Annotated in this window: 41 protein-coding genes (1 of these 41 cut by a window edge); 36 read left to right on the top strand and 5 right to left on the bottom strand. The window is 29.5% G+C overall.

Going from position 1 to position 43,554, the window contains the following annotated elements; all coding sequences use genetic code 11:
• Positions 1–59 precede the first annotated feature (59 nt).
• The 23 genes from AACQ14_RS13530 to AACQ14_RS13420 all read left to right on the top strand — a co-directional run bounded on the left by AACQ14_RS13530 (position 60) and on the right by AACQ14_RS13420 (position 24,733).
• Positions 60–824 (top strand): N-acetyltransferase, encoded by a 765-nt coding sequence (locus AACQ14_RS13530; protein ID WP_339364108.1) that lies wholly within the window; start codon positions 60–62, stop codon positions 822–824.
• Position 825: 1 nt separating this feature from the next.
• Complete coding sequence (locus AACQ14_RS13525) at positions 826–1,716, top strand: SPL family radical SAM protein (RefSeq protein WP_339364107.1); 891 nt, start codon at positions 826–828, stop codon at positions 1,714–1,716.
• Between the two features lie 29 nt (positions 1,717–1,745).
• Positions 1,746–2,645 (top strand): hypothetical protein, encoded by a 900-nt coding sequence (locus tag AACQ14_RS13520; protein WP_339364106.1) that lies wholly within the window; start codon positions 1,746–1,748, stop codon positions 2,643–2,645.
• A 69-nt stretch (positions 2,646–2,714) separates the two neighbouring features.
• The gene (locus tag AACQ14_RS13515) at positions 2,715–3,563 is read left to right on the top strand and encodes a hypothetical protein (RefSeq protein WP_339364105.1); all 849 of its coding nucleotides are present in this window, start codon (positions 2,715–2,717) and stop codon (positions 3,561–3,563) included.
• Positions 3,564–3,660: 97 nt separating this feature from the next.
• Positions 3,661–4,239, top strand: a complete 579-nt coding sequence (locus AACQ14_RS13510; protein ID WP_339364104.1) for a signal peptidase II — start codon at positions 3,661–3,663, stop codon at positions 4,237–4,239.
• A gap of 34 nt (positions 4,240–4,273) precedes the next feature.
• Positions 4,274–4,525 (top strand): TfoX/Sxy family protein, encoded by a 252-nt coding sequence (locus AACQ14_RS13505; RefSeq protein WP_113674928.1) that lies wholly within the window; start codon positions 4,274–4,276, stop codon positions 4,523–4,525.
• Positions 4,526–4,660: 135 nt separating this feature from the next.
• Positions 4,661–7,300: an alanine--tRNA ligase gene (alaS, locus tag AACQ14_RS13500; protein ID WP_339364103.1), complete on the top strand. Its 2,640-nt coding sequence runs from the start codon at positions 4,661–4,663 to the stop codon at positions 7,298–7,300.
• 149 nt (positions 7,301–7,449) lie between these two features.
• The gene (locus tag AACQ14_RS13495; RefSeq protein WP_339364102.1) at positions 7,450–8,751 is read left to right on the top strand and encodes a CapA family protein; all 1,302 of its coding nucleotides are present in this window, start codon (positions 7,450–7,452) and stop codon (positions 8,749–8,751) included.
• A gap of 176 nt (positions 8,752–8,927) precedes the next feature.
• Complete coding sequence (gene rpsU, locus AACQ14_RS13490; protein WP_113675675.1) at positions 8,928–9,101, top strand: 30S ribosomal protein S21; 174 nt, start codon at positions 8,928–8,930, stop codon at positions 9,099–9,101.
• Between the two features lie 26 nt (positions 9,102–9,127).
• On the top strand, positions 9,128–9,571 hold the full coding sequence (locus AACQ14_RS13485) for a GatB/YqeY domain-containing protein (RefSeq protein WP_339364101.1): 444 nt from the start codon (positions 9,128–9,130) through the stop codon (positions 9,569–9,571).
• A 162-nt stretch (positions 9,572–9,733) separates the two neighbouring features.
• Positions 9,734–10,024 carry a YabP/YqfC family sporulation protein gene (locus tag AACQ14_RS13480; protein WP_339364100.1) on the top strand — a complete coding sequence of 97 codons (291 nt, stop codon included), beginning with the start codon at positions 9,734–9,736 and terminating at the stop codon, positions 10,022–10,024.
• 44 nt (positions 10,025–10,068) lie between these two features.
• A complete protein-coding gene (yqfD, locus tag AACQ14_RS13475; RefSeq protein WP_339364099.1) occupies positions 10,069–11,316 on the top strand; it encodes a sporulation protein YqfD in 1,248 nt (415 codons plus the stop codon).
• On the top strand, positions 11,276–12,247 hold the full coding sequence (locus AACQ14_RS13470; protein WP_339364098.1) for a PhoH family protein: 972 nt from the start codon (positions 11,276–11,278) through the stop codon (positions 12,245–12,247). Before yqfD ends, AACQ14_RS13470 begins: the two co-directional genes overlap by 41 nt.
• A 14-nt stretch (positions 12,248–12,261) precedes the next feature.
• A complete protein-coding gene (locus tag AACQ14_RS13465) occupies positions 12,262–13,674 on the top strand; it encodes an HD family phosphohydrolase (protein WP_339364097.1) in 1,413 nt (470 codons plus the stop codon).
• Positions 13,655–14,152 carry an rRNA maturation RNase YbeY gene (ybeY, locus tag AACQ14_RS13460; protein WP_339364096.1) on the top strand — a complete coding sequence of 166 codons (498 nt, stop codon included), beginning with the start codon at positions 13,655–13,657 and terminating at the stop codon, positions 14,150–14,152. The genes AACQ14_RS13465 and ybeY overlap by 20 nt, the downstream gene beginning before the upstream one ends.
• Positions 14,149–14,502 carry a diacylglycerol kinase gene (locus AACQ14_RS13455; RefSeq protein WP_339364095.1) on the top strand — a complete coding sequence of 118 codons (354 nt, stop codon included), beginning with the start codon at positions 14,149–14,151 and terminating at the stop codon, positions 14,500–14,502. Before ybeY ends, AACQ14_RS13455 begins: the two co-directional genes overlap by 4 nt.
• A gap of 59 nt (positions 14,503–14,561) precedes the next feature.
• Positions 14,562–15,719, top strand: coding sequence for a DUF3048 domain-containing protein (locus AACQ14_RS13450; RefSeq protein WP_339364094.1), 1,158 nt, complete (start codon positions 14,562–14,564; stop codon positions 15,717–15,719).
• 42 nt (positions 15,720–15,761) lie between these two features.
• A complete protein-coding gene (locus tag AACQ14_RS13445) occupies positions 15,762–16,142 on the top strand; it encodes a cytidine deaminase (RefSeq protein WP_339364093.1) in 381 nt (126 codons plus the stop codon).
• A gap of 192 nt (positions 16,143–16,334) precedes the next feature.
• Positions 16,335–17,960 carry a putative polysaccharide biosynthesis protein gene (locus tag AACQ14_RS13440; RefSeq protein ID WP_339364092.1) on the top strand — a complete coding sequence of 542 codons (1,626 nt, stop codon included), beginning with the start codon at positions 16,335–16,337 and terminating at the stop codon, positions 17,958–17,960.
• Between the two features lie 89 nt (positions 17,961–18,049).
• On the top strand, positions 18,050–19,042 hold the full coding sequence (locus tag AACQ14_RS13435) for a hypothetical protein (RefSeq protein WP_339364091.1): 993 nt from the start codon (positions 18,050–18,052) through the stop codon (positions 19,040–19,042).
• A 221-nt stretch (positions 19,043–19,263) separates the two neighbouring features.
• Positions 19,264–21,636, top strand: coding sequence for an alpha-galactosidase (locus AACQ14_RS13430; RefSeq protein WP_339364090.1), 2,373 nt, complete (start codon positions 19,264–19,266; stop codon positions 21,634–21,636).
• A 79-nt stretch (positions 21,637–21,715) separates the two neighbouring features.
• Positions 21,716–22,942, top strand: coding sequence for a BaiN/RdsA family NAD(P)/FAD-dependent oxidoreductase (locus AACQ14_RS13425; RefSeq protein WP_339364089.1), 1,227 nt, complete (start codon positions 21,716–21,718; stop codon positions 22,940–22,942).
• 195 nt (positions 22,943–23,137) lie between these two features.
• Complete coding sequence (locus tag AACQ14_RS13420) at positions 23,138–24,733, top strand: NAD(P)/FAD-dependent oxidoreductase (RefSeq protein WP_339364088.1); 1,596 nt, start codon at positions 23,138–23,140, stop codon at positions 24,731–24,733.
• 78 nt (positions 24,734–24,811) lie between these two features.
• On the opposite strand, the gene AACQ14_RS13415 is transcribed toward AACQ14_RS13420, so the two are convergent.
• The gene (locus AACQ14_RS13415; protein ID WP_339364087.1) at positions 24,812–26,314 is read right to left on the bottom strand and encodes a carboxypeptidase M32; all 1,503 of its coding nucleotides are present in this window, start codon (positions 26,312–26,314) and stop codon (positions 24,812–24,814) included.
• Positions 26,315–26,541: 227 nt separating this feature from the next.
• Here AACQ14_RS13415 and proB point away from each other — a divergent pair, with 227 nt between their 5' ends.
• On the top strand, positions 26,542–27,339 hold the full coding sequence (gene proB, locus AACQ14_RS13410) for a glutamate 5-kinase (RefSeq protein WP_339364086.1): 798 nt from the start codon (positions 26,542–26,544) through the stop codon (positions 27,337–27,339).
• Positions 27,340–27,700: 361 nt separating this feature from the next.
• Entirely contained in the window at positions 27,701–28,717 is a 1,017-nt protein-coding gene (locus tag AACQ14_RS13405) for a hypothetical protein (protein WP_339364085.1), read from the top strand.
• 106 nt (positions 28,718–28,823) lie between these two features.
• Here the strand turns inward: AACQ14_RS13405 and AACQ14_RS13400 are convergent, their stop codons facing one another.
• Complete coding sequence (locus tag AACQ14_RS13400; RefSeq protein ID WP_339364084.1) at positions 28,824–29,792, bottom strand: hypothetical protein; 969 nt, start codon at positions 29,790–29,792, stop codon at positions 28,824–28,826.
• Between the two features lie 245 nt (positions 29,793–30,037).
• On the opposite strand from AACQ14_RS13400, the gene AACQ14_RS13395 reads away from it, so the two are divergent.
• From AACQ14_RS13395 to AACQ14_RS13385, 3 genes are all read left to right on the top strand, one after another.
• Positions 30,038–30,247 carry a DUF896 domain-containing protein gene (locus AACQ14_RS13395; RefSeq protein ID WP_339364083.1) on the top strand — a complete coding sequence of 70 codons (210 nt, stop codon included), beginning with the start codon at positions 30,038–30,040 and terminating at the stop codon, positions 30,245–30,247.
• A complete protein-coding gene (locus AACQ14_RS13390) occupies positions 30,244–30,795 on the top strand; it encodes a 5-formyltetrahydrofolate cyclo-ligase (protein WP_339364082.1) in 552 nt (183 codons plus the stop codon). Before AACQ14_RS13395 ends, AACQ14_RS13390 begins: the two co-directional genes overlap by 4 nt.
• A gap of 61 nt (positions 30,796–30,856) precedes the next feature.
• Entirely contained in the window at positions 30,857–32,104 is a 1,248-nt protein-coding gene (locus AACQ14_RS13385) for a glutamate-5-semialdehyde dehydrogenase (RefSeq protein ID WP_339364081.1), read from the top strand.
• An 83-nt stretch (positions 32,105–32,187) separates the two neighbouring features.
• Here AACQ14_RS13385 and AACQ14_RS13380 read toward each other — a convergent pair whose 3' ends face one another.
• Complete coding sequence (locus tag AACQ14_RS13380; protein ID WP_273326553.1) at positions 32,188–32,562, bottom strand: DUF1292 domain-containing protein; 375 nt, start codon at positions 32,560–32,562, stop codon at positions 32,188–32,190.
• A 451-nt stretch (positions 32,563–33,013) separates the two neighbouring features.
• On the opposite strand from AACQ14_RS13380, the gene AACQ14_RS13375 reads away from it, so the two are divergent.
• Positions 33,014–33,631 carry an NUDIX hydrolase gene (locus tag AACQ14_RS13375; RefSeq protein WP_339364080.1) on the top strand — a complete coding sequence of 206 codons (618 nt, stop codon included), beginning with the start codon at positions 33,014–33,016 and terminating at the stop codon, positions 33,629–33,631.
• Between the two features lie 69 nt (positions 33,632–33,700).
• On the opposite strand, the gene AACQ14_RS13370 is transcribed toward AACQ14_RS13375, so the two are convergent.
• Positions 33,701–34,657 carry a tocopherol cyclase family protein gene (locus AACQ14_RS13370; protein WP_339364079.1) on the bottom strand — a complete coding sequence of 319 codons (957 nt, stop codon included), beginning with the start codon at positions 34,655–34,657 and terminating at the stop codon, positions 33,701–33,703.
• Positions 34,644–36,170 carry an FAD-dependent oxidoreductase gene (locus AACQ14_RS13365; protein WP_339364078.1) on the bottom strand — a complete coding sequence of 509 codons (1,527 nt, stop codon included), beginning with the start codon at positions 36,168–36,170 and terminating at the stop codon, positions 34,644–34,646. The genes AACQ14_RS13370 and AACQ14_RS13365 overlap by 14 nt, the downstream gene beginning before the upstream one ends.
• A gap of 192 nt (positions 36,171–36,362) precedes the next feature.
• Here AACQ14_RS13365 and ruvA point away from each other — a divergent pair, with 192 nt between their 5' ends.
• The 7 genes from ruvA to AACQ14_RS13330 all read left to right on the top strand — a co-directional run.
• Entirely contained in the window at positions 36,363–36,977 is a 615-nt protein-coding gene (gene ruvA, locus AACQ14_RS13360) for a Holliday junction branch migration protein RuvA (RefSeq protein ID WP_339364077.1), read from the top strand.
• 27 nt (positions 36,978–37,004) lie between these two features.
• On the top strand, positions 37,005–38,021 hold the full coding sequence (gene ruvB, locus AACQ14_RS13355; RefSeq protein WP_339364076.1) for a Holliday junction branch migration DNA helicase RuvB: 1,017 nt from the start codon (positions 37,005–37,007) through the stop codon (positions 38,019–38,021).
• A gap of 79 nt (positions 38,022–38,100) precedes the next feature.
• The gene (locus AACQ14_RS13350; RefSeq protein ID WP_339364075.1) at positions 38,101–38,622 is read left to right on the top strand and encodes a winged helix-turn-helix transcriptional regulator; all 522 of its coding nucleotides are present in this window, start codon (positions 38,101–38,103) and stop codon (positions 38,620–38,622) included.
• A 232-nt stretch (positions 38,623–38,854) separates the two neighbouring features.
• Positions 38,855–39,283: a cell division protein ZapA gene (locus AACQ14_RS13345; RefSeq protein ID WP_339364074.1), complete on the top strand. Its 429-nt coding sequence runs from the start codon at positions 38,855–38,857 to the stop codon at positions 39,281–39,283.
• A gap of 111 nt (positions 39,284–39,394) precedes the next feature.
• A complete protein-coding gene (locus AACQ14_RS13340; protein ID WP_339364073.1) occupies positions 39,395–41,791 on the top strand; it encodes a U32 family peptidase in 2,397 nt (798 codons plus the stop codon).
• Positions 41,792–41,801: 10 nt separating this feature from the next.
• Complete coding sequence (locus AACQ14_RS13335) at positions 41,802–43,190, top strand: FtsW/RodA/SpoVE family cell cycle protein (protein ID WP_339364072.1); 1,389 nt, start codon at positions 41,802–41,804, stop codon at positions 43,188–43,190.
• Positions 43,153–43,554: the 5' end (the start) of a peptidoglycan D,D-transpeptidase FtsI family protein gene (locus tag AACQ14_RS13330; protein ID WP_339364071.1), read on the top strand. The gene runs 1,020 nt beyond the window's last position; the window shows 402 of its 1,422 coding nt (coding positions 1–402); it begins with the start codon at positions 43,153–43,155; the stop codon falls past the right edge of the window. Before AACQ14_RS13335 ends, AACQ14_RS13330 begins: the two co-directional genes overlap by 38 nt.

Genomic DNA, 43,554 nt, shown 5'->3' with positions numbered 1-43,554 from the left:
ACTGATGTCATATTAAACATTGTATAATGAACATATGATATAATCAAGGAGGATGTATAATGGATTTTATAACTTTAACAAGCAATAATATTGAAGATGAGCATATATGTTGTGCAATTTCAGATAAAAAATCAATTGAAGGATATAAAGCTAAGAAAAAGTGGTTAGCAGAACAGATTGAAAAAGGATATGTCTTTACTAAACTTGATGTTAGAGGTAAAGTATTTATTGAATACTGTCCTTCAGAGATTGCTTATTTGCCAATAATAGCTGATGACTACATGGTTATTAATTGTTTTTGGGTATCAGGTAAATATAAAGGATGCGGCTATGGTAAAAAACTGTTAGATAAATGTATACAAGATAGCAGGGAAAAAAGCAAAAAGGGAATAGTGGTACTTTGCAGTGATAAAAAAAGACCCTTTGTTTCAGATAAAAAGTTTTTTGTTAAACATGGTCTTCAGGTCATTGATACAGCACATCCTTATTTTGAATTATTATATATAACTTTTGATGATAATGCCGATAAACCCAAATTTATTGGCACAGCAAAAGAAGGTATATGTGATGATAATGGTGGATTCAAAGTATATTATTCCAATCAATGCCCGTATATGAATTATTATATAAATCTACAAAGTAATATTAGCCAAGAACATGGTATAAAATATGAGGCAATACTTGTTGATAGTAAAGAAGAAGCAAGAAAATGTCCATCACCATTTACAATTTATTCTTTATTTTATAGAGGTATATTTATAACTCAAGAATTAACAGCTGAGAAAAAGTTCACTAAAATTATTGAAGAGCTAGAGGGAAAATAAAATGGATTTTGTACAAGCTAGAACAATTATAACTAAGACTAAAAAACCTGATTATTGGTTTGGTTATGAATACAATATGAATATATATAGAGGCTGTAATCATGGGTGTATCTATTGTGATTCTAGAAGCGAATGTTATCATATTGATAATTTCAGTGAAGTAAAGGCTAAAGAAAATGCATTAGAAATTATTAGAGATCAATTAAGGAGAAAAGTAAAAAAGGGAGTAATAGGTTGTGGAGGGATGAGTGACCCCTATAATCCTTATGAAAAGGATATGTTACTTACTAGAAATGCTCTAGAATTAATAAATGCATATGGTTTTGGTATAGTAATAGCCACAAAAAGTTCTTTGATAACTAGAGATATAGATGTTATACAAGATATAAATAGGCATTCTCCAGTATGTATGATACTGACTATAACAACTGCTGATGATGATTTAAGTAAGATAATTGAACCTAATGTTAATGTATCGTCAAAAAGATTTGAGGCTTTAGCGACCCTAGCTGAAAATGGTATATTTACTGGAATTCTTCTAATGCCAGTTTTACCCTTTATTAACGATACTGAAGAAAATATTAAATCAATTGTTGATAGGGCACATGAAGCAGGAGTAAAATTCATCTATCCTTATTTTGGTGTGACATTACGACAGAATCAAAGGTGTTATTACTATGATAAGTTAGATGAACATTTTCCAGGTATAAAGGAAAAATATATTAAACAATATGGTAATAGATATAGGTGTAGCAGTAGTAATTATAAAAAGTTATGGAATGCATTTCAAAAATCTTGTAAGGATTATAATATATTATATAGGATGAGTGATATTATTAGTGCTTACAAAGCTAATTCTAGGCAGGTTCAGCTTAGCTTATTTAATTATTGATTACAAGTTACCATAACAGGGGAGGAACTATGGAAAGATTCTTAACAGGACATTTTGGAATATTTGATGAAGATAAACAAGAGAGAGATTTCAGAGAAGGATTTTATGGTGTAGAAGCATGTATGATAGATAAGGGAGAGGATATAGATAGATTGATTAAAGTATCTCATGAGGATAATTTTAATGTATGTGTTCATTTCCCTTTGAGAAGCGGTAAATGGAAATTCAGAGATCCTCAATTCATGTCAAATGATATGAATAATAAAAAAGATTCCTATGAATATGTGGAAGAGGAAATAACATATATATGTGAGAAATTTGATCCTCATTATATTTTATTTCATTATCCTAAACCTGTTATTCTAGATCCTAAGGTGGATTGGAGTAATTGGAGGTTTGCAGATGAGTCTGAATATGTATATGATTCTGAGTATACTTATGATGAGTTTGTGTGTCAAACACAAGAGTTATTTAAGTATCTATCTACTAAGGCTGAAGAATTAGATTTTATTCCAGTTCTAGAGTTTGATGCACTTAATAAATATGTTGTTGAAAATAATATTTTAACAGAATTATTGGATAGATATCCTTCAATAAGGTTATGTCTAGATATTGCTAGATTACATTTACAGGATATAATGGATAATAATTTTGACCCTTACCCTATAATAGAGAAGTATGCAAAGTATGCAGAAGTCATTCATCTATCTAATGGTCGATTATGTGATAACAGGAATAATAACCATTATCCTGCATTACCAGAATTAAAGACTAGTGATGGTTGGGCAGATGTAAGAAAATATTTTAGGTTGATAAATGAATATAACAAGGATTATAAAATATTGTTTGAACATAGATCAGACAAAATAAGTGATGAACAATTAGAAAGCTGTTATAGGTGGGTCGAGCAATTGACGAATCAATATTAAAATTAATTGATTTTAATAATATTTGTTAAATCCTCTTTTAATTGATACAATATATTGAGGGGGCGTTATATGAAATCTAATAAATATAAAAATATCAGTAAAATCATATTATTAATGTTCATTATAATAAATAGTAGTATTGTTGTTAATGCAGATGCTGGACCAAAGCCATCTTTGACCATATACGTTATCAATAGTCCAAATGATGACTATTACCTTGACCTTTTAGTAGATGAAAAATCTGGATTTGGAGAGTTTATTTTTGATTATGAAGAACGTGATACTAAATGGGAGCATCTGAAATTGTATCAATATAAAAATGATGGATACAGAGCTGCTTGTGTTCATTCAAAAATGGTTCATGGTTCTTTACAAGGGACAGATAATGAGTTCAATAGTTATAAACATTCCTTTGGTTACAAAGTTCCTCATGAGTTTAAAGTTATATATGAGGATGCTCAAGGGAATATACAGGTATCAAACAAAATTAAGTCCAATAATTTTTTTGCATCTGCTGTTTATGATTATAAGAAAAATGAGCTACAGAGGATGAGTAAAAGTTTTATTTATTATCATAATTTTAATATAACTTTTAGTTTTATACTTAGACTTTTACTAACACTTATTGTAGAATTGATAGTATTAAGATATTTTAAATTAATTAAAAGAAAAACACCTGTTATTTTAGCTAATATATTAACACAGATATATCTAAATGTCTTATTTGTGGCATCATATTATACATTTTTAAGGCAATATTCAATTATAGTTTTTTTGATTCTAGAGATTAGTATTATATTTATTGAGTATAATATTTATAAGAAGTTTTGTAGATACGAGAGTAAGAATTACCTGTTAAGATATACTATTATTGCAAACATAATTACTGCTTTATTAGGATATTGGATTGCTTTTTAGTAAATGAATGTAACAAAAAGTTTATCAAAAAACAAGATGACAGTTGATTACCCTAAATTATTTTCTACATAGTATAAATGTATAGGGAGTAGTTATCATGCTACATTTTTCTAAGTATAAAAATCTAATATTAATTATTATTTTTATTTTATTCGACCAGATTATTAAGATATTAATAAACACTTATTGGATTGATAATTATTATGATATAAGTAATAAAATAGCTATTAAACCAATGTTAAATAAAGATTATTCATATGTAAATAGCACTTTTGGTATAGATATGAGTTTACAAACTCATATCATATTAATTAGTCTAGTTCTATTGGTTTTAATTATAATCTACAAATATATATTGGCTAATAACACTAACCTAAGATTATTGGTACTAGGATTGAATCTATTAATTGCAGGATGTATTTGTTCTCTATTTGATAAATTTTTATGGTCTGGAAGTTTGGATTATATCTGTGTAAAAGGTTTACTAGTATTGGATTTGAAAGATATATATTTGATTATTGCTGAAATTATACTTATTATTTGGATAATTATTAAGCGTGAACTGGTTTTTAGATTAAATATAAGTGATATAATTAGATTTGTTGGAGATGAATGGGCAAATTATAGGATGAAAAGCGTTATTAAACATAGAAAAGTCAAATCAAATGGCAAATGATTTTATAATATATAATGAAAGGAAGCGCACTAGAATGAGATTATCAGAATTACCCAATATAGGAAAAACACTTGAAAAGGAATTAAATGATATTGGCATACAAACTGCTGAAGAATTAAAAGAGATTGGTAGTATTGATGCTATAATCAGATTAAGCATACATGGTGACACCTGTTACAATAAACTATATGCTCTAGAAGGAGCAATAAAGGATGTTAGATGGCACCAATTACCTAAAGAGTATAGACAAGAATTAAAAGGTAAATATGATCAGTTAAAAAAATAATATCATTTTACAGTTTTTATAAAGGGTAGTATTGACAAAAGTAGGGCATTTAATTATAATTTTAAAAAGAGAAATGTGTACCTCGTAAGAAAACGAGGATTTTTTTTTAATAGCTGAATGGAGGAAAAAGAAACAATGAAAAAGTACGGTTTAAACGAACTTAGGAAAATGTATCTTGAATTTTTTGAAAGCAAAAATCATCTTAAAATGAACAGTTTTCCATTAGTTCCTAAAAACGATAAAAGTTTATTATTAATAAATGCAGGTATGACACCATTAAAACCTTATTTTACTGGTCAGGAAGTACCACCAAGTAAAAGAGTTACTACTTGTCAAAAATGTATTCGTACAGGTGATATAGAGAATGTAGGAAAAACTCAGAGACATGGTACTTTTTTTGAAATGCTTGGTAATTTCTCATTTGGTGATTATTTTAAAGAAGAAGCTATAGAGTGGGCATGGGAATTTGTCACAAAAGTACTTGAATTACCAGAAGACAAATTATATGTATCTATATATTTGGAAGATGATGAAGCAGAAAAAATATGGCATGAAAAAATTGGTTTGCCTAAGGATAGAATAATACGATTAGGAAAAGAAGATAACTTCTGGGAGCATGGTACAGGTCCATGTGGTCCATGTTCAGAGATTCATTATGATCGTGGCGTGGAACATGGTTGCGGTTCACCAGATTGTAAAGTAGGTTGTGACTGTGACAGATTCATGGAATTCTGGAATCTAGTATTTACTCAATTTGAAAAAACTGAAGACGGTCAGTATGTTCCTCTTGATTTCCCTAATATAGATACAGGAATGGGGCTTGAAAGACTTGCCCTTTTAATGCAGGAGGTAGATTCAATATTTGATATAGATACAATACAGGCTTTATTACAAAAAGTTTGTGATATGGCTAATGTTAAATATAAAGAATACCCACAGAATGATATATCCATAAGACTTATCACTGATCATATTCGTTCAGTAAGTTTTATGATTTCTGATGGTATATTACCATCTAACGAGGGCAGAGGATATGTTCTTAGAAGATTATTAAGAAGAGCCGCTAGACATGGTAAACTTTTAGGTATAGAAGGCAAATTCTTAGCTAAGCTATGTGAAACAGTTATTGAAGTTTCCAAAGAAGCTTATCCTGAATTAGAAGAAAAGAAAGATTATATTACTAAGATAATAACAGTAGAAGAAGATAGATTCAATGAAACAATAGATCAAGGTCTAGGTATATTAAAAACTTATATTGATGAATTAGAAAAAGAAGGCAATAAGAGGCTATCTGGAGAAAAAGCATTCAAATTATATGATACTTACGGTTTCCCTATTGATTTAACAAAAGAGATTCTTGAAGAAAGTAATCTACTTGTTGATGAAGAGGGTTTTAATGTAGAAATGGATAAACAAAAAACAAGAGCACGTGAAGCAAGAGCTGAAAGTAATTATATGGGTGCAGAAGAAACTGTATATAATAAATTAGATGCTTCATTAGAATCTAAATTTGTTGGATATGACAATATTAAATATAGTTCTATGGTAAAAGTCTTAACTGATGAAAAAGAAATCCGAAATGTACTACAGGAAGGTACAAAAGGAACTATATTCGTTGAAGAGACACCATTTTATGCTACCAGTGGTGGACAAGTGGCTGATATAGGATACATTACAACTGAAACAGGTAAATTTGAAGTTGAAGATGTAGTTAAGATAATGGGAAATAAAACAGGTCATGTAGGAATAGTTGTAGAAGGAACTATTGAGGTTAATCAAGAAGCAGAGTTGATTGTTGATGAAATCAATCGTAGAGCTACAGCTAAAAATCATAGTGCTACTCACTTATTGCAAAAAGCATTAAGAAATGTATTAGGAAATCATGTTGAACAAGCTGGTTCTCATGTAACTCATGATAAATTGCGTTTTGACTTTACTCATTTTCAACCATTGACAGAAGATGAAATAAGACGTGTAGAAGATGAAGTTAACTCAAAGATCATGGAAGGACTTAATATAGTAACGAAAGAAATGTCTATTGAGGAAGCTAAAAAACTAGGAGCTATGGCATTATTTGGAGAAAAATACGGTTCAAAAGTTAGAGTTGTCAACATGGATGACTATAGTGTTGAATTATGTGGTGGTACACATATATCAAATACTTCTGAAGCTGGAACATTCAAGATTGTTTCTGAAACAGGGGTTGCTGCAGGTGTTAGAAGAATAGAAGCATTAACATCCAATAACGCTATCAACTACTATAAGAATTTAGAATCATTGATAAAAGATTTTTCGAAATTACTAAAAGCTGAACCTTCAATGCTCATCAAGAAGACAGAACAGTTAATGGAAGACAATAAGAAAGTTAAACAAGAAAATGAAAAATTGAAAGCAAAACTTTCAAAAGGTGCTGCTGATGATCTATTAAATAATGTTGTAGAAATAGATGGAGTCAAACTACTAGCTGCAAATATTGAAGACCAAGATATGAATGGATTAAGAAATCTTGGAGATAGCTTGAAGCAAAAACTTGGTGAAGGTGTAATAGTATTAATAACATCCAAAGGAAGTAAAGTTAATTTGGTTGTTATGGCAACTGACGAAGCCATTAAAAAAGGAGCACATGCAGGTAACTTAATTAGAGAAGTAGCAGGTGTTGTTGGTGGCGGTGGTGGTGGCCGTCCAAATATGGCACAAGCAGGTGGTAAAAATCCTGAAAAGATAGTAGAAGCTTTAGAAAAAGCAAAAGATGTATTAAAAACTCAAATAAAATGATATACTCGATTAAATAGATAAAGCCTAGTATAGATCAAATAAATATACTAGGCTTTACTTAAAATAGGTATACTTACAAGTTAGTTTTGAATAATTATTAAATCTGTAAAAATGAAGTTTTAATATACATATGGAATGAAGGGATATTCATGAAGATAAGAAAAATTAGTATGGCTGTAATTATTGTAATATTGCTTAGTGGTTGTTCTAGTAATTCATATATTGTAAAATATGATAATGATAAGATTGCATCAAGAATCAATATGGATATAGCAGAAAATATGATAGATAAATCTTTAGTGAATCATAAGATTAATAATGTGACATTAACAGCTGTTGGTGATATAATGTTTCACAAGTGGCAGCTATATAGAGGTTATGATAAAGACACTGATAGTTTTGATTTCATTAACTCATTTAGTTATGTAGAAGATTATCTAAGACATTCTGATTATACAATTGGGAATCTTGAGACTACATTAGCTGGAAGAAATAAAGGCAGGAATGTTAGACCTGAGAATACATATAAAGGTTATCATGGTTTTCCATGTTTCAACACCCCTGAAATATTAGCATATAATATGAAAAAAGCTGGTTTTGATTTATTATCTACAGCTAATAATCATTCTTTGGATAGTAAGCCAGAAGGGGTTATATCTACTTTGGATTTTCTAGATGAGCAAGGTCTGGCACATGTAGGAACATATAGGAATGAAGAAGAAGCCAGTGAAATATTTACTACGGATATAAATGATATGAAGTTTGCATTTTTAGCGTATACATATGGGACCAATGGATTTGATGTACCAAAGGATAAACCTTATCTGATTAATACTTTAGAAATGTATGATAGAGATAAAATTGATGATATGATATCAGAGGTAAAGAGGGCTGATAAAACAGGCGTTGATTTTGTTGTGACAATAATTCATTTTGGTAATGAATATTTTGATTATCCCAATTCCCATCAAAAGAACATTGTGGATAAATTATTTGACGCTGGTGCAGATGTTATTATTGGTAGCCATCCTCATGTCTTGCAACCCTTGGAGATTAGGGATATTAAGTGTGATGATGGTTCTACAAGAAAAGGTGTGGTAATCTATTCTTTAGGTAATTTTTTATCATCACAGAGATATACAAAACAATATCCATCACAGACAGATGTAAGTGTTATCATGGATATCAATTTTGAAAAGATAGATAATCATAGAGCAGAAATAAAAAGTATTTCCTTTGTCCCAACTTGTACTTTTAGGAACTCAAGAGAATTGGCAGTATTACCAGTAGATGAGATTCTAGACAACATGGATTCATACAATCTGGATATAAACGAATATGGTATAAATAGACTTGAATATGCAAGAGCTAACACAATTAAACATATATTAACTTATACAGATAAAGATTATATTTATAATAACTATAAGTACACTATTTCTTTGGATTAACAGGATTTTGGTAAATATTGATTTATATTATATATTATAATAACTATTAAGTTTTCAAAAAACATATTGACGTATTTCTATAATATGATATAATCTAATATAGTGCTAGATAATTAATACCCCAATAGTTGTGAGGTAAGGCACAAATTGCAACTGGAGGGAGGTAGGAGTTGGCTATGTCAAACATTGTTATTAAAGAAAATGAAACCCTAGATAGTGCACTCAGAAGATTTAAAAGAAGTTGCGCAAAAGCAGGGATTATGCAGGAAATTCGTAAGAGAGAACATTATGAAAAACCTAGCGTAAAACGTAAAAAGAAATCCGAAGCTGCTAGAAAACGCAAATTCTAAGTTAAACTTATATTGAGGATGATTTTATGTCATTAAAAATTCAATTATTGCAGGATATGAAATCTGCAATGAAAGAAAAAGACACTTTACGTAAAAACACTATTCAGCTAGTCCGCTCAGCCATTCTTCAGGAAGAAAAAGACAATCACGTAGAATTATCTGATGATGATGTTATTAAGATAATATCAAGTCAGGTAAAGAAGAGAAAGTCGAGCCTTCCTGAATATGAAAAAAGTGGCCGAACAGATTTAGTTGATGACTTAAAAGTAGAGATTAATATTTTGATGTCTTATTTACCCGAACAATTATCTGATGAAGAATTAACTTCTATAGTTGAAAAAACTATTGAAGAAGTTGGTGCTTCCTCAATGAAAGATATGGGTAAAGTAATGTCTGCTATTATACCAAAGGTACAAGGTAAAGCAGATAATAAAAAGGTAAGTGAAATAATTAGAAATATCTTAAAATAAAGCTGTTGATTTATCAACAGCTTTTTTAGTGTGTTTTTTTACTAATCAATCTTATTGTTTTTTTAATTCAACTTATAGAATATTAGATATAAAATAAACATATTTATGTATAAAGGAGGGGAATATGAGTTGGAGGATACCCTTATCAAGGTGAGAGGATGAATGACAATTAGTAAAAAGAAAAAAGAGAAAAATAATGATAAAAAATTTCATATAGCAGAAATATTAGAAGTGCCTAGAGATGTAGCACTTGGGGATTCAATTATAACTCTTACTGGAAAACGGGAAATGCTTATTGAGAATTATAAAGGGATAGTGGAATATGACGAGCAATTTTTAAAGATAAAAACCAAAAATGGATTAATAGAATTAGAGGGTAATCATTTCTTAATTACATATCTTACAGATGAAGAAATCAAGATAACTGGTCAAATAAAAAAAATCAAGTATTAGATTAGTCAATAATATAAAAATTAAAAGAGGAAGAAGGGTGACATTTGCTTCTTGAAATATGGAAATATCTAAGAGGCTATGTTATTATAAATGTAAGTGGTTTTTCACCTGAGAGATTTATCAACCTATGCGCTAATAGAGGTATATATATTTGGAATGTCAAAAGTGTTAATAATGGGTTTAATCTTTATATTAGTGCAAAAGGTTTTAAATTAATACGTCCACTAGTTAAAAAAACAGGATGTAAGGTGAGAATAACTGGGAAAATAGGTTTGCCTTTTAGATTTCTAATCTTTAGGAAAAGAAAGATATTCCTATTTGGAATGATCATTTGTATGGCAATAGTCTTTTTGTTATCTTTATTTATATGGAAAATTGATATTGAAGGTAATTCTATGTATACAGATGAACATCTTATTAAATTCCTTAATACTCAGTCACATTTTGTTGGGATGTGGAAAAAAGATGTTAAGTGTAGTGAATTAGAAAAAATCTTACTTAAGAATTACGGTAATATCAATTGGGTAACTTGCGAGATGACAGGAACAAAATTACTTATTCAAATTGAAGAGGGTAGAAATAATATTAAAATTGAAGATTTAAGTAAGCCTTGTGATATTCTATCTAATAAAAAGGGTGTTATAGTTTCTATTGTAACCAGAACAGGTTCTCCTAAGGTAGTAAAAGGAGATGTTGTAGAAGAAGGGGATGTACTGGTTTCAGGTACATTAGAAATAAAAGAATTAGAAGAAATCAAAGCAATTGAATTTACTCATTCTGATGCTGACATATATATGAAAACAATTTATCCGTATCATGATGAAGTTAATTTGAAGTATGTTAATAAGATATATACTGATAATAAAAAGAAAGATAATGCATTACAAATATTAAATTTTAAAATAAATTTATTTAAACCTAGAATAGAATATAGTAATTATGATAAAATAACCACATGTGATGAAATTTGTTTATTCGACAACTTTTATTTGCCAATAAGTACTCACAAAACGTCTTATGAAGAATACAAATTAATAGAAGAAACTTATACAAATGAACAAGCAACCAATATAATAAATGAAAACATGACAAGGTATTTAAAAGAACTAGAAGATTCTAAGAAGCAAATAGTCAATAATGAAATTGAAATTATTGAATCGGCTGATAAAATAGTTGCAGATGGAATCATAGTAGTAATTGAAAAAATTGGTGAAAAAAAATACTTTGATGAAAATGAGCGGAGGCAAGGATATGAAGAATACTTTAGAGAAGACGATTCAAATACCCCATGAAATAATAGTGAATGTATTTGGACAGTATGATAATAATATTAAGATTATAGAAAAAAAATTAGGCGTTAATATCATAAATAGAGACAATGAAGTTAAGATAATCGGCGAACAGAAGTCTGTTAATATAGCAAATAGAGTAATCAAACAATTAATAGATACTGCCAATAAGAATATAGAAATAACAGAGCAAAATGTTGATTATACATTGGCATTATGTGAAAAACAAAAAGAAGAAGAAATGAGTAAATTAAATGATGATCTGATATGTGTAACCCCAGGAGGTAAACACATAAGACCTAAGACATTAGGTCAAAAAAAATATATTGATCTAATTAGAAAAAAAATGATTGTATTTGGGATTGGTCCAGCTGGTACAGGTAAAACTTATTTAGCAATGGCTAATGCTATAACTGCATTCAAGAATAATGAAGTCAATAGGATCATTCTTACTAGACCAGCGATAGAAGCTGGGGAAAAATTGGGATTCTTACCTGGTGACTTGCAAAGTAAGATAGACCCTTATTTAAGACCTTTATATGATGCTCTATATGAAATTATGGGAGCTGATACATTCTTAAAAAACATGGAGAAAGGTCTGATAGAAGTAGCTCCCTTGGCTTATATGAGAGGAAGAACACTTGATAACAGTTTTATAGTATTAGATGAAGCTCAGAACACTACACCTGCTCAGATGAAAATGTTTTTAACAAGAATAGGATTCAATTCAAAAGCAGTCATTACAGGTGATGTAACACAGAAGGATTTACCAGGGGGTCAAAAATCCGGATTAGAAGTAGCTTCTAGAATACTTAAGAATATTAATGATATAGGAATAGCTAATTTGACTAGTAAAGATGTTGTAAGACATCCATTAGTTCAAAAAATAATAAACGCTTACGAAAATTATGAGAACAAAAATACTAAACGATAAGATGGGGGAGAGATATGAAAACCAAAGAGAATCATAGGTCAAAGATAAGTTTGTTGATCACTTTTCTAGCAATATTCGCGGTATTAGCTACAATGGTATCAACTGTAATAGCACTAGGTAGTAGTGATTTCTTTATTAAATTGAGCGTAGGCTGTTTTGTAATTCTATTATTTGTAATGTTATATGTATATATATACTTTTTTAATAAAGATTTATTTAAGCACAAGAATAGGATATTACTTTATACTTGTATTTATATAATATTGATGATTGTTGTAGTTTCCATGAATAGACTGCCTTATCTTCTTATACCAATTCCAATAGCTGGTATGCTGATAGCTATTATGATTGATAACAGATTAGGAATTATGACAAATATTTTATTGACTATAGTAGGTTTACTGGTAAGTGGTAACGGTATAGAGTTCTTTCTATTCTATACAATTTCCGGTACACTATCTTGCCTAGTGATAACCCAGGCTAAGAAAAGAAACAAGATTGTTTTCGTATCAGGGTATTTATGTATTGTTAATATAATCTTGGTAGTGCTTGTAAACCTCTATCAGAACGGTAGTTTTTCTAATTTTAATGTTACTGACTTATTTTATGGTGTTCTTAATTCAATATTCTCAGTAATAATAACTATAGGTAGTTTACCTTTATGGGAAACATTATTTGATGTTTCTACTCCATTAAAATTACTAGAATTAACTAATTCAGATCAAAAACTAATACAAAGATTATTATTAGAAGCTCCAGGTACATATCATCATAGTCAAATGGTATCTAATTTAGCTGAAACAGCAGCTAATGATATTGGTGCAGATGCATTATTAGCTAGAACAGGAGCTCTATATCATGATATAGGTAAATTAAAAAATCCTATGTATTTTACTGAGAATCAGGATGGTGTTAATCCTCATGATGAATTAGACCCTGCTGCAAGTGCTGAGATAATAATTAATCATGTAGAATATGGAGTTAAGCTTGCAATAGAAAATCATCTACCAAAAGCAGTTAGAAGTATTATTAAGCAGCATCAAGGGGATACTTTAGTTAAATACTTTTATTTTAAAGCAAAAGATAATAGTGATGGTTTTGATGTAGATGAAAATGACTTCAAATATTCTGGACCAAAACCACAAACAAATGAAGCTGCTATAATCATGTTAGCTGATTGTACAGAAGCTTATATAAGGTCTTTACCAGAAAACAAAAGAAATTTATCTAATATTGAAAAATGTATAGAAGAGATTATAAACAATAAATTTGCTGAAGGGCAATTGAATGAATGTAATCTGAAAATAAAAGAACTACCTATTATTGGCAATTCTTTCATGAAGGTGTATAATGGATTATACCATGAAAGGGTAAAATATCCTGATAACAAAATAGGAGGAAATGAAGTTGTCGATAATAATAAATAATGATACCGAACAAAACTTTAGTAAAGAATATGCAGATATAATAAATAAGGTGATTGCTGTCTCATTGGACCAAGAAAAATGCCCATATGAAATAGAAGTAAGCGTAACAATAACTAATAACGATGAAATAAGAAAAATCAATAGAGAACATAGAGATATGGACAAGCCGACCGATGTATTATCATTTCCATTAATAGATTTTACAAAGCCAAGTGAATTTGATGAAATTGATGAAGATAATGACGAATGGTTTGATCTTGATACAGGAGAGCTTATGTTAGGTGATATAATAATATCACTTGAGAGAGCTTGCGAACAAGCTAAGGAATATGGACATTCAATCGAAAGAGAAATTGGGTTTTTAACAGCTCATAGCATGTTACATTTAATGGGTTATGACCATATAATAAATGAGGAAGAACAAGTTATGAATGCAAAACAACAACAAATCTTAAATGAAGTAGGTCTTAAACGATGAAAAACAGACATTTAGCCGATAGTTTTAAATGCGCCTTTAGAGGTATATTTCAGGCATTTAAAACTGAGCGAAATTTTAAACTTCATGTTTTAGCAACGATTATTGTATTGTTGCTAGCTTGGTATTTTAATTTTACCAAGTGGGAATATATAATACTTGTTATAACCATACTCATTGTTATGATAACTGAATTATTGAATACTGCTGTGGAGTATACAGTAGATTTAGTATGTGGTAACAAATATAATCAGTTAGGCAAATACGCAAAAGATATTGCTGCGGGTGCAACTTTATTAGCTGCTTTTGGTGCGGTGATTATTGGATGTATATTGTTTATACCTAAAATATGATATATATTTTATAAATATAAGTTTGGAATTTAATTTTACTAAAGAAGGGTATGAAATAAATGAATAAAGTACTAAATAAAGTAATGATAAAAGTAATTATAATGGTAATGATATTAACAATGTTTACAGTAACAGGTTGCAAGAAGAAAGTATCTGATACTAGTATAAATGAAGATAACCAGACTGAAACCAATATAACAGATAGTGAAGAACAAGAAAACAATGATTCAACAGATATTGAGGATAATGAGGAAACACAAGAAGTGGAAGAAGTAGTGAACGACCATGAAGGTGAGGTAATTAATACTTTAACTGGTTTATGGATAAGTGAGGAAGCAGCAAATAGAAGACCAATTGGAATAATGATAAACAATCTAAAAGCTGCTATGCCTCAAAGTGGTATTGCACAGGCTGACATAGTATATGAAACACTTGTTGAGGGTGGTATTACAAGATTATATGCTATATTTAGAGATTTTGATGCAGAAAAAATTGGTCCAGTCAGAAGTGCTAGGCATTACTATTTGGATTTTGCTTTTGACCATGATGCCATTTATGTTCATTACGGTAAAAGTACTTATGCGAAAGAAAAGTTCAAAGAATGGAACTCTCCTCATATGGATGGATTATCAGGTTTAGATGCAGTTATGTGTTATCAAGACCCTACAAGAGTTAGACCGCATAGTACATATACAAGTTATGATAAGCTATTGAAAGCATGGAAACAAGTAGGTTATAGAGAAACAAATAAAGAAGACTTTGAAGCAAAATTCAAGTTTTCAGAAGAAGAAATCAATCTAACTTCAGATATGGAAGCCACTTATATAGATCTACCATATTCTCATTATGAGCAAAAACCATGGTTTGAATATAAGGAAGAAGATAAGTTATATTATAGATTCCAATTTGGTGGTAAGCATATAGATAGAGAAACTGAGGAACAATTGAAATATAAGAATATCATAATACAATTTGCTAACATATGGACAATAAAAGGTGACATATATGGCTGTATGGATATGACTCTAGTGACTTCAGGTGATGGATATTATATCACTAATGGAAAAGCTCAGAAAATAACTTGGAAGAAACCATCTCACTATAAACCAACATTATATTATAATGAGAATGGTGAAGAAATAAAATTAAACAAAGGTAAGACTTGGGTATCAGTATTTCCTAAGAATAGAAAAAGTAAAATTACTTTTACTAAATAAATTCTATGTTCAAGTTAAATGTATGAAAGGATATGATATTGTATGAATTATAGCGAATTAGTTAATGAAGCTATGAAAGCTAAAGAAATGGCATATGTTCCATACTCTAAATTTAAAGTAGGAGCAGCTGTTATTACAAAAGGTGGTAAAATCTATACTGGATGTAATATAGAAAATGCTTCATTTGGTGCAACAAATTGTGCTGAAAGGACTGCGCTATTTAAGGCGGTATCAGAGGGAGATAGAGAATTTGAAGCTATTGCAGTAGTTAGCTCAAGTGGAGATTTCACACCTCCATGTGGTATCTGTAGACAGGTACTAGCTGAATTAATGCCAGAAGGTAAAATTATCTTAGCAAACAATAATGGAGAGACTAGAGAATATATGGTTGAAGATTTATTACCTGTAAGATTTGAATTATAACTATAATTTTTTGATCATTATCAATAAAATTGATATAAAAGCTATAGTATTAGTCAACAATATAAGCTGATACTATAGCTTCGTTTATTTTAACAATTACATAACTTATATAAATTATAATGTAAACTTAATTTGAAAAATGTAAAATTATAGTATAAAATATATTAGACATATTTTTTTTGAGGTGTAAAGATGAATAGTTTGAAGCAAAAGAGAAAAGGCAGGAATTTAGCAGTACAGGGTGCAATACTAGCTTCTGCTGGTATAATAGTAAGGCTAATCGGATTTGCTTATCGTATTCCATTAGTAAATACAATAGGTGAGGAAGGTATCGGATGCTATAGTAAGGCATTTGATATATACTCATTTGGATTGATTATATCATCCTATGGACTTCCATCTGCTGTATCTAAGCTTGTATCTGCTAGAATGGCTGTAAAAAAATATAAAGAAGCCCATAAGATATTTATATCTGCATTATTTATAGCACTTCTTATAGGGTTGATATCAGCAAGTATCATGTTTTTTGGTTCGTCACTATTGGCTGATTTGGTTTATAGTGAAAAATCTCAATATGCTATTAAGGCTCTATCACCAACATTACTTATTTTCTCAATTATGGCTGTTTTAAGAGGATATTTCCAAGGCATGAATACGATGATACCTACAGCTATTTCACAAGTCATAGAACAGATTTTTAATGCTATTTTTAGTATAGTTCTAGCTAGTATTTTATTTACGAGGGGTTATGAATGGGGAGCGGCTGGTGGAACATTAGGAACAGGAATTGGTGCTTTTGCAGGATTATTGACCTTGATTGGTATTTATTTCATGTCAAGAAAATTGTTCTTGAAAAGAGTTCGTAAAGATAGTAATTCAGACTCAAGTATTACTCATTTCAGTTTTGGAAAACTGGTAGTTATGACTTCAGTACCTATTATAATTGGAAGTGCAACTTTTCATTTTACTAACTTAGTAGATATGTTTATGTTTAATGATGCCCTTCGTTTCCACAATTATACTCAAGAAATGTCAGATACTTTATACGGTATACTAAATGGTAAATACAAGATTATTATTACTTTACCAGTATCTATTGCATCAGCATTAGCTGCTGCTACCATACCAAGTATTACTACATCAATAGTATTGAAAGATAAAAAACAGATTAAAAGAAAAATAAATATGGCTATTAGATTTACCATGTTCATAGCAATTCCATCATGTGTAGGTATATTTATATTATCAGAACCTATAATAAGAATGCTGTTTGGTATCAGCAATCTTGAAAAAGCTTCATTGTTGCTTAAAATAGGTTCAATTTCAGTTGTATTTTTTGCTTTATCAACAATATCCATTGGGGTTTTACAAGGAATGGATAGATTAAGAGTTCCTGTAATAAGTGCTGTGAAATCATTGCTTATCAAAGTAGTTTTCAATGTAATACTTTTATATGCATTTGATACTAACCTAATAGGAGCCGTAGTCACAAATATTATATTTGCATTTAGTTCAGCGTTCTTTAATATGAGAGCTATTAAGAAATATACAAGGATGAAATTTGATATAAAGAAAACTTATATAATTCCCACTATTTCTGCACTAGTAATGGGGTTAAGCTGTAATATTGTCTATACTTTATTTGGCGCAATGAGAATAGGCAATACAATCTCCACATTGATATCAATTTTAGTAGGAGCATGTGTATATCTAATATTGTTAATAAAATTAAAAGGTTTGGATAAAGAGGAATTATATTCATTACCAAAAGGTGAATCACTAATTAGGTTATTAACTAAGATGAGATTATTGAAATAATTTATTTTATTAAAAATTTTTAAAATATGTATAAAATTAATACTTATTGTAAATACTTATACCAAAAATACTCGTAAGGAGTGATTTTGGTGAGAAGTAAGAAAATATTTGTTATTGCTTCGGTAATTTGTATTATTGCTATAAGTATTATTGCAGTAAATAGATTTTATGGATACATTTTCAAAGATGATATTACGGATAAACAAGATGATGAAATAGTACTTGATAATAACATAGAAAAAGATAATATAAAAAATAAGGTTTTAGAAGATAATAGTGAAAATTTAATTTCAGGAGATAATTATTTAGACATTAAAGAAAAAATAACTGATATCGAACCAATAGCAAGCAGTAAAAACAATGAGGATGTAATTTCTGTAGATACTGTGAAAGAGCCTAAGATTATGTCTTCAACACGAATAGAATATCAAAATTATTATACGTTAGATGATAAATTAGAAATTGAAAAAGAGATTGAACCACCATACTATATGATAAATTTGACCAGAGAACAAATGGAGGAGTTCTATCCCGAATTTCAATTAATAGCTTTTTCTCCTGAAAAAGTTATACTAAGAAGAATAATTGAGGATCGTTCTGATAAGTATTATATTATTAAAAGACATAATACCAATATTGGAGTATTTCATGATTACAGAGATAAAGGTGAAGACATTGAACTAGATGAATATCTAAGAGATACAATTGACATACCGGTCAATGATTTGGTTTGGGAAGAACAGGAAAAGCTCAATAATGGAATTATTGTATATGGTGAAGAGGAACTGTCACAAAATCTAAAGAAATTATGGCAGTTATACAGATTAAACCAAAGTGGTAAATATATTCTAAAAGAATACAATGGTGTCATGGGAGTATTTTACGATTATAAGAAAGATGAAAAATACTCATCTGATTTAAAGCAGGATAGACTGAATGATCTATTAAAAGACTATTTAAGAAAAGTTATTGAAACGCCTGTTAGCGGTTTGGAAGAAGAATTGATGAATAAGTTAAAAGAAGGAATAACTGTTAATAGTGAAGTTGAGCTTATAAGGTTATTAGAAAATTATACAAGTTAATTACAGGAATCATTCATGAATTTTTATTATAAAGAAGGTCTATGAGAATTATAATTATGGACTTTCTTTTTTATATTATAAGAAAAGGATGAAAGTTTACAGTAATTGTTAATTATGATACACTAATCTATATTAACAACATTAAGAGTATGTTTTTTGCTGGTCGGGAATGTGGTCATACTTATTAGAATTAATAAAATCTATTAGGAGAAGGTGTTTTAATGATTTATGTAAATAATAACAATGAATTTCATCTTACAACATCCAATACTAGTTATATCATAAAAGTATTAGAGTCCAATCACTTATCATATTTATATTATGGACGTAAAATAAGAAACAGGGATGATTTTAATAATTTATATCATAATTATGTAACACCAGTTGGCAACGAGACTAATTATAGTAAAAAACATGAACATTATTCTTTGAACACCACTACATTAGAGTTATCAACTTATGGCAAGTCTGATTATAGAGAGCCATCATTACATATAGAGTTTAGTGATAATTCAAGAGTAAGTGATTTTCTATTTCATTCATATAACATATATGAAGGCAAAAAAGATATGGAGGGATTACCACATACTTTTCAGAACGAGGACACTGTTACGTCATTGGAGATTAAGTTATATGACCAAGTGATGGATGTATATGTGTTATTACAGTACTCTGTTTTTTATGATAGAGATGTCATTACAAGAAGTATAAAAATTATTAATGGTGAATCAGGTAGGATTAAAATTGTTAAGGCAATGAGTTTTAATATTGATTTTGATAATTGTGATTACGACTTGATAACTCTTGAAGGAAAATGGATCAGAGAAAAGCATATACAAAAACAAAGACTTAATAAAGGAGTATACTATATTAATTCAAAAAAATTTACTTCAAGTTCGGATCTCAATCCTTTTATGTGTTTATCAGAGGCTGATACTACAGAAGACTATGGTTCCTGTTATGGTTTTTCTTTATTATACAGTGGCAATCATCAAGGGTTAGCAGAAGTCAGTCCTCATAATCAAACTAGGGTACAGATGGGAATTAATCCATTTGATTTCAGCTGGCTGTTAGATAAAAAAGAAGAATTTCAAACTCCAGAAGTAATAATGACTTATTCAAACAATGGAATAGGAGGCATGAGCAGGAATTTTCATGATGTCATTAATCATAATCTAATTCCAGTGAGATGGCAATTCAGAAAAAGACCTCTTTTAGCTAATAGTTGGGAAGCAGTATATTTTGATTTTAATGAGAAGAAATTGTTAAAACTTGCAAAAACTGCAAAAGAACTTGGCATGGAATTATTTGTACTAGATGATGGTTGGTTTAAAGGGCGTAATGATGATACAACTAGTTTAGGGGATTGGGTTGAAGATAAAAAGAAACTCCCTAATGGTCTTGAAGGTCTTAGTAATAAAATTAATGAAATGGGACTAGGATTTGGATTATGGGTGGAACCTGAAATGATATCACAAGAGAGTGATTTGTATAAAAGACATCCCAGTTGGGCTATAAAACTTGAAAATAGAGAACCATCACTTGGAAGAAATCAATTAATGTTGGATATGTCTAATCCTAACGTAATAAATTATCTATATAAACAACTTAGCAGCGTTTTCAGACGGGGAAAGGTTAAGTATGTAAAGTGGGATATGAATAGGTGTGTAACTGATGTTTATTCTTCATATCTACCAAAACATAGACAAAAGGAATTGGCACATAGATACATGTTGGGATTATACGATTTACTGAATCGATTGAAAACGAATTTTGAGGATATATTATTTGAAAGTTGTGCTAGTGGTGGTAATAGGTATGATTTAGGAATGTTATATTATATGCCCCAAACATGGGCAAGTGATAATACTGACCCTGGTGAAAGAATGAATATTCAATATGGTTCATCGTTGATTTATCCACTAAGTACCTTTGGAGCTCATGTTGGTTCTAACCCTTCACATCAAGTATTGAGACAAAACAGTATTGAATCAAGATTCAACGTGGCTTGTTTCGGATTATTGGGTTATGAACTTAATTTGAATAATCTCTCCAATTTCGAGAAAAAGGCTATTAGGAAACAAGTAGAGTTTTATAAGAAACATAGGAAATTATTACAGTATGGTACATTCTATAGAATTAAATCACCATTTGAAACAAATTATGCCATATGGATGGTAGTTTCTAAGGATAAAGAAGAAGCCATTGTAGGCTATTATCAAAAACTGCAAGAAAGCAACAAAAGTTTGGAGACCATTAAATTAAAAGGTTTAGAAGAACAGTATATGTATCATCTGGAATCAAGGGCACAATTTATGAATATAGAGAGATTTGGTGAATTAATCAATGATTATGTACCTTTTAATGTGAAGACCAATGGTGTAAGAGGAATTATACATAAAACAATATCTGATAATTATATGTTCAAAAATGATGTTCAAAAGGTAGATGAATATGGTGACAGCTTGATGTATGCTGGATTAAAGCCTTTACAACAATTCAATGGAGCTGGATTTGGTGATCAGGTAAGATATATTGGAGACTTTGGTTCAAGAATATACTACTTGAAAAAAGTTGAAGTCAATCAAGAATAATACATTGTTTATAAAATATCCTTGCATTCATATAATAAATAACTTAAAATAGTTTTATTATATGATGTGAGGTTTTTTTATGGCTAAAAATAAGATTGTTATTGTTGGTGGTGGAGCTTCAGGGTTAGTTGCAGCAATTGTCGCAGCAAGAAATGGAGCAAAAGTTACCATTTTAGAAAGAAAAGATAGAATTGGGAAAAAAATACTGGCTACAGGGAATGGTAGATGTAATCTAACCAACATACACTGTTCCAACAAATATTTTCATGGTGGAAATAAGGATTTCATCACAAAGATATTAGAGTTGTTTGATGTAAATGAAACATTGGAGTTCTTTAGTGAATTAGGCATATATCCTATTACTGTTGATAGTGGAAAAGTTTATCCTAATTCATTACAAGCAAGCTCGGTATTGGATGTACTAAGACTTGAAGCAGATAGATTGAAAATAAATATAGAATGCAATGCTGAAGTTACTAAGATTGAGCGAAGTAATAACTTTGTCATTTATACAAAGGATAAAAAATATTATGGTAATAAAATTATTATAGCAGCTGGAGGAAAATCTTCTCCTGACCTAGGCTCTAATGGTAGTGGATTTACATTAGCTAAATCTCTTGGACATACTATTAAAAAGCCCATACCTTCATTGGTTCAGCTTAAGTCTGGTGCTGATTTCTTGAAACAAATAAAAGGTGTCAAAATAAATGCTTTGGCTAAAATAATAGATGAGAATAATGAAATAATACGGAAAGAATACGGAGAAATATTGTTTACAGATTATGGTATATCAGGTCCACCTATTTTACAGATTAGTAGAATTGCTTCTGATTATCTTAATGATAATAGGAGAGTTAGTGTAGATATTGACTTTTTCCATGACTTATCAGATAAGGAAGTGGATCAAATTCTGTTGAAGAGGTTGACTTCTATGCCTAATAAAACTATACAAGAGAATTTTATAGGTTTGATTAACAAAAGATTAATCAATATAATTATAAAAGAAGCGGGTATAGCATTGAATAAAAAATCTGCTGACATAAAAAAAGAAGAAAGAAATAAGCTTGTATCTATTCTAAAAAAATTCTCATTAATTATAACTGGTACCAATCAATGGAATCAATCACAAGTTACTGCAGGTGGTATCATAACAAGTGAAATAGATGAGGTTACTCTAGAATCAAGGAAAGTTAAAGATGTATATCTTGCTGGAGAGGTTATAGATGTAGATGGTGATTGTGGAGGGTATAATCTACAATGGGCTTGGAGTACGGGGGTTGTTGCAGGTATGAATGCTAGTAACTAACGGTCGCTTAGACGGTATAGGGGGAATATTTCGTCAGCTAATTAAACGTCCTGTTTAAAAAGCTGAGTTCGCCGTCCATGGCTCACTGCTCCATATTCCCCCTATACCATCTAAGCTCTGTATTACATGTATATGAATTAGTGGTAATTTATTGATAAGTTTTATAGAAAATTGAATCATGAAAGGATAAGTTAGATGTTACGACTACAGCAAATTAAGTTTGGTCTTGATCATAATGAAAATGATATTTATAGAAGACTAAGAAAAGAATTAAGGATAAATGAGGATACTAAGTTTTCTTATACGATTGTAAAAAAATCTATTGATGCTAGGAAAAAGAATGATATAAAGATAGTTTATACCTTTGATATAAAGATTGATAATGAAGATAAAATATTAGCTAAGAAAGGTAATCGTTCTCTTTGTTTTGTTAATAATAAGAAATATGAATTTCCTAATAAAAGTGCCAATTTTACAGATAAACCAATAATAGTTGGTTCTGGACCTGCAGGACTTTTTTGTGGGCTTATATTGGCTGAGAATGGGTATGAGCCTATTATCCTTGAGAGAGGACAGGATATGGATAATCGTGTGAAGGATGTGGAACGATTTATAGTTACTAATGAGCTTTCTACTAAGTCGAATATTCAATTCGGTGAAGGCGGAGCTGGAACATTTTCAGATGGAAAGTTAAATACTATGGTTAAGGATAAATTTTTTAGAAATAGAAAAGTACTAGAGGAATTTGTTGAATGTGGAGCTCCTGAAGAGATATTATACTATAATAAACCTCATATTGGTACTGATTATCTTAGGAAAGTTGTAAAAAGCATTAGAAAGAAAATTATTGATTTAGGTGGAGAGGTAAGATTCAACAATCAAGTTACATCTTTGTTAGTTGATGAAGGTTGTATAGCTGGAGTAGTTGTTAATAATACAAGTAAAATAAAGTCTAGGAATGTTATTCTTGCAATAGGACATAGTGCAAGAGATACGTTTTCCATGTTAAAGGACAATAATATACTTATTGAAAAGAAACCATTTGCTATTGGACTTAGGATTGAGCATCCTCAGGATTTAATTAATAAGTCACAATATGGAAGTAGCTATGAACATAAAAGCTTACCAGTTGCGGATTATAAATTAACACATCATTGTAATAATGGTAGAGGAGTATATTCATTCTGTATGTGTCCAGGAGGGTACGTTGTCAATGCTAGTTCAGAAGAGGGTAGAGTTGTTACTAATGGTATGAGTAATTTTTTAAGAAATGCTGATAATGCTAATAGTGCACTTTTGGTCAATATAACTCCAGAAGATTTTTTTGAAGATGATGTACTTGCAGGTGTGGCTTTTCAAAGAAAATGGGAAGAATTAGCTTATATTGCTGGAGGCAGCAATTATAATATTCCTATTCAGCAATCGGTAGATTTCATGAATAATAAAATATCAGCAAACATTGGCGATGTCCGACCTTCCCTAGGTGATAAAGCAACCCTTTCTAATCTTAATGATTGTTTACCTAATTATGTTTGTGATGCCATAAAAGAGGGAATAACAGCTTTTGATAAGAAAATCAAGGGATTTGCAAGAGAAGACGCTATTTTATCAGGGGTTGAAACCAGATCTTCTTCGCCTATAAGAATTATTAGAGACAAGTATTATGAAAGCAACATAAGAGGATTATATCCTTGTGGAGAAGGTGCAGGTTATGCAGGTGGTATCATGTCAGCTGCTATGGATGGTATTAAGGTTGCTGAAGCTGTAACAAATAGGACTACAAAAAAATAGTTAATAAAAAGAGAGAATGGAATTTTTTTCCTGCTCTCTTTTCATTGTTAGGATTATTTGTTTACGAATCCTAAAATCTTATAGATTATATATTTTGCTGTATTTATCTTCTAGATAATCGATATAATATTTGGCATTAAGTGATTCGCCAGTTGCTTTTTCTATTATCTCACTTGGAGTTAACAATTTTCCATATTTATGAATGTTTTCTTTTAACCATTCTCTAATATTTTCTAAATTACCTTGCTTAAGGTCTTTTTCAAAATCTATTGTTTCCTTCATCTTATTGGCAAATTGAGAAGCGTAAGCATTTCCAAGTGCATATGATGGGAAATAACCGAATAATCCTTCTGACCAATGTACATCTTGTAAAATACCTTCAGCATCATTTTGTGGAGTTAATCCCATATATTCTTCATATTTTTTATTCCATATTTCTGGTAGATCACTTACTAGTATCTTATTTTCAAATAGTAATTTTTCTATTTCATATCTAATCATAATATGAAGTGAATAAGTAAGTTCGTCTGCATCAGTTCTGATTAAAGAAAGCTCAGATTTATTAGCAGCTTCATAAAGGTCTTCACATGTAACATCATTAAAGTTTTCAGGAAAAGCATCTTTTATAATTGGATATAGATATTCTATGTAAGAATGAGATCTTCCAACTATATTTTCAAAAAATCGTGATTGAGATTCATGTATACCCATGGAAGTACCAGTACCAAGTGATGTGAAATTTAATTCTTCACCAATATTCTGTTCATATATAGCATGACCACCTTCATGTAATGTACTATATAGTGCTGATAAAAGATTATTTTCAAAGTAATGAGTTGTTATTCTAACATCATTTCTATTGAAATTAGTAGTAAATGGATGTTGGCTTTCTGCCATCATACCAGAATCTATGTTGAACCCAAGTGATTTCAATAATTTTTTATTAAGTGCTTCTTGTTTTTTGGTTGAGTATGTTTTCTTAATAAAATCATCGTTAATTGTAACTTTTGATTCTTTTATTCTAGCAACTAAAGGCACAATAGAATTTTTAAGTTCACTAAAAAATTCATCTAGATCATCAGTAGTCAATCCTTTTTCATAATCATCTAATAAAGTATTATAAGGGTGTTTAGTGTAACCTCTTAATTCAATAAATTTTTTATTGAATTCAATTACTTTTTCAAGATGTGGAGCAAATATAGAAAAATCACTTTTTATTTTAGCATCCTCCCAAGCAGCGCTAGCTTTAGCTTGGACTTCTGTGTATTCTGTAACTATCTCAACAGGTATTTTTGCGATTTTGTCATATTCATTACGAAACTCTTCTGCTTTACGAAGTATTACATACTCAAGTTCATTTTTATTATCCTCTAATAGAGATAGAAGCTCATTAAAATCATCATTCACAAGAGTTTTATAGTATTCACCTGTTAATATAGATAAAGTTTTAGCTCTTCCTTCAACACTTTTTTTTGGTGCTCCAGTTGCCCCGTCCCATTGTATAAGAGCAAGTGCATGTTCAATAGCGTGTAGTTTGTCATCAGCTTCATTAAGCTTACTAATAGCTGTTTTAATATCCATACGATATCACCTCTCAGATTATTATTTGGAACCTAATTTTTCCATAAGCCTATTATAACAATAAAATAAATATAATGGAACTTATTTTCCTTGATTATTTTAACATTGTCATGTAAAATAGAAGAAGTTTATTACTGTAATATAGTAAAAAACTAGATGAAGTGTTATTTACTTTATAAAATACATAAATCACATAAATCACTTAAAAATATAAGGTGGAATATATAATGACTGTACGAGAAAGATTGAAAGACAAGAAAAAGGTAATAGTTAAAGTTGGGTCATCATCATTAACTTATGAAGAAACAGGCGAAATAAATTATTTTAGATTGGAAAGATTGATTAGAGAGATAACTGATCTAAAGAACATGGGAAAAGATGTAATATTGGTTACATCAGGTGCTATTGCTGTAGGAACTAAAACAATGAATTTACCTAGCAGACCTAATTGTTTAGAGGAAAAACAAGCTGTAGCAGCAGTAGGACAAGCGAATTTGATGATGATTTATCAGAAGATATTTAGTGAATATAATCAAAATGTAGCTCAGATTCTCATAACAAAAAATCTCATAGACCAACCTATTAGAAGACAGAACGCACAAAATACTCTGAATGCGCTATTAAAAATGGGTGCAATTCCTATTGTCAATGAAAATGATACTGTTGCTACAGAAGAGATTGTTTATGGAGATAATGATACATTATCAGCTATCGTAAGTAAACTTGTAGGGGCTGACTTATTAATCTTATTATCTGATATTGACGGTTTATATGAAGAAGATCCAAGAAAGAATAATGATGCCAAACTTATTACTGAAGTATCTGAGATAACTGATAATGTACAGCATATGGCAGGTGGTGCAGGTTCAGTTGTTGGAACAGGCGGTATGGCTACCAAAATTGCTGCAGCTAAAATTGCTACAAGCAATGGAATAGATATGGTTATAGCCAATGCTAGTGTTGATAATGTTATTGAAAAAATAGTATATGGAGAGCAGATAGGTACATTATTTATAGCAAAATAATAAATTTTATTAATAATTTCATGTGAAATAAAAAACTTCTGGTAATATTAAAATAAATATTGTCCAGAAGTTTTTTTGTGGTACAACAAAAGAAAATTATTATATTAGATAACTGAATATTATAGATATATTTGTAGATTTGAATTGTATGACTCTTGATAAATAATACAAAAAAGTATTAAAGTTAAAAAAATGTTGAAAAATAGTTTGACAATTATATTTAAAGGTGTAAAATAATTATGGAAATGTTAATAATTTTAATATATAGGGGGAGATATTTTTAGAAAATATAATCTGTTTGGCATAAACTTACATAGTATAAACTTGAATAATTTAAATAATATGGAGGTAGGTCAATAGTATGAGCAAATATTTAAAGAAAATCTTATGTAGTTTACTAATTATAACAACTTTAATGGGGATGAGTTTAGGTGCAACTAATATTACATCTAATGCTTATGGTAATTATAAAACTTGGAAACAATATGATAGTAGATGGACAAACAAAAAAGTTGGTGATAATGGAACAATGGGTGCTTGGGGATGTAAGATTACATCTTTAGCAATTTTGATGGTTCATGCTGGTGTTGAAAATGAGAGTAATTTTAATCCAGGTAGTCTAGTAGACAGATATGAAAATGCTGGATTTATTAGTCACCATTCTAATATCAATTTAGATGGAAATCTAAGTTCATCAGCCACAACCCAATCAAATTCTCCTAATTTTTATCAAGTAGGTAGGAAAGATTTTACATACTCTTCATTTACATCTATTCATAAGCAAATCAAGGATCTTTTAAATAATGGTTATTATGTAGAAGTAAGAGTCAATAATAACGGTCATTCTATAGCAGTTGATTATTGCAGTGGTAGCGAAGTCTATATAATGGATCCAGGGTATAGTAAAACTAAATTATCCCAGTGGGATGGAACCATAAGCTGCGCCTATTACTACAAAGCAAAAGGTAGTTCTCAAAGTAATATAAATGTTACTTATCAAGTTCACGAAAATGTAGGTAAAAAATGGTTGGCAAATGTAACTGACAAACAAGATTATGCAGGTATTTTTGGACGAGCTATAGATTGTGTATATGCAAACTTATCAAGTGGAAATATAACTTACAGAGTTCATGTTAAAGGTGGAAGTTGGTTGTCAGCAGTAAAAAATAGAAACGATTATGCAGGAATAAAAGGAAAACCTATAGATGGATTAATGATGAAAACTGATACTGGAAAAACTGTACATTATAGAGTTCACTTGAAAAACAGTAATAGATGGTTATCTTGGGTAACAGGATATAGTACCTATGATTCTAATAATGGGTATGCAGGAATGTATGGACAGGAGATTGATGCTATTCAAGTGTATGTAGATTAATTAAAGAATAAAATAAAGGAACTTTTCAATAATACATTTATTTACTAAACAATCTTGAATTAAATAATGTATTGTGAAAAAGTTCCTTTTTTTAATAACTAGTCATTTAACTGGTTTTATCAATTAAATTATTAATTGATTTTACAGCTATCTTATTAGATATATCAATTACAGGTATATTTTTATCTTTGATTTGGCTCATTAAATTATCAATAATGGAATTAACAATTTTAGCATCTTTGTCACTAACTTTTTTAGCATTTTCTAACTCCATTTTCCATTCACTTTCCAGCTTGGTATAAAATTTACCAATATCATTGAATTTCTTTAATTTAGCTAAATTCTTAATTTTATATAAGTAATATTTTAACTTGATTAAACCAGCTTTTTTATCGTTTTCTTCTAAAGTTAATATATAACTACAGTATTTATATAGATCAGACGCTTTATTTTGAATAGCTAGATCATTGTCTGTAGTAACTAATTCTGGATAATTCTTTAATAATTCTTCTTGTGGAAGTATAATATCTTCTGATGGCTGAGATTCTGACTTACCAGAACTAGATTCACTATCAGAGCTACTATTTGAAGAGTTATCACTGCTTTTTTCGCTTCCACTTGAACCGCTGGATTTAGAGCTATCTTCACCTTGTGACCCTGATGATTTTTCTTTGCCGCCACCTTCTGATGCCATTTGAGTTAATATTTTTATCTGACTTTTTTCAACATCAATTGCAACTTTTTGTATTTTCTGTTTATCAGCTTCATCCGATATATTTTTACTTAACTCATTAATCAAAGCTTTGAAATCAACAGCATTTTCATCATTATCAGTAATATAGTATATTCCCACTTCATTTGCTTTCTCGTGAAAATTCATTAATTCATCATAACATTTAATATAGTCTTTTTTTTCTAGACGATTAATTATCTCATCAGTTATATTAACTAACTGATATTTTAATGACTTATTCACAAGGGTTGAATTTGTCTTTTCATCTTTTTGTTCACTATTTGAACAACTAGTTGAAATCATTATAAATATTAATAAAGGTATCATTATTTTTTTTATCATATTATTCACTCCAAAGTAATGAAATATTGTTGGACTATACTTATTATTTGATATTAACTAAGAAAAAATACAATTATAGTTGAAAAAAAAATAAAATAATTTATAATAATTATTATCAATTCATATATTTATATATTTTTTTAAGAAACAACTTGATAAGTTACCTATTAGAGATTAGAATAAATGTAATAAGCACATAACTGTAATATGACTATTTGGTGATATAAGAATGACAGGAGGAAAATATGGAAAAGAAAAAAATTGACCGTATAAATGAACTTTATAAAAAAAACAAAATCGAAGGACTTACTGATGAAGAAAAAATTGAACAATCACTCCTTAGAGAAGAGTATCTAAATGCTGTAAGAAAAAATTTCAAAAGTACTATGAATACAATAAAATTAAAGGATGAAAAAGGCAATATTACTCCGTTAAAGCCTAAACACAAGAAATGATTAAAAAAGAAATAAGAGAAAGCTATTTAGATAAAAGAAGTAAAATGTCTAAGGATGATGTTATTAATAAAAGCAAGGTAATATATAATAAAATAATAAATAACAGAGTATATAAAGAATGTTATGATCTATTCATATATGTAAGTAACTTTAATGAAGTAGATACTCTAGAAATAATTAAAAAAGCTTGGGATGATAATAAATTAGTTGCTGTTCCAAAAGTTGAAGAGAAGGGCATTATTAAATTTTACTATATTAACTCAATGAAGGATTTGAAAAAAGGTAAATTCAATATATTGGAACCTAAAACTTTAATTGAAGGTGTACCAACAGGAAAATCTTTATTCATTATGCCTGGTGTAGCCTTTGATAAATCTAAAAATAGAATTGGTTTTGGTGGAGGTTATTATGATAGATATCTATTTAAGTTTAGAAAAGCATTTAACATAGTTGCTATTTGTTATGATTATCAACTATTGAATAGTGTTCCATCCGATGTTTATGATGTGAAGCCAGATTATATTTTTACAGAATCCCAAGAGATTTAAAAAAGAAAAGTGAATACGTCCCCAAAATACTAGACTATAATAATTTAAGAGGTGAATAGACATGGAAGAATTAAATATTAAAGGGCAAAAAGCCAAAAAAGCCAGTTATCTTTTATCAAGACTTTCTTCAATTGATAAAAACAAAGGCTTGAAGGCGGTTGCTGATGCTTTATTATTAAATGAAAAAGCTATCATCGATGCTAATAAAATTGATGTGCTTAATGCAGAGAAAAACGGTATAAAAGGTTCTTTGGTCGATAGATTGACTCTTGATTCAAATCGTATAAAATCTATGGCTGAAGGAATTGAACAGATTATTCAATTAGATGACCCTATTGGTGAAGTCATGTGGATGAAAAAGAGACCTAATGATTTAGAGATAGGTAAAAAAATAGTACCACTTGGAGTTATTGGAATAATATATGAAGCAAGACCAAATGTTACTGTAGATGCTTTTGCTTTATGTTTTAAAACGGGAAATGCAGTAATCCTAAGAGGTGGTAAAGAAGCAATAAACTCTAATCTTAAGATTATTGAGATTATTAAAAACGCACTTGTCAGTGCAGATATGCCAAGTGATGCAGTATCACTTATAGAAGATACCAGCAGAGAGACAGCTACAAAGATGATGAGGCTCAATGAATATCTAGATGTCTTAATTCCTAGAGGTGGTGCAGGACTTATCCAAGCAGTTGTAAACAACAGCACTGTACCTGTAATAGAAACAGGTGTAGGTAATTGCCATATCTTTGTTGATAAGGAAGCTAATCTAGAAATGGCAAAAGACATTCTTGTTAATGCAAAAACTCAAAGACCAGGAGTATGTAATGCATGTGAAAGTCTTGTAGTTCATGCTGATGCAGCAAAAGAATTTTTACCTATGGCTTGTAAGGCTCTAAGAGAACATAATGTAACTATTGTAGGAGATAATATTGCAAAATCTATAGTAACAGATATTGAAGAAGCTTCTGAAGATGATTATAGAACAGAGTACTTGGATTACAAGATATCCGTAAAAGTGGTTAATAATATTGATGAAGCAATAGATCATATAAATAAAAATAATACTAAGCATTCAGAATCAATCATTACAGAAAACTATACTAATGCCAGAAGATTTTTGAATGAAATAGATGCAGCCGCAGTATATGTTAATGCATCTACCAGGTTCACAGATGGCTTTGAATTTGGTTTTGGTGCCGAGATAGGTATAAGTACACAGAAACTTCATGCAAGAGGTCCTATGGGGCTTAGAGAGCTTACAACTACCAAGTATGTGATATATGGTAGTGGACAAGTGAGAAATTGATAAGGTGATTTTCATATAGGTAAAAAAAGGGCGATTCATAACAATATTTTTAATATTATTATGAAATCACCCTTTATTTTTTATTATTCATCGTCCTCATTGCTATCTTCTTCTTCAATTAAATGCATAAATGTCTTGGATACTATATCAAATTCATCGTCATCTTCAATGTTTGCAAGTTCAACGTCTTCGTCGTTTGAGGAAGAATATCTATAAAGTAGAACGTCATCTTCGTCTTCTGGAAGTAAAGCAATATATTCTTTTTCATTTGCTTCAAAGACACCTAATACTAGACATTCAATATTTTCGTCATTATCCAAAGTTAATGTTATAGTCTCATGGTGGTGTTCATGTTCGTGGTTACAACAATCATCTTCATGATCATGGCAATGGCAATCTTCATGTTTTGAAGTATGGTCATGGTTACAATTGCAATCATGGTTATTTTCTTTATTCATTATAATTCTCCTGTCCATATAATTATTACTAATTATATTTTGTTTTTTTACTTAGCATTCACTATCAAAAATAAATGCCAGGTATCATACTTAAAAAGTTTAATATTAATTGGATGAATCTACCTAATCATTATATTACATATATACTTATAATTAAAGGAAAAAATTATAACATATTATTAAAAGATAATTACGAATATTAAACTTTATTATCTATATTTTTCCCCTGTATTGAAAAATTATCCTTACCAAATATATTTATAGAATCAAATTATCTTCTCCTATTTACTATATAATTAAAATGTCGTAGTATACAAATAAGATAAAAAAATATATAATGAAATAAGTTATAAAAGGATGCCTCTATGATTTTTGAAGGTTAATTAATTGATTAAGAATTACGAGTAAATGTTTATATACTATCATTATAACAAGTCAGGAGGGCTATAAGATGGATAAACAATGGTTACAATGGGCTAAAGAACTACAGGCAATATCACAATCGGGTCTGGCATATTCAAAAAATGAATTTGATATTGAAAGATTCCAGAGAATAAGAGAAATTAGTGTTGAAATAATGAGCAAATATACCCAGATCAGTAATACAAAAATCAGATCACTTTTCGCTAATGAAACGGGCTATCAAACACCTAAAATAGATGTCAGAGCAGTTATATTCAAGAATAATAAGATATTAATGGTTAAAGAAAAGAAGGACAGTAAATGGTCACTACCTGGAGGATATGCTGATATAGACCTTAGTGTATCGGAAAATGCTAAAAAAGAATCTATGGAAGAAGCTGGAGCTGTAGTATCACCAAAACGTATTATAGCTGTTCTTGACAGGAATAAATATGTCAATGATGATTTTCCTTATTCTATATATAAAATATTTGTTGAATGTGATTATATTGAAGGGGAGTATATAAATAACATAGAGACTTGTGAGTCTGATTTTTTTGATTATGATAATTTACCTGAGTTATCTTTAGGCAGGAATACCAAAGAACAAATTGAGATGTGTTTTAAGGCTAGAGAAAAGGAACTGTTAGAGCCTATATTTGATTAAATGTGTTGTAGAAGACATTATATATAAGATAAATAATAAATTAGTTTAAAAAGTAAGATGTGTGGTATATTAGTTATATTCCACACATCCATTATAAGTAATGGCTTCAAATATGACATAATCATCTTTAAATAATTTGACTTTGATTTTTGCTGACATACTTTCTATGATTTTTCGGTTCATGTTACCATTTTTAGGTGCTATAAGTATGTTATTATCGCTGCACATACTTCTGACTTCTAAATTATAATTACCTTGGGACAATTCTATGTGCAGATTATTTTTGGAGCAAAGAAGTTTTGTGATTTTTGCTTTTAGATAAGTTGCAAATCTATATTCTTTACCTGTTGCATACAATATGCATATCAATCCTGTGAAAGTCTTACTAATAAATGGAATGGATGCTATTGAACACATTAAGCAAGTTTCTTTTAAATTAAAAGTATTGGAATGTACCCAGATCCATCTTTTGGGGAATGATGTACCAAAGTCTTTTTCCAAATAACCTGTACCATTATTAAAATCTATAGTCCTATCATTTATTTTGAGATACCCTTTCAGAGGATGAGACAAACTTATTATACTGTGGAAACACTCCATAAATGGAATATATCTATAATAACCCATTATGGTAGGCATTTTAATATTTCTTTTGATATCAGTAAAATCACCAAAAATAATTTTACCTTTAATTATAAAATCATTATGCTCAATATTTATTATTATTTTTGAATCTGAAAAAACACAATTACTAATATTAAGTACAAATGGCTCATCAGAATAGGAAAATGATTTTATGGAGAATGGGATGTATAAGGGCAGAACATTGGAATTATCAATAAATTGGATGAATGAATGGCGTTTGTACTGAGAAGTACTAGTTGAGATTCCAGGAATAAAAGCACATGAGTACTTATTGCTGGCATCTACACATTTATAATACCAACCTTCAAAATAATTCTGTTTTTTAATACTACCTTGCAAACATACAGGGTTACACAATTTATATATATTATTCTTTTGCATAATTGCCCTCAGTATCTAATTCTATTTTTTTTAGATCTCTATTGGCAGGTCCATCAATGAATGTTCCATCATAGTTAAATCTAGAACCATGACAAGGACAATCCCATGTTTTTTCAGCATCATTAAATTGTACTTTACATTTCAGATGTGGACAGGTAGTATCTACTAGATATAACTTATTGTTTTCATCACGATATGCACCAATGGTTATATTTTCTACTTTTATAACTTTACCTTCAGTGGGTTTTATGTTTTCTATTTCTTCTTTACTGTTTGTAAATCTGCTTGCTATAAACTCTCCACTGGTATTAACTGAATCAGCAAACATATTTCGTATACTATCAAGAGTAAAAGAGCGTGATGGATTAAATACATCTTTCCAAGGATTAGTACCTTCTATTATTAAGTCTTTGATAATCATTGCTGCGACTGTACCATTTGTCATACCCCATTTTCCATATCCTGTGGCTACGAAAAGGTTATCATAATCATCAGATAAAAGACCAATATAAGGTATTTTGTCTATAGTAATATAATCCTGTGCCAACCATTTGTAATCAATAGAAACATCATTATATAATTTATTGGCATAGTCCATCAAAACTGTGTAATTGTAATTCTCATCTTCACTTTGACCTGTTTTATGAGATTGACCACCTATAAATAACAACCTGTCATCATTAGTATCTAGATATCTAAAAGACCGTGTATCCCTATCACAACTGATATACATACCTTTTTTTAGTTTTGTATGACCTGAAGCACCAACAACATATGAGGTATAAGGGGACATCTTTGCAAAATATAAATGACCTTTTGAATAAAAGGGATAGTGAGTTGCTACGACAATGTTTTTGGCAGTTATGGTATTAGAGGTAGTTGTAACAATACTTTCCTTAGGGTCAATATTAATTGCTTGGGTATTTTCATAAATAGTTCCTCCATTTTCCTCGAAAATACGAGCAAGTTCTAATACATATTTTCTTGGATGGAACTGGGCTTGATTCAAGAATCTGATTCCACCTTCAATACCGAATGGCAGATCAGTCAAATCAACATATTCAGCTGGCAACCCAAGGCAAAGTGCTGCTACCAGTTCTTTGTTTATCATAATTACATTGTCTTTATCAGTAGTATATACATAAGAGGGTTCAATACATAAGTCGCAATCAATATTATAATTCTCAACAGTATCAATAATAAATCTTATAGCTTGCTGATTAGCATCTGCATATTGTTTGGCAAGTTTTTTGCCAAAAGTATCTATAAGATAAGAGTATATGAGATTATGCCCAGATGTTATTTTGCCAGTTGTATGTCCTGTTGTTCCTAAACAGATTTTATTCTTTTCTATTATAATGGTTTTGAGACCTTGTTGCTGTAATAGGAGACCTGTGGTTATTCCAGTGATACCACCTCCAATTACAACACAATCTACAGAAATATCCTCTTCTAGAGTAGGATAATTAGTTGAAGGTGTTGATTTGATCCAATATGAGTCAGATTCGTACAATTGCAATACCTCCTTAAAGTGAAATATAATTTTTCATATATTTATAGTTATTACCAAGTAGTTAACTGGTTAGTCATAATCTAGGCAGCTAAAATATTATAGAAAGATTTTAGTAAAACTTGTAATAGGTGGTAAAATCAAGTATAATAGGAACAAACGTTCTAACATATTATTGTAAAAGTAGGTGAGGAATTGATATCGTACATAAAAGGAACATTAGAATTTATTGGTGATGATTTTATAATTATAGAATCACAGAGTATAGGATATGAGATAAAGATTTCAATGTCTGCAATACAGAATTTACCTTGTATCGGTGAGAATATTAAAATGCATACTTATTTATATGTTCGAGAAGATGCTATGTTATTATATGGTTTCATAACAAGAGATGATTTAGAAGTGTTCAAAAAACTGATAACAGTTAATGGTATAGGACCTAAGGGTGCACTTGGAGTATTATCTACGATTACTCCTGATGAATTAAGATTTGCTGTTATAGCAGATGATGTAAAGACTATATCAAAGGCACCAGGAATAGGCAAGAAAACAGCTCAAAAACTCATATTAGAACTTAAGGATAAATTAAAATTAAAAGATTATAGTGATAGTGTAGGTGCAGAAATAGAAGATAACAGTCAGTTAGCTTTAACTTCTAATGCTAAAAATGATGCTATAGCCGCTTTGGTAAGTCTTGGTTATACAAGTACTGAAGCAGTAAAAGCAGTAAGAATACTTGAGATAACAGAAACAACTACAGCAGAAGATATTATTAAAGGTGCATTAGGTAAGTTAGCAAGCTTTTAATCATGCTGTTAAAGGAGTAAATTAATAATGGAAAAAAGAATTATTACAACAGAACTAATGGATGAAGATTTGAAGATAGAGCAAAACCTTAGACCAAAATTGTTATCGGATTATATTGGACAGGCAAAAGCAAAAGAGAACATGAAGGTTTTTATTGAAGCAGCTAAACTGAGAGAAGAACCTCTTGATCACGTATTATTATATGGTCCTCCAGGATTAGGTAAAACAACGTTGTCCAATATTATAGCAAATGAAATGGGAGTAAATCTAAAAATCACTTCAGGTCCTGCAATAGAAAAGCCTGGAGATATGGCAGCTATACTTAATAATCTTCAAGAAGGAGATATACTTTTTATAGATGAAATCCATAGACTGAATAGACAAGTAGAGGAAGTAATGTATCCGGCTATGGAAGATTTTGTTATTGATATCGTTATAGGTAAAGGTCCATCAGCAAGGTCAATAAGACTTGATTTGCCAAAATTCACTTTAGTAGGAGCAACTACACGTATAGGACTTTTAACATCACCTTTAAGAGATAGATTTGGTGTTATCAATAAATTGGAATTCTATACATTAGATGAATTAACAGATATTGTTAAAAGGTCAGCCTGTGTTTTAGGTATAGATATTGATGAAAAAGGGGCTGTGGAAATAGCGAGAAGGTCTAGGGGTACACCTAGACTTGCTAATAGATTGCTAAAACGTGTAAGAGATTTTGCCCAAGTCAAATACAAAGGTGATATAACTAAAGAAGTTGCTGATTATGCACTTGATCTACTAGATGTTGATAAAAGCGGTTTGGATAAAAACGATAGGAAGATGTTACTTGCTATGATAGAAAAATATAATGGAGGACCTGTAGGTCTAGATACTCTTGCAGCGACCATTGGTGAGGAGTCAGGGACAGTTGAAGATGTTTATGAACCATATCTGATACAGCTTGGTTATATTAATAGAACTCCCAGAGGCAGGACGGTTACGTCACTATGTTATAAACATTTTGGAATAGATTGTAGTAATGATTATACCAATGATAACTAACTATTGACAATTTCTTCCAATAATATTAAACTATACATAGTGTTAAATATGAAATTTATTTATATATGGGGGGAACATTATGGATAGAGAATTACAGTTGCTAAGTCAGATTAGCAATAATGAACATGTGACCCAAAGACAATTAGCTAAAGATTTAGGTTTATCCCTTGGTTCTATCAATGGGATTCTACAGGATATGATTAATAAAGGATATATCAATGTACAGCAGATTAACTCCAGAGCTCTAAAATACATAATAACTCCTTTAGGTAAAAAAGCAAAGGATCTAAAAACATACGATGAAGTGGTAGTGAGTTATAAGATGATTAGCAAGGTTCGTCAGATGACTAAGAAAATCATTGAAGAACAGATAGAAAAAGGATACTACCATTTTTATTTGTACGGACAGCATGATGAAGTATATAAAATAGTTAAGATGAGTATTATTGAAGCAAAAAGATTACATAATGTAACCTATAGTGAAATAGAAACGCTATCAGAAGTTGATAATACAGATGGTATCGTGATTACTTGGAATAATGATGATGGGGTGACAACAGATAACAACTTAGTACTGAATGTCTTAAGTGACGTAGTATAGTTTTATATTAAATATGAATAATAATTGTGTTATAAAAACATACGGAACTATATATACTTAGAAACAATAATTCTTAATTGTCAATTATTGTTTCTTTGTGTTATAATAGCATTAATTATAATTAAAAGTTTTAACATTAAGTAGCCGTACTAAATGTTGCATAGAATATTTATAGTATATTGGTTATGCTAATAATGGAACAAGCTTTAATAAGTAGTAAAGGGGGTCTAGTATGTCACCAAAGAATAATACAAAAGTAATAATTGGTGGTAATGTATATACATTATCTGGGGACGAGAGCGAAGAATATATTCAAAGAGTGGCTCTTTATATCAATAATAAATTAGATGAACTAAAGGCTTCGGAGAACGGACAATTTCTTAATACTAGATTAATGTCTATATTATTAGCAATCAATATTGCTGATGATTATTTTAAGGCAAAAGAAGGTACTGTAAATCTAGAAAAATCTTTTAAATTAAAAGATGAACTGATACTAGAAAAAGAACGTGAGATTGAGAAATTACAAGAAAAAATACATAAATTAGAAGCTGATAAGAATGAATTAATTGAACGGGCAGACAGATTAGAAGAAGACATGGAAAATTATAAGGCAGAACTAGATGAATACATAGAAACATTTGATTTAGAAAACGGGTAGTAATATAATGTATATTACTACTTTTGTTTTACACAAGAATGTAAATAATGTTGCGGTTTCTTATAATAGATATCCGCATTTAAGTTTAATATATATAGAAAGGTGAAATTTATGAATGATAAACCAGAATTATTATCACCAGCAGGTTCATTTGAAAGTATGATTGCAGCAATCAATGCTGGTTGTGATGCTGTTTATGTTGGAGGTAAGCAATTTAGTGCTAGAGCATATGCTTCTAACTTTGATACAGAAGAATTGATAAAAGCTATAAAGTATTGCCATCTAAGAGGTGTAAAGATATATGTAACTGTTAATACTCTATTTAAGGACAAAGAGATAGAGGATTTTATTAATTATATTAATATTATATATGAAGCAGGAGTTGACGCTTTAATCATACAAGATTTCGGCATATGTAAACTTATTAGAGACATATTTAAAGATTTAGAGATACATGCAAGTACTCAAATGACAATTCATAACCTACAAGGAGTAAAATACCTTAATGAATTAGGTTTTAAACGGGTTGTATTAAGTAGAGAATCAAGCCTCAAAGAAATAAACTATATTACCAGCAATACAGATACAGAAATTGAATGTTTTATTCATGGAGCATTGTGTTATTCATATTCAGGACAATGTTTAATGAGTAGTATTTTAGGCGGTAGAAGTGGAAATAGGGGAAGATGTGCAGGAACATGCAGATTACCTTATGCACTATATGAAGAATCTAAAAAGATAAATCATTCAGGCGGTAAGTATTTACTAAGTCCAAAAGATATTGCTACAATTGATTTATTACCTGAATTAATTAATGCAGGAATAACATCTTTTAAAATTGAAGGAAGGATGAAAAGTCCTGAATATGTGGCTTCTGTTACATCAGTATATAGAAAATATATAGATAGATATTTTGAAAATCCTAATGGTTATGATGTAGATAAAAGAGATATGGAATTACTTCTTGAAATATACAATAGAGGTGGCTTCTCTACAGGGTATTACAATAATAAATCAGATTTAATGTCAATGAAAAAGCCTAATAACCAAGGTGCTTATATTGGAAAAGTTACTAATGTTAATAAAAAAAGCAGAACAATAGAAATAAAATTAAATAGTAAAGTAAATAAAGGTGATAAATTAGAGATATGGACAGGTAATGAACCTTTCCCATCTATTACCATCAAAAAGCCGTCAGATAGTGCTAATATCACTTTGAAAGACTATAACAAATATATCCTTCAAGGTAATTTAGTTTATAGGGTTAAAAATAAACAGACTTATGATGACATCGGTAATAATATCATCAAAATAAATAAAAAGTTAAAGGTGGAAGGTAATCTAAAAGTTAATAAAGGCAAAGCAATTGAATTGGAATTGAACTATAACAATTTTAATATTAGAGAATCAGGCTGTATTGTTGAAAAAGCTAAAAATCAATCCCTTACTGAGGAGAGAATAATTAAACAGATCAAAAAAACTGGGGATTTTCCATTTGAATTAGTAATGAAGAATGTAAACATTGATGATAATATATTCATTCCTATTAGTGAGATTAATAAGCTTAGAAGAAATGCTTTAGAGAATCTAGAAGAAATGCTTTTGGATTCATATAGAAGAGAACCGAAAAAATTACCCGGCTATAAAATTGATAAGAAAACAGTAAAGAAGCCTGAGTGTAATGTAAATGTTTTAATTAGGAATATGGCACAACTAGAAGCTATAAAAGATTTTAATGTAAAAGATGTATACATTGAGAGTGAACTAATAGAGATAGAAGATATCAAGAAAATCATTAATATCTGTAAAAATTATAATGCAAATGTTTTTGTAGCTCTGCCAAGAATATTTGATGAAACTATCCAAAAAAGATATATAACGAAATTTAAACAAATAGAAAAATTAGATGTCGAGGGCTATTTGATTAGAACATACGGTGAAATGTATTTGCTGAAAGGTACCAATAAACAAATTATCATTGATTATAATATGAACATTATTAACAATGAGACAATATCTGCTTGGAAAAAGGAAGGGGCATCACGTATAACATTGTCACCTGAACTACACAATAGAGAAATCAACGATTTAGACACAAGTCAATCCGAAATAATGGTTTATGGATATCTTCCTCTAATGGTATCAAAGCAATGTATTATAAATAATACTAGTAATAATAAGAAGTTATGTTATAATAATAAAAAATATTATTTAAAGGATAGATATGGAAAAAAGTTTCTAGTAGATAGAAGATGTATTAATTGTATTAATGTTATTTATAACTCAAGTCCATTAATATTATTAGACCAATTAAACAAAGTTAATAATTTAGGTATCAGTAATCTAAGATTAGAATTTACTAGTGAAAGTAAAGAACAGATAGTTAAGATCATGAATTTATTTTTTAGTATTATATGTAACGTTAAACAATATGACAGAGAAAGCATACTTGATAATCTTGGTGTGGAAGAATTTAATAGAGGTCATTTTTTAAGAGGTATAGAGTAGGTGGGAACATATGTTCGAGATAATAATTAATATTTCTAGATTTACATTTATATTATTAGCAATATATTTTACTTATCTATGTTATAAATTATATAGATGCAAATATAAAACAGTTAATAATAAAAAAAATAAATCTATGATACAGGGGTCAAATGAAAACTTTTATTTGAAAAATCAAAGAATAACATTATTGATAACACATTTTCTTGGTTTCATGATATTAATTGGTGCATCTGATAAACATAAACTGGATTTATTGATTTTATATGTAGAACAAGTTATATTTTTTATGATAATCTGGTTCTTGTTAAAGAAATTATATACTGAGTATAACTATTTATTATGGAATACTTCATTATATCTAATATCCATATCCTTTATAATATTAGCAAGGATAGATTACAATGTTGGTTATAGACAATTTCTTATGGCTATACTTGGATATCTATTCGCTATATTGGTACCTATATTTATTGATAGGTTCACTTTTCTTGATAAGTTGGAGTGGGTTTATATTGGTATTTCAATAATATTTCTTGTTACAGTTAACTTTGTAGGTACTGAAAAACATGGAGCTACCAACTGGATATTGATTGGAGATTTTAGCTTTCAACCATCAGAAATAATAAAAATACTATTTATTCTATTTTTAGCTGCTTACATGAGAAAAAGGGATAAGATTATTCATGTGGTGATTGCAGCAATACCATCATTGATACTAATGTTTTTACTAGTATATCAAAAAGACTTAGGAACAGCTTTAATATTTTTTATAATATTTATTTCAGTTATTTATATATCTACTAATAAACCTTTTTATTTTTTAGGAGGTCTTTCAGGGGGAATTGTAGGTTCATTCATAGCTTATAAGTATTATTCTCATGTAAGGGACAGAGTTGAAGCTTGGATTAATCCTTGGGCTGATATTGACAGAAAAGGATATCAGATAGCTCAATCACTATTTGCAATAGGTGCTGGAGGCTTTTTTGGTAAAGGATTGACAAAAGGTATGCCAAAAGTTATACCAGCAGTTGAAACAGATATAATATTTGCAGCTATCTGCGAAGAATTTGGTAATATATTTTCAATATTATTAATTATAATTATGGCTTTATTTTTCTTAAGTGGTATCAAAATTGCTAAAGGTACAAAGGATAATTTCTATTTATTATTGGCAAGTGGGATAAGCTGTACGTTTGCATTTCAGATGTTCTTAATACTTGCAGGTGTAACTAAGCTTATACCTCTTACAGGAGTTACTTTACCTTTTGTAAGTTCTGGAGGTACATCATTAACAATGTCAATAATAATGTTAGGTATCTTAGAAGGTATTCACATTAAGAATCAAAAGGGTGAAACAAATGAAAAGAAAAAAAGAACAAGTAAACAGAAAAGATAATAAAAGTTTAAATAATATTTCATATATATTCATAGGACTTTTTGTAATATTAATCGTGAACATCATCAAATTTGTTTATGTTGATAGTACAAATGTTGTTATTAATTCTTATAATCCTCGTATTGAAGAATTGGAACAGAATATCGTTAGAGGTAAGATATTAGATACTAACAAAAAAGTCTTAGCTGAAACTATGGTAGATGGTGATAAGTCATATAGAATATATCCTTATGAAAATATATTTTCACATATTGTAGGTTATTCCCATCAAGGTAAAACAGGTATAGAGGCTCTGGTAAATTATGATTTATTGAAATCAAATGTGGGAATAATAGAGAAAACCGTACAGTCAATATCTAAGAAA

The sequence above is a fragment of the Vallitalea maricola genome, from assembly GCF_036985595.1.
Taxonomy (GTDB): domain Bacteria; phylum Bacillota; class Clostridia; order Lachnospirales; family Vallitaleaceae; genus Vallitalea; species Vallitalea maricola.
Note: the sequence above shows the minus strand (reverse complement) of the source record. Positions and strands in the feature narration are given on the sequence as shown.

Excerpts from the sequence above, each read along its gene's own strand:
- AACQ14_RS13495 (WP_339364102.1), top strand. The coding sequence starts at position 7,450 with ATGAAGATAAGAAAAATTAGTATGGCTGTAATTATTGTAATATTGCTT.
- AACQ14_RS13340 (WP_339364073.1), top strand. The coding sequence starts at position 39,395 with ATGAATGATAAACCAGAATTATTATCACCAGCAGGTTCATTTGAAAGT.
- rpsU (WP_113675675.1), top strand. The coding sequence starts at position 8,928 with ATGTCAAACATTGTTATTAAAGAAAATGAAACCCTAGATAGTGCACTC.
- AACQ14_RS13485 (WP_339364101.1), top strand. The coding sequence starts at position 9,128 with ATGTCATTAAAAATTCAATTATTGCAGGATATGAAATCTGCAATGAAA.
- ruvB (WP_339364076.1), top strand. The coding sequence starts at position 37,005 with ATGGAAAAAAGAATTATTACAACAGAACTAATGGATGAAGATTTGAAG.
- AACQ14_RS13370 (WP_339364079.1), bottom strand. The coding sequence starts at position 34,657 with ATGCAAAAGAATAATATATATAAATTGTGTAACCCTGTATGTTTGCAA.
- AACQ14_RS13470 (WP_339364098.1), top strand. The coding sequence starts at position 11,276 with ATGAAGAATACTTTAGAGAAGACGATTCAAATACCCCATGAAATAATA.
- alaS (WP_339364103.1), top strand. The coding sequence starts at position 4,661 with ATGAAAAAGTACGGTTTAAACGAACTTAGGAAAATGTATCTTGAATTT.
- AACQ14_RS13530 (WP_339364108.1), top strand. The coding sequence starts at position 60 with ATGGATTTTATAACTTTAACAAGCAATAATATTGAAGATGAGCATATA.
- AACQ14_RS13380 (WP_273326553.1), bottom strand. The coding sequence starts at position 32,562 with ATGAATAAAGAAAATAACCATGATTGCAATTGTAACCATGACCATACT.
- AACQ14_RS13390 (WP_339364082.1), top strand. The coding sequence starts at position 30,244 with ATGATTAAAAAAGAAATAAGAGAAAGCTATTTAGATAAAAGAAGTAAA.
- AACQ14_RS13455 (WP_339364095.1), top strand. The coding sequence starts at position 14,149 with ATGAAAAACAGACATTTAGCCGATAGTTTTAAATGCGCCTTTAGAGGT.
- AACQ14_RS13385 (WP_339364081.1), top strand. The coding sequence starts at position 30,857 with ATGGAAGAATTAAATATTAAAGGGCAAAAAGCCAAAAAAGCCAGTTAT.
- AACQ14_RS13440 (WP_339364092.1), top strand. The coding sequence starts at position 16,335 with ATGAATAGTTTGAAGCAAAAGAGAAAAGGCAGGAATTTAGCAGTACAG.
- AACQ14_RS13420 (WP_339364088.1), top strand. The coding sequence starts at position 23,138 with ATGTTACGACTACAGCAAATTAAGTTTGGTCTTGATCATAATGAAAAT.
- AACQ14_RS13520 (WP_339364106.1), top strand. The coding sequence starts at position 1,746 with ATGGAAAGATTCTTAACAGGACATTTTGGAATATTTGATGAAGATAAA.
- AACQ14_RS13405 (WP_339364085.1), top strand. The coding sequence starts at position 27,701 with ATGAGCAAATATTTAAAGAAAATCTTATGTAGTTTACTAATTATAACA.
- AACQ14_RS13430 (WP_339364090.1), top strand. The coding sequence starts at position 19,264 with ATGATTTATGTAAATAATAACAATGAATTTCATCTTACAACATCCAAT.
- AACQ14_RS13515 (WP_339364105.1), top strand. The coding sequence starts at position 2,715 with ATGAAATCTAATAAATATAAAAATATCAGTAAAATCATATTATTAATG.
- AACQ14_RS13525 (WP_339364107.1), top strand. The coding sequence starts at position 826 with ATGGATTTTGTACAAGCTAGAACAATTATAACTAAGACTAAAAAACCT.
- AACQ14_RS13465 (WP_339364097.1), top strand. The coding sequence starts at position 12,262 with ATGAAAACCAAAGAGAATCATAGGTCAAAGATAAGTTTGTTGATCACT.
- AACQ14_RS13335 (WP_339364072.1), top strand. The coding sequence starts at position 41,802 with ATGTTCGAGATAATAATTAATATTTCTAGATTTACATTTATATTATTA.
- AACQ14_RS13450 (WP_339364094.1), top strand. The coding sequence starts at position 14,562 with ATGAATAAAGTACTAAATAAAGTAATGATAAAAGTAATTATAATGGTA.
- AACQ14_RS13445 (WP_339364093.1), top strand. The coding sequence starts at position 15,762 with ATGAATTATAGCGAATTAGTTAATGAAGCTATGAAAGCTAAAGAAATG.
- AACQ14_RS13350 (WP_339364075.1), top strand. The coding sequence starts at position 38,101 with ATGGATAGAGAATTACAGTTGCTAAGTCAGATTAGCAATAATGAACAT.
- AACQ14_RS13510 (WP_339364104.1), top strand. The coding sequence starts at position 3,661 with ATGCTACATTTTTCTAAGTATAAAAATCTAATATTAATTATTATTTTT.
- AACQ14_RS13375 (WP_339364080.1), top strand. The coding sequence starts at position 33,014 with ATGGATAAACAATGGTTACAATGGGCTAAAGAACTACAGGCAATATCA.
- AACQ14_RS13345 (WP_339364074.1), top strand. The coding sequence starts at position 38,855 with ATGTCACCAAAGAATAATACAAAAGTAATAATTGGTGGTAATGTATAT.
- AACQ14_RS13505 (WP_113674928.1), top strand. The coding sequence starts at position 4,274 with ATGAGATTATCAGAATTACCCAATATAGGAAAAACACTTGAAAAGGAA.
- proB (WP_339364086.1), top strand. The coding sequence starts at position 26,542 with ATGACTGTACGAGAAAGATTGAAAGACAAGAAAAAGGTAATAGTTAAA.
- AACQ14_RS13395 (WP_339364083.1), top strand. The coding sequence starts at position 30,038 with ATGGAAAAGAAAAAAATTGACCGTATAAATGAACTTTATAAAAAAAAC.
- AACQ14_RS13425 (WP_339364089.1), top strand. The coding sequence starts at position 21,716 with ATGGCTAAAAATAAGATTGTTATTGTTGGTGGTGGAGCTTCAGGGTTA.
- AACQ14_RS13400 (WP_339364084.1), bottom strand. The coding sequence starts at position 29,792 with ATGATAAAAAAAATAATGATACCTTTATTAATATTTATAATGATTTCA.
- AACQ14_RS13480 (WP_339364100.1), top strand. The coding sequence starts at position 9,734 with ATGACAATTAGTAAAAAGAAAAAAGAGAAAAATAATGATAAAAAATTT.
- AACQ14_RS13415 (WP_339364087.1), bottom strand. The coding sequence starts at position 26,314 with ATGGATATTAAAACAGCTATTAGTAAGCTTAATGAAGCTGATGACAAA.